Source organism: Oceanibaculum nanhaiense, assembly GCF_002148795.1.
Taxonomy (GTDB): Bacteria; Pseudomonadota; Alphaproteobacteria; order Oceanibaculales; family Oceanibaculaceae; genus Oceanibaculum; species Oceanibaculum nanhaiense.
On record NZ_MPOB01000002.1, the window covers coordinates 115,343 to 169,535 of the forward strand.

The 54,193-nt window shown below is 67.3% G+C and carries 60 protein-coding genes and 1 riboswitch (2 of these 61 cut by a window edge); of the genes, 22 read left to right on the forward strand and 38 right to left on the reverse strand.

All coding sequences use genetic code 11. From position 1 onward, the window contains the following. Together BKM74_RS19205 and BKM74_RS03625 are read left to right on the forward strand one after the other, a co-directional pair. On the forward strand, positions 1–24 hold the 3' end of the coding sequence (locus BKM74_RS19205) for a type II toxin-antitoxin system RelE/ParE family toxin (RefSeq protein WP_322096614.1). 123 nt of this gene lie to the left of the window's left edge; only the last 24 of its 147 coding nucleotides appear in the window; its start codon lies off the left edge, out of view; the stop codon is at positions 22–24. A gap of 4 nt (positions 25–28) precedes the next feature. Next, positions 29–313: an addiction module antidote protein gene (locus tag BKM74_RS03625; protein ID WP_086464328.1), complete on the forward strand. Its 285-nt coding sequence runs from the start codon at positions 29–31 to the stop codon at positions 311–313. A 9-nt stretch (positions 314–322) separates the two neighbouring features. Here BKM74_RS03625 and BKM74_RS03630 read toward each other — a convergent pair whose 3' ends face one another. Next, positions 323–1,183: a bile acid:sodium symporter family protein gene (locus BKM74_RS03630; RefSeq protein WP_086464329.1), complete on the reverse strand. Its 861-nt coding sequence runs from the start codon at positions 1,181–1,183 to the stop codon at positions 323–325. 108 nt (positions 1,184–1,291) lie between these two features. Further along, a riboswitch (TPP riboswitch) is annotated at positions 1,292–1,400 on the forward strand. A 63-nt stretch (positions 1,401–1,463) separates the two neighbouring features. Here BKM74_RS03630 and thiC point away from each other — a divergent pair. Next, positions 1,464–3,284: a phosphomethylpyrimidine synthase ThiC gene (thiC, locus tag BKM74_RS03635; protein WP_086464330.1), complete on the forward strand. Its 1,821-nt coding sequence runs from the start codon at positions 1,464–1,466 to the stop codon at positions 3,282–3,284. Positions 3,285–3,313: 29 nt separating this feature from the next. Here the strand turns inward: thiC and BKM74_RS03640 are convergent, their stop codons facing one another. From BKM74_RS03640 to BKM74_RS03650, 3 genes are all read right to left on the reverse strand, one after another. Then, positions 3,314–3,787, reverse strand: coding sequence for a PAS domain-containing protein (locus BKM74_RS03640; protein WP_086464331.1), 474 nt, complete (start codon positions 3,785–3,787; stop codon positions 3,314–3,316). Between the two features lie 112 nt (positions 3,788–3,899). Beyond that, positions 3,900–4,388: a PAS domain-containing protein gene (locus tag BKM74_RS03645; protein WP_140056010.1), complete on the reverse strand. Its 489-nt coding sequence runs from the start codon at positions 4,386–4,388 to the stop codon at positions 3,900–3,902. A gap of 90 nt (positions 4,389–4,478) precedes the next feature. Beyond that, positions 4,479–5,171 (reverse strand): TetR/AcrR family transcriptional regulator, encoded by a 693-nt coding sequence (locus tag BKM74_RS03650; RefSeq protein WP_086464333.1) that lies wholly within the window; start codon positions 5,169–5,171, stop codon positions 4,479–4,481. 135 nt (positions 5,172–5,306) lie between these two features. Here BKM74_RS03650 and BKM74_RS03655 point away from each other — a divergent pair, with 135 nt between their 5' ends. The 8 genes from BKM74_RS03655 (at position 5,307) to BKM74_RS03685 (ending at position 12,288) form a co-directional block, all read left to right on the forward strand. Beyond that, positions 5,307–6,092, forward strand: a complete 786-nt coding sequence (locus BKM74_RS03655; protein WP_245825778.1) for an HlyD family secretion protein — start codon at positions 5,307–5,309, stop codon at positions 6,090–6,092. 3 nt (positions 6,093–6,095) lie between these two features. After that, entirely contained in the window at positions 6,096–6,338 is a 243-nt protein-coding gene (locus BKM74_RS18920) for an HlyD family secretion protein (RefSeq protein WP_245825780.1), read from the forward strand. Then, positions 6,335–7,927, forward strand: coding sequence for a DHA2 family efflux MFS transporter permease subunit (locus tag BKM74_RS03660; RefSeq protein ID WP_086464334.1), 1,593 nt, complete (start codon positions 6,335–6,337; stop codon positions 7,925–7,927). The genes BKM74_RS18920 and BKM74_RS03660 overlap by 4 nt, the downstream gene beginning before the upstream one ends. A 436-nt stretch (positions 7,928–8,363) precedes the next feature. Continuing rightward, on the forward strand, positions 8,364–9,419 hold the full coding sequence (locus BKM74_RS03665) for a TRAP transporter substrate-binding protein (RefSeq protein ID WP_086464335.1): 1,056 nt from the start codon (positions 8,364–8,366) through the stop codon (positions 9,417–9,419). 146 nt (positions 9,420–9,565) lie between these two features. Next, positions 9,566–10,153 (forward strand): TRAP transporter small permease subunit, encoded by a 588-nt coding sequence (locus BKM74_RS03670; RefSeq protein ID WP_086464336.1) that lies wholly within the window; start codon positions 9,566–9,568, stop codon positions 10,151–10,153. A gap of 85 nt (positions 10,154–10,238) precedes the next feature. Continuing rightward, positions 10,239–11,609: a TRAP transporter large permease gene (locus BKM74_RS03675; RefSeq protein ID WP_086464337.1), complete on the forward strand. Its 1,371-nt coding sequence runs from the start codon at positions 10,239–10,241 to the stop codon at positions 11,607–11,609. A 64-nt stretch (positions 11,610–11,673) separates the two neighbouring features. Further along, entirely contained in the window at positions 11,674–11,925 is a 252-nt protein-coding gene (locus BKM74_RS03680; protein ID WP_086464338.1) for a type II toxin-antitoxin system RelE family toxin, read from the forward strand. Between the two features lie 9 nt (positions 11,926–11,934). Then, positions 11,935–12,288, forward strand: coding sequence for a helix-turn-helix domain-containing protein (locus tag BKM74_RS03685; RefSeq protein WP_086464339.1), 354 nt, complete (start codon positions 11,935–11,937; stop codon positions 12,286–12,288). Positions 12,289–12,291: 3 nt separating this feature from the next. Here BKM74_RS03685 and BKM74_RS03690 read toward each other — a convergent pair whose 3' ends face one another. The 3 genes from BKM74_RS03690 to BKM74_RS03700 are packed head-to-tail and all read right to left on the reverse strand — an operon-like array spanning position 12,292 to position 13,369. Further along, positions 12,292–12,756 (reverse strand): hypothetical protein, encoded by a 465-nt coding sequence (locus BKM74_RS03690; protein WP_086464340.1) that lies wholly within the window; start codon positions 12,754–12,756, stop codon positions 12,292–12,294. Then, the gene (locus BKM74_RS03695; protein WP_086464341.1) at positions 12,744–13,148 is read right to left on the reverse strand and encodes a D-Ala-D-Ala carboxypeptidase family metallohydrolase; all 405 of its coding nucleotides are present in this window, start codon (positions 13,146–13,148) and stop codon (positions 12,744–12,746) included. Before BKM74_RS03695 ends, BKM74_RS03690 begins: the two co-directional genes overlap by 13 nt. Then, complete coding sequence (locus BKM74_RS03700; protein ID WP_086464342.1) at positions 13,145–13,369, reverse strand: hypothetical protein; 225 nt, start codon at positions 13,367–13,369, stop codon at positions 13,145–13,147. Before BKM74_RS03700 ends, BKM74_RS03695 begins: the two co-directional genes overlap by 4 nt. A 64-nt stretch (positions 13,370–13,433) precedes the next feature. Here BKM74_RS03700 and BKM74_RS03705 point away from each other — a divergent pair, with 64 nt between their 5' ends. Next, on the forward strand, positions 13,434–13,727 hold the full coding sequence (locus tag BKM74_RS03705; protein ID WP_140056011.1) for a hypothetical protein: 294 nt from the start codon (positions 13,434–13,436) through the stop codon (positions 13,725–13,727). Positions 13,728–13,730: 3 nt separating this feature from the next. On the opposite strand, the gene BKM74_RS03710 is transcribed toward BKM74_RS03705, so the two are convergent. The 7 genes from BKM74_RS03710 to BKM74_RS03740 are packed head-to-tail and all read right to left on the reverse strand — an operon-like array spanning position 13,731 to position 22,774. After that, on the reverse strand, positions 13,731–16,001 hold the full coding sequence (locus BKM74_RS03710; protein ID WP_086464344.1) for a phage head spike fiber domain-containing protein: 2,271 nt from the start codon (positions 15,999–16,001) through the stop codon (positions 13,731–13,733). 54 nt (positions 16,002–16,055) lie between these two features. Then, positions 16,056–18,032, reverse strand: a complete 1,977-nt coding sequence (locus BKM74_RS03715) for a phage head spike fiber domain-containing protein (RefSeq protein WP_086464345.1) — start codon at positions 18,030–18,032, stop codon at positions 16,056–16,058. A 27-nt stretch (positions 18,033–18,059) separates the two neighbouring features. Further along, positions 18,060–20,573: a hypothetical protein gene (locus tag BKM74_RS03720; protein WP_086464346.1), complete on the reverse strand. Its 2,514-nt coding sequence runs from the start codon at positions 20,571–20,573 to the stop codon at positions 18,060–18,062. A gap of 2 nt (positions 20,574–20,575) precedes the next feature. After that, the gene (locus tag BKM74_RS03725; protein ID WP_086464347.1) at positions 20,576–20,848 is read right to left on the reverse strand and encodes a hypothetical protein; all 273 of its coding nucleotides are present in this window, start codon (positions 20,846–20,848) and stop codon (positions 20,576–20,578) included. Then, entirely contained in the window at positions 20,839–21,174 is a 336-nt protein-coding gene (locus BKM74_RS03730; protein WP_456152409.1) for a phage tail assembly chaperone, read from the reverse strand. Before BKM74_RS03730 ends, BKM74_RS03725 begins: the two co-directional genes overlap by 10 nt. Beyond that, the gene (locus BKM74_RS03735) at positions 21,171–21,581 is read right to left on the reverse strand and encodes a hypothetical protein (RefSeq protein ID WP_086464349.1); all 411 of its coding nucleotides are present in this window, start codon (positions 21,579–21,581) and stop codon (positions 21,171–21,173) included. Before BKM74_RS03735 ends, BKM74_RS03730 begins: the two co-directional genes overlap by 4 nt. Positions 21,582–21,613: 32 nt before the next feature. Next, entirely contained in the window at positions 21,614–22,774 is a 1,161-nt protein-coding gene (locus BKM74_RS03740; protein WP_086464350.1) for a phage tail tube protein, read from the reverse strand. A gap of 144 nt (positions 22,775–22,918) precedes the next feature. On the opposite strand from BKM74_RS03740, the gene BKM74_RS03745 reads away from it, so the two are divergent. Then, positions 22,919–23,638 (forward strand): aspartate/glutamate racemase family protein, encoded by a 720-nt coding sequence (locus BKM74_RS03745; RefSeq protein ID WP_086464351.1) that lies wholly within the window; start codon positions 22,919–22,921, stop codon positions 23,636–23,638. Between the two features lie 143 nt (positions 23,639–23,781). On the opposite strand, the gene BKM74_RS03750 is transcribed toward BKM74_RS03745, so the two are convergent. The 11 genes from BKM74_RS03750 to BKM74_RS03795 form a co-directional block, all read right to left on the reverse strand. Then, the gene (locus tag BKM74_RS03750) at positions 23,782–24,195 is read right to left on the reverse strand and encodes a phage tail terminator-like protein (RefSeq protein WP_176342383.1); all 414 of its coding nucleotides are present in this window, start codon (positions 24,193–24,195) and stop codon (positions 23,782–23,784) included. After that, entirely contained in the window at positions 24,192–24,548 is a 357-nt protein-coding gene (locus tag BKM74_RS03755; RefSeq protein ID WP_086464353.1) for a hypothetical protein, read from the reverse strand. The genes BKM74_RS03750 and BKM74_RS03755 overlap by 4 nt, the downstream gene beginning before the upstream one ends. 12 nt (positions 24,549–24,560) lie before the next feature. Continuing rightward, on the reverse strand, positions 24,561–25,049 hold the full coding sequence (locus BKM74_RS03760) for a DnaT-like ssDNA-binding protein (protein WP_086464354.1): 489 nt from the start codon (positions 25,047–25,049) through the stop codon (positions 24,561–24,563). A gap of 15 nt (positions 25,050–25,064) precedes the next feature. Continuing rightward, the gene (locus tag BKM74_RS03765; RefSeq protein ID WP_086464355.1) at positions 25,065–26,255 is read right to left on the reverse strand and encodes a P22 phage major capsid protein family protein; all 1,191 of its coding nucleotides are present in this window, start codon (positions 26,253–26,255) and stop codon (positions 25,065–25,067) included. Between the two features lie 325 nt (positions 26,256–26,580). After that, a complete protein-coding gene (locus BKM74_RS03770) occupies positions 26,581–27,030 on the reverse strand; it encodes a hypothetical protein (protein WP_086464356.1) in 450 nt (149 codons plus the stop codon). Next, positions 27,027–28,349, reverse strand: coding sequence for a DUF4055 domain-containing protein (locus BKM74_RS03775; RefSeq protein ID WP_086464357.1), 1,323 nt, complete (start codon positions 28,347–28,349; stop codon positions 27,027–27,029). Before BKM74_RS03775 ends, BKM74_RS03770 begins: the two co-directional genes overlap by 4 nt. 51 nt (positions 28,350–28,400) lie before the next feature. After that, complete coding sequence (locus BKM74_RS03780) at positions 28,401–29,696, reverse strand: DNA-packaging protein (RefSeq protein WP_245825815.1); 1,296 nt, start codon at positions 29,694–29,696, stop codon at positions 28,401–28,403. After that, positions 29,617–30,117, reverse strand: coding sequence for a hypothetical protein (locus tag BKM74_RS18925; RefSeq protein ID WP_245825782.1), 501 nt, complete (start codon positions 30,115–30,117; stop codon positions 29,617–29,619). The genes BKM74_RS03780 and BKM74_RS18925 overlap by 80 nt, the downstream gene beginning before the upstream one ends. 328 nt (positions 30,118–30,445) lie before the next feature. Beyond that, the gene (locus BKM74_RS03785; protein WP_086464359.1) at positions 30,446–31,351 is read right to left on the reverse strand and encodes a GNAT family N-acetyltransferase; all 906 of its coding nucleotides are present in this window, start codon (positions 31,349–31,351) and stop codon (positions 30,446–30,448) included. Positions 31,352–31,549: 198 nt separating this feature from the next. Continuing rightward, the gene (locus tag BKM74_RS03790) at positions 31,550–31,948 is read right to left on the reverse strand and encodes a DUF6362 family protein (RefSeq protein WP_086464360.1); all 399 of its coding nucleotides are present in this window, start codon (positions 31,946–31,948) and stop codon (positions 31,550–31,552) included. Between the two features lie 9 nt (positions 31,949–31,957). After that, positions 31,958–32,449 (reverse strand): hypothetical protein, encoded by a 492-nt coding sequence (locus BKM74_RS03795; protein ID WP_086464361.1) that lies wholly within the window; start codon positions 32,447–32,449, stop codon positions 31,958–31,960. A gap of 120 nt (positions 32,450–32,569) precedes the next feature. Between BKM74_RS03795 and BKM74_RS03800 the strand changes: the two genes are divergently transcribed. Further along, complete coding sequence (locus tag BKM74_RS03800) at positions 32,570–33,268, forward strand: S24 family peptidase (protein WP_086464362.1); 699 nt, start codon at positions 32,570–32,572, stop codon at positions 33,266–33,268. Positions 33,269–33,519: 251 nt separating this feature from the next. Here the strand turns inward: BKM74_RS03800 and BKM74_RS03805 are convergent, their stop codons facing one another. Continuing rightward, entirely contained in the window at positions 33,520–33,861 is a 342-nt protein-coding gene (locus BKM74_RS03805) for an endonuclease domain-containing protein (protein WP_086464363.1), read from the reverse strand. 180 nt (positions 33,862–34,041) lie between these two features. On the opposite strand from BKM74_RS03805, the gene BKM74_RS03810 reads away from it, so the two are divergent. Genes BKM74_RS03810 through BKM74_RS03820 form a run of 3 tightly spaced genes read left to right on the forward strand, consistent with a single transcriptional unit; the run spans position 34,042 to position 38,333 of the window. Next, positions 34,042–36,150 (forward strand): hydantoinase/oxoprolinase family protein, encoded by a 2,109-nt coding sequence (locus BKM74_RS03810; RefSeq protein WP_086464364.1) that lies wholly within the window; start codon positions 34,042–34,044, stop codon positions 36,148–36,150. Beyond that, the gene (locus tag BKM74_RS03815; protein ID WP_086464365.1) at positions 36,147–36,518 is read left to right on the forward strand and encodes a hypothetical protein; all 372 of its coding nucleotides are present in this window, start codon (positions 36,147–36,149) and stop codon (positions 36,516–36,518) included. Before BKM74_RS03810 ends, BKM74_RS03815 begins: the two co-directional genes overlap by 4 nt. Before the next feature lie 45 nt (positions 36,519–36,563). Further along, positions 36,564–38,333: a hydantoinase B/oxoprolinase family protein gene (locus BKM74_RS03820; RefSeq protein WP_086464366.1), complete on the forward strand. Its 1,770-nt coding sequence runs from the start codon at positions 36,564–36,566 to the stop codon at positions 38,331–38,333. A gap of 7 nt (positions 38,334–38,340) precedes the next feature. Here BKM74_RS03820 and BKM74_RS03825 read toward each other — a convergent pair whose 3' ends face one another. From BKM74_RS03825 to BKM74_RS03840, 4 genes are all read right to left on the reverse strand, one after another. Further along, a complete protein-coding gene (locus tag BKM74_RS03825) occupies positions 38,341–39,090 on the reverse strand; it encodes an RNA methyltransferase (protein WP_086464638.1) in 750 nt (249 codons plus the stop codon). A gap of 14 nt (positions 39,091–39,104) precedes the next feature. Then, a complete protein-coding gene (gene cimA, locus BKM74_RS03830) occupies positions 39,105–40,703 on the reverse strand; it encodes a citramalate synthase (RefSeq protein WP_086464367.1) in 1,599 nt (532 codons plus the stop codon). Between the two features lie 312 nt (positions 40,704–41,015). Further along, complete coding sequence (locus BKM74_RS03835) at positions 41,016–41,384, reverse strand: VOC family protein (RefSeq protein WP_086464368.1); 369 nt, start codon at positions 41,382–41,384, stop codon at positions 41,016–41,018. 15 nt (positions 41,385–41,399) lie between these two features. After that, positions 41,400–42,227, reverse strand: a complete 828-nt coding sequence (locus BKM74_RS03840; protein WP_245825784.1) for an NAD kinase — start codon at positions 42,225–42,227, stop codon at positions 41,400–41,402. Positions 42,228–42,363: 136 nt separating this feature from the next. Here BKM74_RS03840 and BKM74_RS03845 point away from each other — a divergent pair, with 136 nt between their 5' ends. Then, positions 42,364–43,371 (forward strand): isopenicillin N synthase family dioxygenase, encoded by a 1,008-nt coding sequence (locus tag BKM74_RS03845; protein WP_086464369.1) that lies wholly within the window; start codon positions 42,364–42,366, stop codon positions 43,369–43,371. Here the strand turns inward: BKM74_RS03845 and BKM74_RS03850 are convergent. From BKM74_RS03850 to moaA, 3 genes are all read right to left on the reverse strand, one after another. Next, positions 43,368–43,784, reverse strand: coding sequence for a VOC family protein (locus BKM74_RS03850; RefSeq protein ID WP_086464370.1), 417 nt, complete (start codon positions 43,782–43,784; stop codon positions 43,368–43,370). The genes BKM74_RS03845 and BKM74_RS03850 overlap by 4 nt on opposite strands. Positions 43,785–43,870: 86 nt before the next feature. Then, positions 43,871–44,734: an AraC family transcriptional regulator gene (locus BKM74_RS03855; RefSeq protein WP_086464371.1), complete on the reverse strand. Its 864-nt coding sequence runs from the start codon at positions 44,732–44,734 to the stop codon at positions 43,871–43,873. A 32-nt stretch (positions 44,735–44,766) separates the two neighbouring features. After that, on the reverse strand, positions 44,767–45,759 hold the full coding sequence (gene moaA / locus BKM74_RS03860; protein ID WP_099045571.1) for a GTP 3',8-cyclase MoaA: 993 nt from the start codon (positions 45,757–45,759) through the stop codon (positions 44,767–44,769). Between the two features lie 207 nt (positions 45,760–45,966). On the opposite strand from moaA, the gene BKM74_RS03865 reads away from it, so the two are divergent. From BKM74_RS03865 to BKM74_RS03875, 3 genes are all read left to right on the forward strand, one after another. After that, entirely contained in the window at positions 45,967–46,848 is an 882-nt protein-coding gene (locus BKM74_RS03865) for a formate dehydrogenase accessory sulfurtransferase FdhD (RefSeq protein ID WP_086464373.1), read from the forward strand. Beyond that, positions 46,838–47,482, forward strand: a complete 645-nt coding sequence (mobA, locus tag BKM74_RS03870) for a molybdenum cofactor guanylyltransferase MobA (RefSeq protein ID WP_086464374.1) — start codon at positions 46,838–46,840, stop codon at positions 47,480–47,482. Before BKM74_RS03865 ends, mobA begins: the two co-directional genes overlap by 11 nt. A 140-nt stretch (positions 47,483–47,622) precedes the next feature. Further along, positions 47,623–47,901: a hypothetical protein gene (locus BKM74_RS03875; RefSeq protein WP_140056013.1), complete on the forward strand. Its 279-nt coding sequence runs from the start codon at positions 47,623–47,625 to the stop codon at positions 47,899–47,901. Between the two features lie 35 nt (positions 47,902–47,936). Here the strand turns inward: BKM74_RS03875 and BKM74_RS03880 are convergent, their stop codons facing one another. The 4 genes from BKM74_RS03880 to BKM74_RS03895 form a co-directional block, all read right to left on the reverse strand. Beyond that, positions 47,937–48,314: a hypothetical protein gene (locus BKM74_RS03880; RefSeq protein WP_086464376.1), complete on the reverse strand. Its 378-nt coding sequence runs from the start codon at positions 48,312–48,314 to the stop codon at positions 47,937–47,939. Positions 48,315–48,340: 26 nt separating this feature from the next. Beyond that, positions 48,341–50,836 (reverse strand): EAL domain-containing protein, encoded by a 2,496-nt coding sequence (locus BKM74_RS03885; RefSeq protein WP_086464377.1) that lies wholly within the window; start codon positions 50,834–50,836, stop codon positions 48,341–48,343. Positions 50,837–50,997: 161 nt separating this feature from the next. Then, positions 50,998–51,645: a DNA-3-methyladenine glycosylase family protein gene (locus tag BKM74_RS03890; protein WP_086464378.1), complete on the reverse strand. Its 648-nt coding sequence runs from the start codon at positions 51,643–51,645 to the stop codon at positions 50,998–51,000. Further along, on the reverse strand, positions 51,642–52,649 hold the full coding sequence (locus tag BKM74_RS03895) for an NADP-dependent oxidoreductase (RefSeq protein WP_176342384.1): 1,008 nt from the start codon (positions 52,647–52,649) through the stop codon (positions 51,642–51,644). Before BKM74_RS03895 ends, BKM74_RS03890 begins: the two co-directional genes overlap by 4 nt. 354 nt (positions 52,650–53,003) lie before the next feature. On the opposite strand from BKM74_RS03895, the gene proC reads away from it, so the two are divergent. Then, positions 53,004–53,822, forward strand: coding sequence for a pyrroline-5-carboxylate reductase (proC, locus tag BKM74_RS03900; RefSeq protein WP_086464379.1), 819 nt, complete (start codon positions 53,004–53,006; stop codon positions 53,820–53,822). Between the two features lie 61 nt (positions 53,823–53,883). Here proC and argE read toward each other — a convergent pair whose 3' ends face one another. Further along, on the reverse strand, positions 53,884–54,193 hold the 3' portion of the coding sequence (argE, locus tag BKM74_RS03905; protein ID WP_086464380.1) for an acetylornithine deacetylase. 863 nt of this gene lie beyond the right edge of the window; the window shows 310 of its 1,173 coding nt (coding positions 864–1,173); its start codon lies beyond the right edge, outside the window — the gene reads right to left on this strand; its stop codon occupies positions 53,884–53,886.

Consider the following 54,193-nt stretch of genomic DNA (forward strand, 5'->3'; position numbering starts at 1 on the left):
CTGGCCATGGAACTGGAGGAATAGATCGATGCCGGTGAACACTCGTCTCTGGGACGCTTCCGAGCATCTGGACAGTCCGGAAGCGATAGCCGCCTATCTGGATGCGGCCATGGAAGATGGCGACCCGGCGGTGATCGCCGCCGCGCTGGGCGATGTCGCCCGTGCCCGGGGCATGACCCAGATCGCCCGGGAGACCGGCCTGGCGCGTGAATCGCTCTATCGTGCGCTCAGCGCCGACGGAAAGCCGGAATTCGGCACGGTGCTGAAGGTGCTGAAGAGCTTCGGCGTGCGCCTGTCCGCCACGCCGGTATAGCCCGCCCCCCTAAACCGCCGCCGGCCTGCCGCGCGTGACAAGGAACACGAAGGCGAGTGCGGTGCCGAACATCATCAGGCTGTAGATCGCCGCCGGAATGGCGTAGAGCGTCTCGTGGAACAGGGTGGCGGCCACGGCGATCGCCAGCGTGCCATTCTGCAGCCCGCATTCCAGCGCGATGGCGATGCGCTGCGGGCGGCGCATGCCAAGCCAGACGGCGCCATAGAAGGCAATCGCCATCATCGCGATGTTCAGGGTCAGGGTGATCGCCCCGGCCTGCGCGAAATAGCTGCCGATATTGGCGCGCTCGGCATAGATCGCCCCCACCATCACCAGCACGAACAGCGCCGCCGAAATCCGCCGCGCCAGCGGCTCGAAGCGCTGGGCAAAGCCGGGCATCCGGTGGCGCACCGCCAGCCCGGCCAGCACCGGCACGGTGACGATCGCGAAAATCTTCAGCACCGCCCCGGCCACGGTCAGGTCGCCGGCATCGGCGCCGACGAAATGCTGGTGCGCCGTCACCACGATCAGCGGCACGGTGACGACGCTGAGCAGGCTGGTGATCGCGGTCAGCGAGACCGACAGCGCCACATCGCCGCGCGCGAACAGGGTCAGCAGGTTGGAGGTCACGCCGCCGGGTGCGGCGGCGATGATCATCACGCCGACCGCCAGCACCGGCTCGATCCGCCAGGCGGTGACCAGCAGGAAGGCGACCAGCGGCAGCACGATGATCTGGCTCACGGCACCGATCAGGAAATCCCTTGGCTGCGCCGCCACCCGCCGGAAATCGCCGATGGTCAGCGTCAGCCCGATGGAAAACATGATGAAGGCCAGCGAAACCGGCAGCACGATGTCGGTGATCACGCCCATGGATAGCCTCTCCCCCGCGTTCTTGGTGCCGGCACTCTACGCGCTGCGGCGGGGCGAGGGTAGCGCCCTCACGCCGGTTGACACCGCCAATCCTCTGACGCCATCATGCCGGCCTCCAAGGGGCGCCCCGGCAAGGGGCTGAGATACCGCTAGTGCGCGGGAACCCTTAGAACCTGATCCGGGTCGTACCGGCGTAGGGATGGAAAGGGCCACGCAACCGCACCGGCCGCCCCCATTTCGAAGCTCTCCCGGGTCTCCATGCAACTGTCTGGAGATCGCCATGTCGTCCGAAAAATTTACCGTCACCACCGGCCCGCTGCCGGCCTCGCGCAAAATCCATGTGCCGGGCAGCCTCTTCCCCGATATCCGTGTCGCCCTGCGCGAGATCGATCTGGAGCCGTCTTCCGGCGAACCGCCGGTCCGGGTCTATGACACCTACGGCCCCTATAGCGACCCGGCAGCATCCATCGATATCGCGCGCGGCCTGCCGGCGCTGCGCCGCCCCTGGATCGAGGCGCGCGGCGATGTCGAGACCTATGAGGGGCGCGACATAAAGCCGGAGGATGACGGGCTGAAGCCGGGCGAGGCCGCGAAGGTGGCGATGTTCGACCGCGCCAATATCCGACCCCTGCGGGCGAAGCATGGGCAGGCGGTTACCCAGCTGGCCTATGCCCGCGCCGGCATCATCACGCCGGAGATGGAATACATCGCGGTGCGTGAGAATCTCGGCCGGGAGCGGCTGAAGGAACAGGCCGTCCGCGACGGCGAAAGCTTCGGCGCCGCCATCCCGGATTACGTGACGCCGGAGTTCGTGCGTGACGAGGTGGCGTCCGGGCGGGCCATCATCCCGGCCAACATCAACCATCCGGAGATCGAGCCGATGATCATCGGCCGCAATTTCCTGGTGAAGATCAACGCCAATATCGGCAATTCCGCCGTCTCCTCCTCGGTCGCGGAGGAGGTGGACAAGATGGTCTGGTCGATCCGCTGGGGCGCCGACACGGTGATGGACCTCTCCACCGGGCGCAACATCCACACCACGCGGGAATGGATCCTGCGCAATTCCCCGGTGCCCATCGGTACGGTGCCGATCTATCAGGCGCTGGAGAAGGTCGGCGGCAAGGCGGAAGACCTCACCTGGGAAATCTACCGCGACACGCTGATCGAACAGGCCGAGCAGGGCGTGGATTACTTCACCATCCATGCCGGGGTGCGGCTTGCCTATATCCCGCTGACCGCGAAGCGCGTCACCGGCATCGTCAGCCGTGGCGGGTCGATCCTCGCCAAATGGTGCCTCGCCCATCACAAGGAGAATTTCCTCTACACGCATTTCGAGGAAATCTGCGAAATCATGAAGGCCTATGACGTGTCCTTCTCGCTGGGCGACGGCTTGCGCCCCGGCTCCATCGCGGACGCCAACGACGCCGCCCAGTTCGCCGAGCTGGAGACGCTGGGCGAGCTGACTAAGGTCGCCTGGAAGCACGATGTGCAGGTGATGATCGAGGGGCCGGGCCATGTGCCGATGCACAAGATCAAGGCCAACATGGACAAGCAGCTGGCGGTCTGCGGCGAGGCGCCGTTCTACACGCTGGGGCCGCTGACCACCGATATCGCACCGGGCTATGACCACATCACCTCGGGCATCGGGGCGGCGATGATCGGCTGGTTCGGCACGGCGATGCTGTGCTACGTCACGCCGAAGGAGCATCTCGGCCTGCCTGACCGCGATGATGTGAAGGTCGGCGTCATCACCTACAAGCTGGCCGCCCATGCCGCCGACCTCGCCAAGGGCCATCCGGCGGCGCAGGTCAGGGACGATGCGCTGAGCCGGGCCCGCTTCGAATTCCGCTGGCGCGACCAGTTCAATTTGTCGCTCGACCCCGAAACGGCGGAGAAGTTCCATGACCAGACCCTGCCGGCCGAGGGGGCCAAGCTGGCGCATTTCTGCTCGATGTGCGGGCCGAAATTCTGCTCGATGAAGATCAGCCAGGAGGTGCGTGAATACGCGCTGAGCGGCATGGACGAGATGTCGCGGAATTTCCGCGAACAGGGCGGGGATATCCTGATCGCGCAACCGGCAGTGAAGCCGGCGGCGGAATAACAGGCGCCCGGAGGAGGGCTGGGGGCGGCTCAGTTCCGGCTGGAGAGCAGCCGGGAGCCGCCCTTGGACGGTGGATCGACGAGGGTATAGAGCCCGACCATGACCCGGTCCACCGTCACGCCGTCATCGGCCAGCGGCAGCAGCAGCCGGTCGAGTTCGCGCCAGGGCTGGGTGTCGTCGGTATAGTGCTGATGGACCGCCTGCCGGGTTTCCACGACTTCCCGGTAGCTGTCCAGCACGATGTCGCGATAGCGCGGGCTCAGCCCGTCTTCCAGGTAACGGCCGGTCAGGTTGCTGCCGGTCAGCAGGGTGAAATGGCCGCCATGCACGAGGAAGCGGAAGCGCAGGGGATCGCGCTCCACCTCCAGCAGGCTGATATGGCCGATCCAGGGGGCGAGATGCTCGGCCAGGAAATCATGGCGCGCCGGCAGCCGCCCGTCTTTCGACAGGGCAAGCCAGAAGCGATGCAGCGCAGCCAGTTCTTCGTGCTGAATTGAGAGCATGTTTCTTTCCGGAAAAGGCACGGCACGATCAGCAGAATGATCGGTAAACGATTAATAAAGTTCTAAAATTTTATCGATATCCGGCTATGGAGCCGGCTGTGGAGAAACGGCGTCACTGTCCTTCCGGGGCGCAGGGGCGCGATGGCGTGACCGCCATGTAGAGGCCGGTCATCAGCAGATCGACGCTGTGGCCATCGCTGGCGAAGGGCAGGACCAGCCGGTCGATGCGCTTCCAGGATTTGGCCTCGTCGATCTGGATGCGATAGACCGGCATGCTGGTAGCCGCCGCCTCGCTGTGCTGCGCCAGGATCAGGTCGCGGTATTTTGTGTGCAGCGTCTCATCGAGATAGAGCGAGGGTCGCCCATTGCCGGTCAGCCGCGCCAGATGCTCGCCCTGCAGCCGGATGCGGAAGCGGAAGGGCACGCCCGGCCGACCGCCGCGTTCGACATCCACCATCCCGATATGGCCGATCCAGGGCCAGATATCCTCGGCGTTGAAATGCTGGCGGCCCGGCAGCAGATCGGGCGCCGGGCGCAGCGACTCCCAGAAACGATGCAGGGCGCGCAGCTTGCCGTGCGCGATTTCAACAGGTGCGGTCATGCGATGGTCGAGTCCCGATTCCGGTTCGCGGCAGATTGCGGCCACGCCTCGCAATTATCAGTCGGTTTTTACGTCAATAAACTTAAGATTTTATGAAGTGCCGGTCACGCTATCGGCTGGATGGGCCGGGTGGATGGGCGCGGGATGGAGGATGAGGAAGCAATCGACCGCATGGTCCACGGCGGCATTCAGCTCCGCCGGGGGTGGTGGCGGCTCCAGCCCCAGCACGCGCTTCAGATGGCGCGGCCCGATCAGCATGCCGAGGAATAGTTCGGTGGCCCGCACCGGGTCATCGAGGCGGATCAGCCCGCGTGCCGATGCCCGCTCCAGATAACGCGCGATGCGGCCGCGCGTGTTCTGCGGCCCGGCGGCATAGAAGCGCCGGCCAAGATCGGGGAAGCGCGGCGCCTCGGACACCACCACGCGATAGATCGCCTGGGTGTCGGGACTGAGCAGGAAGCTGAGGAACTGCCGGCCGATCTGGGTCAGCGCCGCGCGCACCGGCAGCCCTTCCAGGGTTTCCTCGGCCAGGCTTTCGGCGATGCGCCGGCAGTTGGTCGCGACCATCGCCGCGAACAGCTCTTCCTTGCTGCCGAAATGGGCATAGACCGTGGCCTTGGAGACGCCGGCCACGCGCGCGATCTTGTCCATGTTGGTGGCGGCGAAGCCATGGCGCAGGAATTCCGCGCGGGCGGCGGCCAGCACCTGCGCCGGCTTGGAGCCGGCCGCCGGTTCCGCCATCGTGGTGTCGGGCATCTCGCTGTCGAGCAGGGGTATGTCCACCCGATACACTTTCCCGTCCGGTTTGCGATGCGTGGCCAATATTGACGGACTATGAAGCCGGGCGTAGCGTGCAGGCAAGGGTAAACTGAACCGTTCAGTTCAGCTGTTGAAGACCGAAGAAGAGGCGGGGACGGAATGCGCAAGCTGGTGCTGATGCTGGCCGTGGCCGGGCTGTTGTCGGCTGCGCTCTATGCCGGCTGGCAATGGCAGCATGAATGGCGCTTCGTCGAGAAGACCGACAATGCCTATGTGCATGCCGATATCTCGGTCATCAGCCCGACCGTGCCCGGCTATGTGGACAGCGTGCGGGTCGCCGACAACCAGCCGGTCAGGGCGGGCGACGTGCTGGTTACGCTGGTCGATAGTGACTATGCCGCGCGCGTCGCCGAGGCGGCGGCCAATGTGGTGTCGGCGCAGGCGGCGATCATCGGCATCGACAGCCGCCTGCTGCTGCAGCTCTCGCTGATCGAGCAGGCGGAGGCGGCGGCCGCCGGGGCGCAGGCCGAGCTGACCCGCAGCCGGCGCGATTACGAGCGGTTGCAGGCACTGCGCCGTGACGATGTGGTCAGCCGGCAGCGGCTGGAGACGGTGGAGGCCGATTTCGCCAAGGCGACGGCATTGATGGCCAGCGCCCGGGCCGCGGTGGCGGCGGAGCGCCAGCGCCTCGACGTGCTGCAGAGCGAACGCGTGCTTGCCGATGCCAAGGTGGCGGAGGCCCGCGCGGTCCAGAGCGTCGCCGAGGTCGATCTCGCCAACACGGTGATCCGCGCGCCGGTCGATGGCGTGGTCGGCAATCGCGGTGTGCAGGCCGGGCATTATGTGCGCGCCGGCACCAATCTTCTGTCCGTCGTGCCGCTGCCCGCCGTGTATCTGGTGGCGAATTTCAAGGAGACCCAGATCGGCCGCATGCGCACCGGCTAGCGGGTGCGCATCGCCATCGACGCCTTTCCGGACACGCCGCTCGAAGGCCGCATCGACAGCGTCGCCCCGGCCAGCGGCGCTCGGTTCAGCCTGCTGCCGCCGGAAAACGCCAGCGGCAATTTCACCAAGGTGGTGCAGCGCATCCCGGTCAGGATCGCCCTACCGCAGGATCATCCGCTGAAGGGACGGCTGCGCCCCGGCCTGTCGGCCGTGGTCTCGGTGGATATCCGCGATTCCGGAGAATGAGCAGCACACCCGCCCCAGCCCCGGCCCCCGCCCCGGTCCCAGCCCCGGCTATCGCCGACCGGCCGCCACCGACCTTTCGCCAGAAGGCCGGATTCTTCGCCATGATCTTTGGCATGTTCATGGCGATCCTGGATGTCCAGATCGTCGCCAGCTCGCTGGCCGATATCCAGGCAGGATTGTCGGCCAGCATCGAGGAAATCAGCTGGGTCCAGACCTCCTACCTGATCGCCGAGGTGGTGATGATCCCGCTGTCCGGCACGCTGGCGCGCATCCTCTCGACGCGCGTGCTGTTCAGCCTGGCGGCGCTGGGCTTCACGGTGATGAGCTTCGCCTGCTCGCTGGCCACCAGCCTGGAGGCGATGATCCTGGCGCGCTCGCTGCAGGGTTTCTTCGCCGGGGCGATGATCCCGTCGATCTTCTCCACCGCCTACACCATGTTCCCGCGCCGGAGCATGGGGAAGGTCTCGGTCGTCATCGGGCTGGTCGCCACCATGGGACCGACCATCGGGCCGACGCTGGGCGGCTTCATCACCCAGGCCCTGGGCTGGCACTGGCTGTTCAACATCAACATCATCCCCGGCCTGATCGTCGCCGCGACGGTGTGGAGCTGCATCGATATCGACCAGCCGGAGCCGGCCTATCTGCGTGGCCTCGACGTGTCCGGCCTGGTGGCGCTGGCGACCGCGCTGGGCACGCTGAACTATGTGCTGGAGGAGGGGCCGCGGAACGACTGGTTTGAGGATCAGACGATCTTCCGGCTGGCCTTGCTGTCCGCTGCCTCTGGCTGCGTGTTCTTCTGGCGCGCCTTCACCTACCGCCAGCCGATTGTCGATCTGCGCGCCTTCAGCGACCGTAATTTTGCGCTGGGCTGCTTCTTCAGCTTCGTGGTCGGCATCGGCCTGTTCGGCTCGGTCTATATGACGCCGCTGTTCCTTGCCCAGGTGCGCGACTACAACGCCCTCGACATCGGCATTATCATGATGGTTACCGGCGCCTTCCAGTTCTCCGTCGCGCCGCTGGTCGGCACGCTGTCGGGCCGGATGGATCTGCGGCTGATGCTGGCGTTCGGCTTCTCGCTGTTCTGCTTCGCGCTCTATCTGAACAGTTTCCTGACGGCGGAATCGAGCTATTGGGAATTCTTTGTGCCGCAGGCGGTGCGCGGCGTGTCGCTGATGTTCTGCTTCGTGCCGGTGAACCGGCTGGCGCTGGGCACACTGGCGCCCGACAAGCTGAAGAACGGCGCCGGCCTCTATAATCTGATGCGCAATCTGGGCGGCGCGCTGGGCCTCGCGGTCATCAACACGCTGCTGGTGGAGCGCGGCGCCCACCATCTGTCCTACCTGAGCGAGAATCTGACGCTCAGCCGGCCGGAGGTGCAGGCCTATATCGACCGGCTGGCCGAGCGGCTGGGCGACAGCCTCGCCGGGGGCGTGGCGGGCGATCCCGAACTGGCGGCGATGAAGCTGCTGTTCCAGCTCGCCCAGCGCGAGGCGCTGGTGATGAGCTTCAATGACTGCCTGCTGCTGATCGGCCTCACCTTCGGGGCCGCGCTGATCGTCATGCCGCTGGTGAAGAAGCGGCGCGACTGACGGCGGGTTTAACGGCAGCGGCACGGACGGTTTATTGCGCCGAGCTGCCAATTACTCTGTCGTCATTCCCGCACTTGTTGCGGGAATCCAGGGTTCAGCTTTCTCGACAAACATCCAGTCAGCCGAGGCCTGGACCCCCGCAATAAATGCGGGGGTGACGGGTGGCAGGGATGGCGGGAGAGGGGGATACGGCAGCCTTGCGGGCAGCCGTAAGGAAAGCTGTTTTCGTGGCTTTTCGACACTTACAGACTGTAATTGTTCCAAACAAGAAACAATCTTGCCGCGCATAGCAATTGCGGTTAGGCTCGCCACACAATAACGAATGAGAGGGTTGCGAATATGTCAACCCTCCTTACAGGGAGCGACCGTGTCCGGCCCCAGCCGGATACGTAAAAAACCAACAAGAACAAATAAACGAACCTAGGGAGACGATGGGATGATTCTAAGCAAAATTCTGAAGACCGCCACCATCGCGGGCCTTGCCTGCGGCATCCTGGCGATGGGCGTCGGCGATGCCGAGGCGCAAAAGCGCATCCGCTGGAAGATGGGCTCCACCTATCCGGGCTCGCTGACCCAGCTCGGCACGCTGGCCAAGCGCGTCGATGCCCAGATCGATCTGGTCTCGGGCGGCAACATCCAGATCAAATTCTTCGAGCCGGGCGCCCTGGTGCCGGCGCTGGAAGTGTTCGACGCGGTGGCGCAGGGCTCGATCGATACCGCCTTCTCGACGCCGGGCTACTGGGCCGGCAAGGTGCCGGCGCTGCAGCTGTTCGCGGCGGTGCCGTTCGGGCCGAATGCCGGCGAATATCTCGCCTGGTTCTATTTCGGCGGCGGCAAGGAAATCTTCGACGACATCTACCACAAGAACGGCATCCATTCGGTGATGTGCGCCATCATCGCGCCGGAGGCGTCGGGCTGGTTCCGCAAGGAGATCAAGACCGCCGAGGATCTGAAGGGCCTGAAGATGCGCTTCTTCGGCCTGGGCGCCAAGGTGATGGAGAAGATGGGCGTCTCGACGCAGCTGCTGGCGGCGGGCGACATCTATCCGGCGCTGGAGCTGGGCACCATCGACGCCACCGAATTCTCTATGCCCGCCATCGACCTGAAGCTGGGCTTCCATCAGGTTTCCAAGCATTACTACTTCCCCGGCTGGCATCAGCAATCGACGTTGTTCGACCTGATGATCAACAAGGAGAAGTGGGACGCGCTGGACAAGACCCAGAAGGCGCAGATCGAGGCGGTGTGCGGCGACAATATCCGCCATGGCTTCGCCGAGGGCGAGGCGATCCAGTTCGGCGCGCTGAAGGAGCTGAAGGCCAAGGGCGTGAACATCCACACCTGGTCGCCGGAGATTCTGAATCAGCTGGAAGCCGCCTGGCAGGAAGTGGCCAAGGAACAGGCTGCCGATCCGGACTTCAAGCGGGCCTGGGAGTCACTGCAGAGCTTCCGCGAGGATTACGCGCTCTGGAAGGAAGTCGGTTATCTGAAGTAAGCCGCGGCTGACCGCGTAACGGCGAACGGCCAGGATTATCCCGATATCCTGGCCGTTTTCCCTTTCCCCCGGCGCCTGATGCCCCAGCGCTTGATATCCCAGCCTGATGTTCCGGGTTGGCCGTATGTGACTCTCAAGGACGGATTATGGATACCCTGATCAAGGTCAGCGACGCGTTGAACCGCTTCGTGATCGCCGTCGGCAAGCTGGCCGCCTGGCTGGCCATCCCGCTGATGCTGGTCATCATCTTCGATGTCGTCAGCCGGCGCTTCTTCGTGCTGGGCTCGACCAAGCTGCAGGAGCTGGAATGGCATCTGCACGCGGTGCTGTTCCTACTTTGCTTCGCCTTCGCCTATGTAAAGGACAGCCATGTCCGCATCGAACTGCTGCGCGAACGGTTCAGCGGCCGCACCAGGGCCTGGATCGAGATTTTCGGGATGGTCTTCTTCCTCGCCCCCTATTGCTACATCATCCTGTATTTCGGCTATGATTTCGTGCTCCGCTCCTACCTGTCGCACGAGGTTTCCTCGGCGCTGACCGGCCTTACCCACCGCTGGATCATCAAGGCCTTCGTGCCGCTGGGCTTTGCCCTGCTGGCGCTGGCCGGGCTCTCCTCGATCCTGCGCAACCTGGTCTATCTGTTCGGCCCCGAGCGGCTGCGCGAACGCGCGTCGCTGCATCTCTTTGCGACCAGCGAGATGGAGATGCCGGACAAGCCGCCCGTCACCAGCTGAGCCATTGCCTGACGCCGTCTTCCCGGCCGCCAACCGCCCAACCGTCTAACGCCGAAAACGCCTAACGCCGAAACGGACATTCTCCATGGATTTCTATATCGAAGATTATTTTCCGGTGCTGATGTTCGTGGCGCTGGCCCTGCTGCTGTTCTCCGGATTGCCGGTCGCCATCGTACTGGGCGGCATCGGCCTCGCCTTCGGCGCGCTGGGCGTGGTCTTCGACGTGTTCTCGCCGATCGAGTTCTTCAACATCATCTCGCGCATCTTCGGCGGTATCGTGGAAAGCCTGGTGCTGGTCGCGGTGCCGATGTTCATCTTCATGGGCACGATGCTGGAGAAATCCGGTGTGGCGAAGGATCTGCTGCACGCGCTGCAGGTGCTGCTGCGCCGGGTGCCGGGCGGGCTTGCCCTCTCAGTCACGCTGATGGGCACGGTGATGGCGGCGACCACCGGCATCATCGGCGCCTCGGTGGTGATGATGACGCTGCTGGCCCTGCCGGTCATGCTGCAGCGCGGTTACAGTCATCCGCTGGCCACCGGCACGATCTGCGCCTCGGGCACGCTGGGCATCCTGATCCCGCCCTCGATCATGCTGGTCATCATGGGCGACCTGCTGGCGATCTCGGTCGGCAGCCTGTTCCTGGCGGCGATCATTCCGGGCTTCATGCTGTCGGCGATCTATCTGGCCTATATCGCCACCACCAGCACGATCAATCCGAAGATGGCGCCGCCGATGCCGGACGAGGAAGGACCGGACGGCACGGCCGCACTGCTCATCATGGTGGCGCGCAGCTTCATCCCGCCGATCCTGCTGATCATGCTGGTGCTGGGGTCGATCTTCGCTGGCTGGGCGACGCCGACCGAGGCATCGGGTGTGGGGGCCTTCGGCGCCACGCTGCTGGCGCTGTTCAACCGGCGGCTGAATTTCGCGGTGCTGAAGGAAGTCTGCGAACGTTCGGCACTGACCGGCGGCATGCTGTTCTTCATCTTCGTTGGCGCGACCGCCTTCTCCTATGTCTTCCGCTCGCTGGGCGGTGATGATCTGGTGATCGACTTCATCGAGCAGCTGGGCTTCGGCCCCTGGGGCATCCTGTTCGTGCTGATGGGGGTGGTGTTCTTTCTGGGCTTCTTCTTCGACTGGATCGAGATCACCCTGATCGTGCTGCCGGTCTTCGCGCCCATCGTCGGGCTCTTGGATTTCGAGGGGCATGTGCCGCAGAAGGACATGGTGCTGTGGTTCGCCATCCTGGTGGCGGTGAACCTCCAGACCAGCTTCCTCACGCCGCCCTTCGGCTTCGCGCTGTTCTACCTGAAGGGCGTGGCCCCGCGCGAGGTGAAGATCCAGGCGATCTATCGCGGCATCATCCCCTTCGTGATCCTGCAGGTGATCGGCCTCGGCCTCGTCATCCTGTTCCCGGAACTGGCGCTCTGGCTACCCAACCTGCTGCTGGATTAGGGGACGAATATTTTCCAATGGCGAATTTTATGCTATATAAGTTCGCCCATAGCGATATATTGGTGTGAGGCAGATCGCCTACAGCCGGACGGCGCTGAAGGCCTTGCGACGGATGCCGGCGACCGAGGCCAGGCGCATCGTCGGCAAGATCGAGCAGTTTGCGGAATCGCCGGAAAGCCTGGCCAACAATGTGGCGGCACTGGCGGGATCACCCTTCATTCGCCTCCGGGTGGGGGACTGGCGGGTCATCATGGACGACCGGGGCGTTGTGCTGGATATCCTTGATATCGGGCCGCGCGGCGGAATTTACGCTTAGGAGGCGGCCATGCAGAAGATCGTTACGCCGGGCGGAGAAACGCTTGTGGTGCTGCCGCTCTCGGATTACGAGCGGTTGCTTGATGCTGCCGATATTGCGGTGGCGTCGAAGGTTCGCGGCGATATCGCGGCGGGCAGGGACGAGATGGTGCCGGCGGCGCTGGTGACGCGGCTGCTGGCCGGGGAGAATCCGGTGCGGGTCTGGCGGCGGCATCGCGGCCTGACCGGGCGGGCGCTGGCCGCGTCTGCCGGGATTGGCGCCGCCTATCTGTCGGAGATCGAGACCGGCCGCAAGGAAGGCAGCCTTGCCGTCATGAAGCGCCTTGCCGAAGTGCTGTCGGTCGACCTCGACGATCTGGTGTAGCGGCTACTTCCCCTTTTCCAGATCGCGGCTGCCGAACCACCAGATGACCGACGCCGTGGTGGCATAGACCAGCATCTCGACGATGCGGCGGCGGTCCTCGTCGCTGTAGAGTTCGAAGAACACGAAACCGGTCAGGCCGATCAGCAGCAGCGTCAGCGCCGGGCGCACGAGGCGCAATATGTTGACCACCCACAGGCTGGCGCGGCCATAGCTGCGGTCATGATCGTAGGAGGCGGTGCGCAAATCGCGCGCCGTTGTCAGCTCCGCGATCAGCCGTTCATTCTCCCACTCCGCATTCTTCGCCTCCATCTGCAGCAGGTGCAGCCGCTCGGCATGGGCGAGTTCCAGCTCCAGCGTGCGGCGGCGCTCGCGCGCCTCCAGGATGCGGATGCCGGCTGACGCCACGAGGCCCAGCAACCCGGTTGCCCCGCCGGTCAGGATCGAGGTGAAGAAGCTCAGTATGTCCATGACTTGTCTCCCCTTTGGCCCCACTGTCTCGCCGGCCCGCAATCGACATGCAGGAAGCTGGAATAGAAGCCGAAGCCGGTGAAACCCGCCGCCCGCGCCACTTCCAGCATTTCCGCCCGGTCGTGGCCGCGCAGCGCGATGTCGAAGGCGTCGCCCGCCTTGTGGCGGCTCAAGGGGGCGCCGCCGACCCGGGCATTGTGGACGGGATCGCGGTAGGCCGAGGTGACGATCACCGGCCGGCGCAGCGCATCGCGCAGCGCCTGAAGCCGGTCGAGTGCGTCGGGCGCGATCAGGATCGAGCCGTCGCCCCGGCTGGCGATCTCGGCAGGCGCGAAATCCGGCCAGCGCCACAGCCTCTCCGGCACCTGCGACCAGTGCGCGAAGAAGCTCACGGCAGGCCGCCCCCGAAACCGCTGCCCAGCAGCTTGCCGAAGGCGGCGCCGATGGCCGCCGCCGCGCCGCCGAGCAGCAGCAGGATTTTCCAGCCGCCGCGCGCCTCGGCCAGCACGCTGCGGATCGCCTTCACATCCAGCTTCAGTTCCGCCATATCCTCGCGGCTGTCGCGCATCTGCTGTTCCAGCGTCACCAGACGCTCGCGTTCGTCGCGTGTCATGGGAGACCTCGCTTTCCTGTCGATTCGTGTTAGGGATTTCTGCCCGCCACCCGGAGCCGCGCCCGTGCCGAGAATTCTGCCGATCCTGATGTGCCTCCTCGCGCTCGCTGGCTGCGCCTCGAAACCGGAGGACCAGCCGGTGCGCTACGAGATGAAACCCTGCCTCGCCGCGCTGCGCGCCGCCTTGCCGGAGGCGCGCGACGTCCGTTTCGATCCCTCGGAACTCACCCATCGCGGCGGCGACTGGACGGTGCTGGCCGAGGCGGTCTCGCCGGATGGCAGCTTCCGGCGCGCCTGGCGCTGCGATTTCAGGGATGGCGTGTTCCTCTCCGCCGCCTGGCTCGACAAGGCGGAGTAGGGGCTAGCTCAGCCTTTCCTCCAACTCCAGCTCGGTGCCGAAGCGCTGGAAGGCGCGGTGGGCGACCGGCCGCAGGCTCCGCAGCCGGGCGATGAACACCCGCTCGGCGCGGAATTCGGTATCGTCGGGATCGGCGACGGCCAGCACCTCGCCGGACGGACCGGCAACGCGCTGCAGCTCCAGATGCACGCGGTAGGCTTCCTGCGCGCTCTGATGCTCGATGGGGTAGCTGGCGATTCGCAGCCGGGCACGGTCCTCGAAGCGCGCCGTGCCGTCCTGCGCGCGGGCGATGCGGGCCTCGGCCTCGATGCCCAGCGCCGCCCCATATTCGTAATTCACCGACAGGCGCACCGCCGGCCCCAGCCACAGCCGGGCGAGGTCGAGGAAGCCGTCGGGGCTGGCCTGATCGTCCAGGTCGAAGCGCCAGTAGCGCGCCGCCACGTCCGGTGGCGTGGCCAGCATCACGGCAGCATAACCCTCGCGCCGCCAATTGCCCTGCCAGACATCCAGCCAGCCGGAATCGTAGGCAATGGGGCCAAGCTGCAGGGCGAGGCTGGCGCTGGCGCCCGTCAGTTCGGTATCGGTCAGCCGCCGGCCATAGAGCTGCACGCGGGCGAGATGCCCGTCGAGAGTCTCTCCGTTTGGGCGGTTCCCGAGATCGAGGCCGGTAAAGGCGGGCAGGGCGCCCGGCGTGCCCGTTACAACCGCAGCGCCATCGGCGGTGGCAGCAACATCCCCCGCAGCAAAGGCAATCCCGGCCATGGATGCGGTATCGGCGGCGGGGCTGCCGGTGGACAGCGCGGCCTGCTCGGCCCCGCCGGCGATGATCGAGCCCAGCCGCGCCCCGCTGGCGCCGTGGCGCAGCTCGATGCCATTGTCCGCCGTGCCGTCATTCAGCCCGGCAATGGCGACCGATCCGGTGCGCCGGCTGCGATAGGCGGCCAGAAGGGTGCCTTCCGGCAAACTCATATCAAGCGCTAGTCTGGCGCTGTCGGCGGCGCGGGTGGCCGGTCCGCCGGATGTGGGGATATAGCTGCTGGCATCCGGCCCTGCCTCGGCCTGCGCGCCCCAGACCAGCATCCCGCTGGTGCCATCGCCCTCGTAGCTGCCGCCGGGATTCAACAGCCGGCAGGCGGCGAGGTAGCTTGTCTCCCCGACGATGGAACCCGTCAGCGCGCAACGCGCCCAGCCCCCGGCCAGCGGGATGATCCGCGCCGACAGCGCCGTGCCGGCCCCGCCCTGCGCGGTGCTGGCGCTGCCGGCGGCAAGGTCGAATGTGCCTTGGGCATAATCGCCGCCGCTGGACAGCAGCAGGGCGAGGCGCGTGCGCCCGGCCGGTTTTACGAACAGGCTGAGCGTCACGATCGTACCCTCGGCCACGGTGACGGATTGCGTTATCTGGTGGAAGCCGGTGCTGCCATCCTCGCGCAGCAGGGCGGCATCCTGGGTGCCGTCCGGCGCCGTCCCGCCGCTGGCGACGATGCTGCCCTGCTTCGTCCACACCGCCTCGCCGAAGCCGGCGGAGCGGGCGAGCAGGTTGGTCCGTTCGCCCTCGATCAGGAAGCCGCGCGGCGTGCCGCTGGCCGGGTCATGGTCCTGCCGCCGCCCGTAACGCGCAGCCAGGCTCTCCAGCCGCCAGGCGATGGTAGGGCTGCCGCTGCCAGCGACGCTGTCGATGGCGAGGCGGATCGCGCCGCTTGCCCGGTCGAAGGTCAGCAGCGTGCCGCCCAGAGAGCGGCCGGCATCCTCCGGGTCGGCCAGCCTGACTGCCTCGCCGACCCAGAAGTCGCGGTCCTTCTGCTGAAGCACCAATTCCAGCGTGCCGGGCGGATCGAACCCGTCGAGGTTGATTGTCAGCGGCTCGGTCAGGCCATAGCCCTGCAGCAGGCCGGTGCGGTCGAACCGGGTGGCGAGGCTGGACCGCGCAAAGGCGATGCGCGGATCCTCCGGCCCATAGCTGGTGAAATCGAGGTCGAGCAGCGGGCCTGTCAGGCGGGCATCGTCGCTGGCGCGCACGCGGTAGCGCGCCGAGCCCAGCGGGCAACCGGCAGCGGGTGCCGCCACCGCGCCGAACAGCGCGGCCAGGCCGATGGTCCTGGCCTCGCTCAGATCGGCCACAATGGCCGTATCGGCAGGCCGGTTGCCCAGCGTGCGTGCCGCCTTCGACAGACGGTCATCCGCCAGCGCCGCCTGCGGCAGCGCCGTTGCCCAGCGCCCGCCGCTTAGGTCCGCGCGGTCAGCCTCGTTCACCCAGCCCAGGATCATGTTCGCCATGGTCGGTCCGTTCCGGTTGCAAGAAAAGGGGGGAGTGGGGGGAGGGGATGAACCTCACCCCCAGGCCTGCAGGGTGATGCGGTCGGCCTCATAATCCTCCTCCACCCCCAGCAGGATCAGTGGCCGGCCTTCCGCATAATCGAGGAAGCACTCGTCGCGGTAGGCGATCTCGTCGCCCAGCCAGGGCGCGCCGGCCGCGAAATAGGCGGCGACCGGCAGCTCGAACTCGATCAGGTCGCGGCGCACGCCATGCAGCGCCAGCAGCCGGTCGGCCTCCGCCGCCGCATCCGCCGGCTCTTCCAGCAGCGTCATCCGGCGCAGCTCCTCCGACAGCGGGTGCGCGGTTAGCACCGAAGGATCGGCAGCGGCCACGGTGCGGTATTCCTCGGACAGGAAGGCGCGGCGTTCGGCCGGCACCGACCCGGCAAGCTGGTCGCCCTGCTGCACCAGCCAGTTGCGCCGCCAGCCCAGCACCACGCGGTGGTTCGGCAGGCCACGCCCGGCATCGTTGGTGGTAAGGCGGCGCGGATTGGCCGCGACCGACCGGTCGAACGAGGCCACCGGATTGCCCGTGGGCGCTTCCAGCCGCCTGACTGCCAGCCGCCCGTTGCGGGTGAAGTACCAGAAACCGCCAATGCTCTCACAGATCAGATCGAAGGCTTCGGCGATACTCATCTCGCGGTCGATGAACAGGCCGAGGCCGATGCCCGAAGTAGCCTCGTTGAGAGTCTGGAAACTGGCATGGTCGAGATCGAGGAAATCCACCAGCTCGGAGCGGGTGACGGCGATGGTGCGCAGCATGTCGGCGGGCTGTGCGGTATAGCTGGATGGGTGCGGCGTGCCGCCGGTGACGATGCCATTCTTCGCTACGCTGCCCAGCTCGATCTGCGCGCCCCAGGCATAAATCGCCGCCGCATTGCCCAGGCTGAAGATACCGGGCGAGACGGTTGAGCCGGAGACGGTCTCGGTGATGGTGAATCGCCGCCAGCTTTCGTCCAGCGTGATTTCCTGCTTGGTAGCATCCTCGATGCCCATGCCCAGCGTCACGGTGCCGACCACGCTGCGCAGATAGATAGAGAAGGTATAGGGCTGGCCGGCGGTCACGCTGACGCTCTGGCGGAAGCCGGCGCCTTCCTCGGCGGGAATGTCGATGCGCTCGGCGGTCGCGCCGCCATTCGGGCCGGTGATGACGTCGTTTGCGACCGCCACGCCGCTATCCTTCACCCAGGCCGGGTTCATGAACTGCTCCGACCACAGGAACAGATTTTCCAGCCGCTCGCCGGAGATTTTGGCGGTGATGGTACCGGCCGGGCTGCCGCCCAGCGTGACATACCCCTCGGTTACATCCTCGCGGTACTGGCCAGCGGCGGGCGTGCCGGTCACTTTCGACAGTGGCGCGCCCCGGTCGTAGAGTTCGTCCACTGAGAAGATCGAGCCGTCATGCGCGCCATAGCGCAGCGCTGCCGTGTTCAAGGGCGCCAGCGGCACATTGTGGCACAGGCCATAGCACAGCAGCTTCGGCCGGCCCTTGATGTCGTCCGCCGTGCCCTCATTGCCGGTCGCACCGCTGTTCGTGCCCGCATAGGTTTCGCGCTGGATCGGCACCTCGAACTCCGCCTGCCGGTCGCGCAGGAACAGGTGCACATGCAAATCGCGCCATTCCGCCTGTTCCGCCGTGCCGGCGAAGATCAGTTCGAATTCATGGAAGCGTCCGCCAGCCCGAGCGTCAGAAGATCCGCGATAGAGCCGGAAGGGCCGCCCGTCCCAGCCCGCCCCGGCATAGCGGTCGAAGAAGCGGTCGGCATTGTTCAGCACGATCTCGCCCGCGCCGGTGGTGGAGCGCCCGCCGGTGCGGCCCGATCCGAAGGCATGGGCGGAAAAGCCGGGCGGGCTGACGATCAGCGGCAGGAACGCGACATCGGGCAGTGCCGGGTCGTCGGGCGCGGTGCGGTACGGGCCGGTCGCCAGGCGCAGTGTCTCCACCGCGCCGTTCTGGTACAGCGCGATCTCGGCCAGATACAGGATCGGCATGGGATGTTCCTGTGGTGGGGGGAGGGATCACCCCGCCGCGATGACGCGGCCGAGGGACTGGCGGATGGCGCTCATCTCGGCGCGCAGGCTGGCGAGGTCGGCGCGGGCCTGTTCGGCCTCGCGGGCCTGCTGGCGGCGCAGGGCTGCGACCTCGCTTGTGGTCTCTCGGGCAGCCTCATCTTCCCCGGAGGACGGCGCCAGCAACCGGCGCGTCTCCCCGGCGGTGAACAGCCGGGCCGGGCCGGTCGCCTCCAGCTCCGGTCCCTGCTCGCCGACGAGGCGCAAGCCCCCGGCATGCCAGCCGCCATGGGCAAAATTCGGCGTACCGCCGGCCGCGATGATGGCGGCGCGGTAGGACTCAGCGAAGGCGCTGTCCTGATCGATGCGGTCGCGCACCGTGCCGCCGCCGGATGTCGTCTGGCCGAGGCCGGCGAGGATGGCGTCGCGGGTCGAGCGCGTCAGGCCGATTTCCGCCATATATTCGCCCGAGGAGGCACTCTCGCCATAGCTGCCGGGAAGGTAGGCGACGCCGCCCGAACTGGCTGAACTCCCGCCACCGCCCCCACCGCCGGCACTGGCGCCGAGCCCGGCGATCAGCCCCTGCAGGATGGCGGGCAGCTGCGCCAGGCTGGTGGCGAGGACCTGCTGGCCGGTCAGCATCTGGCGCAGCGTGTCGGTCTGGGTCCGCAGGCTGGAAAGCTGGCCCTCGGCAATGGCGAGCTGGCGGCTGGCCAGGCTCTCGGTCGCCTGCAGCACGCCGCTCACCCGTTCGAAATCGGCGAAGTAATCGGCGGAGCTGGCATGGTAGGCGCGGCTGGCTTCCAGCAGCCGGCGGCTGAGCTCCGGCAGCTCCCCGATGGCGGCGCTGTCGCCCAGCTGCGCGCGGGCGGCGACATCGTCGAACTGGCGGCGTGCCTCGGTCAGCCGGTCGGCGGGTGACAGCGGCGACAGCTCGGCATCGGTCAGCAGCGACAGGCGCGTGCGGGCGAGATTGTCGGCCATGCGCCGCCAGTCCGACGCCTGATCCTCCATCGCGCGCAGATACTCTTCGGCCGCAGCCAGCTGGGCATCGGCATAGGCGCGCTGCGCCGCGGTCAGCCGCAGGGCCGTGCCCTCCGCCGTCTGGCCAAGGGCCGCCAGTGCCGATTCAGCGGCGCGCAGCACCGGGATGTTCGTCTCGACCGTGGCGTAATAGTCGATGACCGCGCGCAAGCTGCCGGCATCGAGGCCGGACAGCGCCTGCGCCAGCCCGTCATCGCGGACATGGCGCAGATCGGCCAGCACGGTATCGAGGTCGATCAGCCCCTTCGCCGCCAGATCCTCGGCGCTGCCGCGCAGCTCGCGGAAACGGGCGATCACCTGGTCCAGCGCGTCGGGGATGCCGTCCGCCGCGCGCCGCGCCGCGTCGGCGAAATTGCGCGCGGTGAGCTGTTCCAGCGTCACGGCGCTGCCGGTCATCGCCTCGCTAAGCTCCTCCACAAGCGCGGCGACCAGCCCCTCGGCATCGGCGAAGCTGCCGCTGGCCAGCGGGTCGGGCCGGGCGGAGGCCGGCTTGCCATAGAGGTCTTCCTCGGTGCGGTAGAGCCAGAAGCGGTTGCCGTCGCGCCCGCCGGTGGCGAGGTCGAGATAGAGATCGTCGGGCAGCGGCAGCTTGAGGCCGCGCGTCACCTCGGACAGCGCGCCCATCACCAGCCCCTGCAGCGCGTCGCGGGCCTGCCGGGTTTCGGCATTGGCGCCATCCTCGGTCGGGCGCAGCGTGCCGGAGACCATGCCTTGCAGCGAGGCGGTATGGTCGCTGGGCTTGCCGCCGAACAGCCCGCCCAGCAGGAAGGGCAGGGCGATGCCCGCCACCGGCAGCGCCAGCGACAGGGCGGAGCCCAGCCCTGCCAGAGAACCGCCGGCCAGCGAGCCCGCCGTGGCGATGCCGGCATTGCTCATGCCGCCGGCAACGGCGGAGACGCCCAGGCTGGTGGCAGTCGCCCCGCCGCCGAGGCCCACGGCCGTCGCGCCGAACAGGGAGGGCAGGGCGGATGACAACAGGTCGCCGCCGACCAGCGAGCGGCCCAGCCCCAGCAGGTCAGTGAGGCCGGGACCAGACCCGCCCAGCCTGTCCGTCACCCCGGCGGCGGCGCTGCCGGACAGGCCCATGAGCGAGCCGAGCCCCGCCACCACCGGCACCACCACGGGCCGGGCGATGGCCAGTGCGGCCAGTTCTCCCAGCAGCCGCGCGAAGGCGGACTTCAGGTGGTCGGCCAGGTCGCCGAAGCGCAGCCGTCCTTCGCGGAAGATCACCGTGAAGGCGTCGGAAAAGCCGCGCTGGATGCCCTCGGCGGCGGTACGCAGCGCCTCGGTCATCGGCCGGCTGCGGCGCTCCAGCTCGGCCAACTGGCCGGAAATGCCGCCGATCTGGCCGCTCAGCCGTTGCAGGGCGGGCTGCTGCCGGTCGGCACTCTCGCCGATTTCCGCCAGCGAGCGGGACAGCGTGCGCAACCCGCGCTCGGCGGGCAGAATGTCGAGCGCGATCTCGATGGTTTTCTGCATCGCTATTCCCTTTCCAATGCCCGGTCGATGGCGGCCTCGACGAATCCCGCCGGCGCCTGCCGGGAGGAGCCCGCATTCAGCCGCCCGACATAGGGCACATCGTTGCGGATGCCCGCCTCCGTCAGGTGCCAGCCGTCGCGTGCCCGCCCGGTCTCGACCGGGGTGGCGGCGCGCAGCTCTTGCAGCAGATGCGTGGCGAGGTGGTCGCTTGTTTCGGTTATCGCCGCTGCCAGATCGGCCTCGGTCTCATCGAGTCCGGTGACGGTCAGGCGCATCTCTGCCGCTCCTCGATATGGGCGAGCCAGGCGGCATCCAACGCCGCGATCAGGACGGCGAACGCCTCGAAGTCCTCGCCCGCGATGCCGTGCCGCTGCGCCCAGGCATCCAGCGCCGTCCAGGGGATCGGGCCCAGCCCGCCCATGCCGGCAGGCCGGCAGCTGCCCAACTCGGCGAAGGCGTCGAGATACCAGCCGAGGCCGGGGGCGAGCGCCGGTTCGTCCAGCACCGCCGCCGGCAAATCCGCGCCACGCTCGGCGGCGGCCTCGGCCAGCCAGTCCGCCCGGCTGCCCCAGTCCAGCCGCCAGCGCAGCGCGGTGCTCAGTTTTTTGCCGTCTCCGCCAGCTCCGCGGCGCGGAAATTGGCCGCCTTCTGCGCCTGTTCCTGAATGTCGCGGAACAGCTCCGGCAGGTCGGTCAGCAGTTGCGCCGCCGCGCTGGCGGTGAAGGCGATGTCCTGCCCGTCGCGGTCCCGGATACCCTGCCAGCCCAGCAGCACGGTCTCGGCATAGACTTCCGCCAGCAGCTTCTCCGCCACCGCCTCGTCCAGCGTGCCGGCCTGCATCTGCCGGCGATAGGGGCGGAGTTTCGCTTCCAGCGCGCGGGCGAAACCCTTGTTGGCGCCGCCGGCGCGGCGGATGGTGATGCGGCCGAACGCGCCATAGTCCAGCACCAGCCCCTCCTCGGCCTCGGCCTTCGGGTCGGTCGCGAACAGATCGTAGATCGAGTGCATGGGGGTTCCTTTGGGGGAGTGGGAAGGAAGGGCTACGCCGCGAAGCGGTGGAAGGCGGCGGCGAAGCCTTCGCCGGGGTGGCGGATCGCCTCGAAGGACAGCCGCGCCATCACATCCTCGTTCGGGCCGGACGCCATGACATCGGCGTCGGTGAAGCGCAGCCGCGGCAAATCGAGGATCAGCGCATTGCCCGCACTGTCGGCCAACCGCACGGACAGCGCCGAATCGCTGCCATCGAGGAATTTCTGATAGAGCGCGCGGTTGCCGAAATAGGTCTCGATCTGCCCGGTCGCCTGGAACTGGCCGAGGCCGATGCCGGCCGCGCCGAAGCTGCCCACCGCCATCTGCTCGCGCAGATTGTTGGCGAGGTTCAGCGAGAGCGAGCGCGCGAAATTCGGTCCCGCCAGCTCCGCCCCGCCCTCGCGGATCGAGGCGACATTGCGGGTCGCGTTCAGCACGGATGACGCTGGCGACTCCGTCACGCTGGCGGCGATGCTGGCCCCGGCGACGGCGGCGTCGCGGCCGATCACGCCGAAGCTGGCGGTGGCGATCTGCCCGGCCTGGATGGTCAGCCGGGCGCCGGTCAGCAGGCAGCCGCGATAGGCGAAATATTCGCCGACATCGGTGAGGCCGCGCTCCAGCGTGAAGCTGTGCGGGGTCACGCCGTTGCGGATGGTCGCGGCATCGATGCCGATGGTCGCGCCCGCCGCTTCGTTTGCCGCCGGGGCGGGGCTGACCGCGATCTCATCGGTCTCCACCGCAATCACGCGGAAGAAGCCGTTATTGCCGGCAGTGGCGAATCCCGTCACGCGCACCCACTGGCCTTGCGTCATACCCTCCGCGACGAAGTCGGTGAGGCTGGAGGTAAAACGCCCGCCGCTGGCATCGGCGGCGATGTCGTCGCCGGAGATGTCGACCGCCTGCCAGTCATCGGCGAACAGGGCCGCCATCAGGAAATCGTCGGCGGACCCATAGCTCAGCTCCATGCCGATATCGCCGGAGACCGAGGCGCCGACCTGCGGGATGTCGGCGACCATGCGGTCGGGCCGGATCTCGTTGGAGCGCGCAGTGCGCAGCTGGTATTTCAGGCTCTCGCCGGTGATGCGCAGCGCGGTCATCGCCGGGCTTGCCGGGGTCTCGCCCCACACGCTCTCGCGTACGCTGCGCAGGGAAACGCGGTTGGAATCCGCCATCGCTGGCCCTCCTTCAGGGATAAGAAAAGGGCCGCCGAAAGGGCGACCCGGTCGGGTGTCAATTGAGAGGTTGCTGTACCTTTCCCGATGGGCGTCAGGCGGTTAGGCTGGCCCCTCAAGACCGAAGAACGAGGAACCGCCCGCATGACCCTGCATATCGGAATTGTCGGCTGCTCGGCGGAAGGCGCGGCCCTGTGCTACCGCACCATCTGCGCCGAGGGCGCCGCCCTGCTCGGCCCGCACGCCCATCCGGAAGTCAGCATGCACACGCCGCCCTTGTCCGACTATGTCGTGCATCTGGAGCGCGGCAACATGCAGGGCGTGGCTGACCTGATGCTGGCCTCGGCGGAGAAGCTGGCGCGCATCGGTGCCGATTTCCTGCTGACCCCGGACAACACGATCCATCAGGCGTTCGATCTGGTGGCAAAGCGCTCGCCGCTGCCCTGGCTGCATATTGCCGAGACGGTGGCCGACGAGGCCGTGGCACGTGGGTTTAAGAAGCTCGCCCTGACCGGCACGCGCTGGCTGACCGACAGCGATGTCTATCCCGTAGCGCTGGGCAAACGCGGCCTCGACTGCGTGAAGCCCACCGTGGCGGAGCGCGATGAGATCATGCGCGTGATCATGGACGATCTGGTCTATGGCCGCTTCACCGAGGCCGGCGTCAAGGTGTTCCAGCGCATCATCGGGCGGCTGAAGCAGGAGGAAGGCTGCGACGCCGTCATCCTCGGCTGCACCGAAATCCCGCTCATCATCGATGACGGCAATTCGCCGCTGCCGACGCTCGATTCCACCCGGCTGCTCGCCCGCGCCGCGCTGCGACGGGCGGTTGGGTCTGCAAAAGAGAAGAACTCCTCACTCTGACCGTCACCCCCGCACTTGTTGCGGGGGTCCAAGGTTCAGCCTGCTCGATCAGCATCCAGTGAGCGGAAGCATGGACCCCCGGCACCCAGTGGGACTAGGGGCCGGGGGTGACGGACTGAGGAGAGGGCGAGGGGAGTATAACCTCACACGCTCTCATCCGCCTGGAACGGCACGGTGATGAGGGTAAGCCGCCAGCCATGGCCGTCGGCGCCGGTCTCGGTGATGTCGGCGGCGGCGAAACTCACGGGGCCGATAGTGCTCTCCAAACTGCGTCCCTCGAAAAGCGCCGCCGCGCGGTCGGCGAGGCCGGCGGCCTCGGAGGGGCCGCTATTCGCCGGCACGAAGAGTTGCAGCCGCACCTGCCCGCGCCGCCGGAAAATCCGTCCCTCCGGCGCGCCCAGCGTTACCTGCCGGCCGGTCGAGCCGCTGACCGAGATTCGCAGCCAGGGGCCGCGCGCGGCGGCATCGTAGGTCAGATTGTCCCAGGCCAGCGGAGTCTCGCTCCAGCTCGCGGCGGCATGCGCCTCGATGCTGCTTCGGATCGCTTCCAGGCTCATCGCCGCACCTGCAGCCGCCAGGCGATGGCGGTGTCGCCGGGTTTGATCGCGCCGACATGCACGATGGACCATTCCACCTCCTCCAGCAGCAGGACGGAGCCCGCCTCCGGCACCACCGGCAGCGCTTCGGCGGCGACCAGCACGATCCGATCACCGCGCCGGACCAGACTGTTATCCAGCGGGCCGGGGCTGGCCTCCTGCACCACGCCGGTGACGGCGTAATCGGTGGCGGCGGTTACGGTCGCCCCGGTCAGCGGATCGAAGGACGGCACCAGCCGGCGATAGGTGAGGCTGGCGCCCTTCTCCGCGATCAGCCGCAGCGCGCTCTGCGCCATCCGGTCGTAGAAGCCCATGGGATGATCCTCCTAGGCGCGGTCGAGCGGCTCCGGCGGGCGGATGAGGCCGGCCAGCATGCGCTCGATGGCGGGGTGGCGGGGAAGCGCAGAGGCGCCGGGGGCATAGGCGATCTCCACCTCCCCCGCCTTCTCGCGCAGCGGCTGGCCGCCGGGCGCGATATCGGGGGCGAGCGGCCCGTCCAGCGCGCGCAGGGCCAGTTCGGCACAGGCGCGGCGCAGCAGAGCCGGCACCAGGCTCTGCACCACGCCTTCCTCGTCGCGGGCATCGCGGCGCGGCCAGGCCAGCGGCTGCGACGGGTGGTTGCGCTGGCCCTTCCAGCGGAAGCCGCTGTCGAGATGCTCGGTTGCAGCGAGGATGGCGGCGATGCGGGCCGCCTCATCCGCTTCCGCCCAGACCGGCCGGTCGCGCAGCGCGTGATGCGCGTTGGCGAAATCCAGATCGATATAGGCGTTGGCGGCGGGGTTGTCCCCGCCGCCCAGCTCGACGACCAAACTCATGGGCAAACTCATGGCTTACGCCAGCGGCCGGCGCAGGCGCACCGCGAGGTTGCCGTCCAGCACGGTCAGCCCGTACAGCACATCGAGCGCGACATAGTTGGTCGCGGTGTCGCCGTCATACCACATGCGGGCGCGTAAGGAGAGGCCGGTCACCGGGTCGGTGACGCTCTCGATCTGCGCGCCGCGCCCGTCGCCGGTGGCCGGCAGCGGGGCCAGCACGAGCGCCGCGAAATTGCGGTGGAACATCAGATTGGCGCTGAAGCTGCCGGCCGCGCTGCCGGTCCCGTCCTCGAAGCTGACGACCGCGCCATTGGCATAGTCCGCGGCGGCGGCGGGATGGATCGAAAGCGTGCCGGAGCCATCGGCAAGCGTGGCGTCCTCGGTGACGACATAGCGCTGGGCATGGCCCTCGATGACGAAGCTGTCGCCGGTCTTCACCGTGGCGCCGCTGGCGAAGCCGTCCACCGCGAGGCTGGCGGCGCCCTGCGATACCGCGCCATCCAGCACGCCATCGGTATCGCTGCCGGCGGAGATCAGCGTGCCGGCGGCATGGGCGCGGACATTCTGGTTCACGAAGATCTCCGCGCCGAACCGGGTGCCCAGGCTGCCGCGCAGCAGCGCATCCTGGTTCGCCGTGCCGCCGGTGACCAGCGCTGCGTGGAAGATGTCGAGGCCGAGGAAATCCTGCTCGATGGCGGGATCGACCATCAGATGCAGATTACCGTCATCGACCGGCACCAGCAGCTCGCGCAGGCGGCGGCGCGGCGATGTCACCCAGCCGGCCCCGGCGCTGCCGGTCACGTCCACCGCCCAGGGCACGAAGCGGTACAGGCCGCACAGATCCTGGTCGATCGAATCGGCCAGCGCATAGGCGGCCGGGCGCAGATGATCGTCGATGATGCGCTCCGACGCATAGGCGAGGTCGCGGTCGCTGACGGCGAATTTCACCTCCTTGTGGCGGTCGAGGCGGATCGGCACCGTGCCGGCGTCGATATCCTGCGCCGTGGTGCCGCTGCCCGGCGCATGGTCCTGCGCGGCGAAGCTGGACGGCACCGGCACGTTCACCGTGTCGCCGAGGCCGTAGCTGGCGCGCTCCGCCTCGTAGCCGCGATAGACGCGGCTGGCGAGGCCCAGCGCCTTTTCCAGCTGGATCAGCGCTTCCTGCGCGAAGAAGGTGGCGTTATAGGCGCCAAGCGAATTGGCCATGGGCTGTATCTCCTGTTGAGGGGCGGTGTGGTTTGGGGGGCTCCGGTCATGCGGTTCCCCCTCACCCAGCTCCGGCTAGCTCGCTTTCGCTCACAAGCCTGCGCAACCCTCTCCCCCCCTTTGGCAAACGGTAGCTGATGGCGATGGGTCGCCATCAGCGGGGGGCGAGGGAACGATAAGGAGCGGGTGCAAAAAAATCCCTCGCCCCGGAAGGGGAGAGGCCAGCAGACGTTCAAAGAAATCCCTCGCCTCGGAAGGGGAGAGGGATGCGGAGGGTTGGCGCGTCAGCGCCTTACCCGAAGCTGGGTGAGGGGAGAAACACCCCCTACCCCAGGATCGCCAGCGGCAGGCCGGTGCGCGACGCGGCCTCGCGGGCGGCGCGGTAGCGCGCCGGGTCGCGCGCCTGGGCGCGGGTCAGGGTGATGCCGCCGGACAGCGCTGTGGCGACCACGCCGGCCGCCCCGCCGCCGGAGGAATCCGGCCACCAGCCGGGATGGTCCGTGCGCTGGGAATCCAGCCAGGCGGCAAGGTCGGCGGCCTCGCCGGTGGCAAGCTCGACCGGCTGTCCCTCGCCATCGACGGCGTGGCTCTCGGCGGCCAGCGCCAGCGCGTCGGCCACGGCGTCGGGCCGAAGGCCCGCCACGTGCGCGGCGGCGCGGAAGGCGGCCTCCAGCGCCAGATAGGCGGCGCGGCCCTGCGCTTCCGCCAGCGCGGCGCGGGTCTCGGCCAGCGCGCTCTGCAGCGCCTCGGTATTCTCGAAGTCGGTCTCGGTCATGCGGGGATCTCCGGCTGTTCGGTTTCGATCAGGCGCTGTTCCTCGGCGAAGTCGCGGCCGGGCGGCAGGACCTCGCCATCGCGCAGATTGTCGTAGAGCGTGCGCCGGCTGATCGCACCCTTCTGCCAGCTTTCCACCAGCGCCAGGATGTCGGGGGCGGTGAGCCGAGCCTCGACGAAATCGCGGTTCAGCCGGACAGTCACAGAGTCCGGCTCCAGCCCCTGCCACCAGGCGAGATGGCGCAGCGCCTGGGTCAGGCCGCGCCCGACCGTCTCGGCCAGGATCGACAGCGACGATGCCTCCGCCGCGCCGCGCAGCCGCACCGCCTCCGCCGTTTCGGCGGCGCGCTTCGGCGCTTCCAGCAGCCGGGCGCCGAGCTGCACCATGCGCGCCTCCTTGTCCAGCATCGCCTGGCGCAGTGCTTCCAGCCCGGCGCCGGTGAACTCCAGCATGCCGACGCTGCAGCCCTCCGGCAGGTGCCAGATCGTGCCGCTGCCGATGGCAGTCGGGCGTTCGCGCGCCTCCAGCCGCCCGGCGATCCAGGGGGTGGGCTGGCCGGTCAGGAACAGCGACTGTTCGTAATCGGCGGAATTGCGGTAATGCGCCAGGTTCATGCTGGCGAGGTCGGCCAGCGACGGTTTCTCGACGGCGGGCGACAGGCTGCGCGATCCCACGAAGCTGAAGGGAATGAAATCGAGCGGCGTCCCGGCGCGGGTCGGGCGGTGCTCTTGCGTGATCTCGTAAGTGCCCGCCTGCCGCGACTTGCGCCGCCACAGCCGCACGCGATACTGCCCGGAGGCATCGAGCAGCAGCTCGCGGCAGCGTTCCATATCCTCGCGCAGCACCAGCCTTGTGAGGCGCTGGCGGCCCTGCAGCGGGGCCGTCTCCCAGTTCAGGATCGATTCGGCGGGGTAGGCGGCGAGATAGGGCGCGCCCTCGGCATCGGCAGGGCGGTCCGCCAGCAGCCCGGCGCGGCCGGTCAGCAGCGCCTCGCGCGTGACCGACTGGGCCAGACCCTCGAACGGGCCGCCATCGGCCGCGATGCTGTCGAGCTGCCGCGCCAGCGCGTCGGGCGCTTCCACCACCGGCGGATGCCGGAAGATGGCGCCGGCCAGCCCGTTCAGCGTGCGTTCGGTCGCCCCATACCAGACGGCGCGGGCGAGATAGGCGCGGTAGGCGCGCTCGCTCTGCCCGCCGGGGCGCGGCAGGTATTCTTGCCGCCTCGCCTTGACCGCATCCTCGCCGGCGGCGCAGTCGCGCATCCGCGCCCACAGCGCAGAGGCGGCCAGATGCTCGGGATGCGGATCGGTGATCGGCATGGGCGTCCTTTCGAGTGGGGTGATGATTGCCGCGCGGCCTCTGACAGTGCCTCAATAAAACCCTTCCAGTTCCGCCGAGCCGGCGAGACCGGGGCGGAGCATCAGGTCGGAGAGCGCCCAGACCAGCGCGTCGAGCCGGTCGGGCGAGCCGCTGCCCTGATAGCCTTCCCGCGCGAAGGCGGCCATCTGCGCCTCCAGCAGCGCCAGGCCGGGCAGATGCTTCACCCGGCCCTGCTCGTAGAGTGCTGCCACCGGCTCGGCGCGGATGCGCTTGCCGTGGCTGGCCGTCACCAGCGTGACCGGCACGCCGGGATCGACGGTGGATATGACATGGCCGACCATGGCGCCGCCGAAATTACGCTCGGCGATCAGCCGGTCGGCCCGGAACTCGCGGTAGGCGGCGATGGCCGCGCGGCCCCATTCGGCGGGGCTCATCTGGCCCGACCGGTCGGCCAGCACATGGGCGATGCCCTCGGTGTCGCGCCCGGCGACGAGGATGCCGGTCTCGTCCGAGGTGTCGCCCGAGCCGCTGCCAGCACTCCCTGACGGATCGACCGCGACGACGATGCGCACGAGATCGGGCGCGGCTGCTTCCTGCGCGGCTTCCAGCAGGGAGGCCGGCCACAGCGCGCCCGGCACATCCTCCAGCAGCACGCCGTCGATCTCCTGCCGGCCGAGCCGCGTGCCGTCATATCGGCGCAGCACCTCGGCCAGGAAGCCGGGGGCGAGGTTGGCTTCATTGTCGCGGGTCGAACCGCGCGTCACCACCGTTGCCGGATCGGTCAGGATCGGCTTCAGCCAGGGGCGTGGGCGCGGCGTGGTGGTGGCGACACAGCGCGGGTCGGCCCCCAGTCGCAGCGCGAACATCAGATTGTCCCAGGCCGAGGGATGGCGCCATTTCGCCAGCTCGTCGGCCCAGGCGGCATCGAATTGCGGGCCGCGCAGCTGTTCCGGGTCGTCGGCGCTGAAGGCGGTGGCGATGGCGCCGTTCGGCCAGGTGAGGCGGCGCAGCGAGGGCTGCCAGAGCGGCCGGTTCCAGGGTGGCGATATCGCCAGCAACCCGCTTTCCCCCTCCACCATCACCTGCCTAGCATCGGCCAGCGTCTCGCCGACCAGCGCGATGCGTTTCACCCGGCCGGTATCGACACGGGCACGCACCCATTCCGCCCCGGCGCGGGTCTTGCCGAAGCCGCGCCCGGCGAGGATCAGCCAGATCCGCCAGCGCCCGGCGGGCGGCAATTGCGCGGCGCGCGCCCAGAACCGCCAATCATGCAGCAGGCGGATCGCCTCCTCCCCGCTCAGCCCGGTCAGGATCGTCTTCCGCGTTTCCGCCGGCAGCGAGGCGATCGAATCGGCGTTCCAGCGCGGCGCGGGCGGCCTGCTCGGCATCGTCACTGTCTCCCTCGGTGGCGGGCGGGGTTTCACTATTGCGTTCGCGGAAGCGTTCGGGCCGGTGCGCGCGCAGCAGGAACATCAGCAGCGCGTCGGAATAGCGTTTCACCGTGCCGGCGACCTGGCCCTGGTGGAAATGCGGGTGTTCCACACCCTCAACGGCGCGGCGGCGGGCCTCGGCTTCCAGCGCATCCACGGCGGCGTCCAGCGCTTCCTGCCATTGGCGGCGGAAATCGGCATCGGCGCCGCGCCACTGATAGGCGGTGCGACGGTCCAGCTTCGCCAGCCGGCAGGCCGCCGACACATTGCCGGTATCGGCCAGATGATCGAGAAAGCGCCGCATCCGGCGCCGCGCGGTCGGGCTCGGTTCAGGCATCGGGGCTCTCGGGTGGTGGTAAGGAAACCCTCTCCCCTTGCGGGAGAGGGTGGACGCGCAGCGTCCGGGTGAGGGGGTTTCGTCAGTGCGATTACCCCTCACCCAGCCTCGCCTAATTCGCTCTCGCTCATAAGGCTCGACAACCCTCTCCCGCAAGGGGAGAGGGAGTACAAGAGGAAGGCGGAAAACGCAAAAACGCCCGCCTTTTGGGCGGGCGCTTCAACTCTCAGCGTGTCACAATTTATGCCGGATTTTCGAAAGTCCGGAAACCCGTCCGTACTTACTTCGTGAAAAAAATCGCTGGCTGACGGGACCGCGGCGGGGAGGACTAATCGGCGAACAGGACCAGCGAGTAATCGCCGACTTCCCTGAAGCCCAGCGAGACATAGGCGCGCAGCGCCGGCCAGTTGGACCGCCCGGTGAACAGCACGGCGCGGCGCTTGCCGTTCTCATGCGCGGCCTGCAGCGCGCCGGCCACGCAATAGCGCGCGAAGCCGTTGGAGCGCAGCAGCGGCGGGGTCCACACGCCGCCGATCTGCACCATGTCCGCGGTCACCGCGTTGAACGCGGCATAGGCGACCGGCTTGTCCTCGCACAGCAGCACCCAATTATGGTTGTCGCTGGTGAAGCGCAGGATTTCCTCCTTCGCCTGGCGGCGCAGCGCCGGCGTGTCCTCGGCGCCGAGTTGGTCGATGGCATAGGCGACGCGCCATTCGATCAGCAGGTTCAGCTCGCTTTCCAGCGGCTGCCGGCAGGTCACCACGCCGCGCTTCAGCGGGTCCGGCACCTGCAGCTTGGCGAGATCGACGGCGTACATCCGCTCGTCGCTGTCGAGCCGCGTCTGGCGTCCGTCCATGCCGAGCGCCGTCCGCGCCGAGACGACCTGCGCGCGCGGCCCGGCGAAGCCGCGTACCGGCCTGCCGCCGGCCTCCACTGCTGCCCGGGCCAGCTTCGCGGAATCCAGCTCGGGATCGTGCGAGGGCACCTGCAGCACCACCAGCCCGTTCCAGTACTGCGCCGCCACGCCGCGGATCTCGCCATTGTCGTTGCGGGCCACGGCATAGGCGCCCTGGAAGGGCTGGTCGCCATTCACCAGGCCGGAGCGCGCCAGATTGGAACGCAGGAACATGGAGCTGTCGGCATGCTTCGCGAGGAAGCCATCGATGGCCGCCGCCATGCTGGCCGAAGCATCCGTCTTTTCCGAAGCTGCGTAGGTGTCGATCTCTATGACCATAGGGACTCGTCCGTTGGCTGCTTGCGTTTTGTCCTGGGGACAATTCGAGGCTGCAATAATTGGCAATCTAAGCGCCCGCACACCAGCATGGACACGTGCTTCCTTACAGGAGGCAGGTATTCCGCCAGCGCAACGCCTTCGATTTATCCTTAGGGAATATCGGGTTATTACGTTAATGCGCCGGTGATGGCAAGGCGTTCATTTGCCGTTCAGCCGCCGGGCGATCTCGTCCAGCAGCCGGTCATGGGCCCGTTTCAGCGTCACATGGCTGCGTCCGTCCAGATCCTCCAGCCGCCGCCAGGGCACGCCCATCGCCCGTGCCCAGAGCAGCCGGCGTCCGTCATTTTCGACCCAGAACAACCAGCCCAGCGTCTCGTCCATCCGGCTGATCGCCTCGGGCGATGGCGCGGCGGGGCGGGTGCGCGCCGCCTCGTAGCCATAGGCTGTCGCCGCCGACTGCACAACATCCGGCCAGGCGGTAAGGCGCGCCCGGATCCGTGCCGAGGGCAGACGGCGCAGCGTGTCGGCGGCCTCCGCGAGACGGGCCTTCACCAGCTCGGGCGTCCACAGGTCGGGCGTGTAGAGGGGGGCGGTCATGGCGATCTCCTACCGGCAGGCGCGTTCGATCAGCGGGGCAACGCCGGGATAGCGGATCGGCGCCTGGCCGGCGCTGGCCCGCACAAGGTTGGCGGCGGCGACGATGCGGCGCAGGTCTGCCGGTCGCCCGTCGAGCAGGAAGGCGCCGTGGCGCAGCACGGCGGTGCGGCCATCCAGCGTGCGGAAGGCCAGCTTCAGCGGCTCCGGCACTTCGGTGGCTTCAGCCTCCGCCTCGGCGCGGGCGGCGAGGTCGCGGCGCAGCGCCTGCAGCTTCACCCGGTTATTGTGGCGCAGCCGGCGGGCCTGCTGTTCGGTAAGCCCGTAATCGGCGGCCAGCTCCGCATCGCTGGCACCCTCGGCGGCCTCGGCCAGCAGCCGGTCCCGCGTGACGGGATCGAGCAGCGGCTTTCCCTTGCCACCCCCAACCGCGCCGCGCCGCACGACCACGGTGATGCGCTGCGCTTGACCGGGAGGGTGGATCGTATAGGCTTTCATATTCATGTTTTGTTCTCTTTACGGATGTAAAGTGCCTGTGGGTTCGACTGTTGGAGTCAGGCTAAGCCGAGTCGTCGATCCGATTCAAGAGGTGGTTTCTTACTTGATAGGAAAAATCCGTCTGGTATGCTGGCGGCCATGAAGCTCGACCCGGTGCGCCGTACCCTTATCCAGCTGATCGCGCTGCGCGATCCGCCGACCGACCTGAAAAAGGCGTCGCTGGCGATTGGCCGCAATCACGCCTATCTGCAGCAATTCATCCAGCGCGGCACGCCGCGCCGCCTGCCGGAGGAGGTGCGCCACGCGCTGGCCGCCTATCTGGGCGTGGCCGAATCGGCGCTGCGCGATCCGGAGGAAGGCGAGGCGGAGGCCGTGCCGATGCCCGCCTTCGATCTGTCCCGCTTCGAACTTCCGGGTGTGGCGGCGATCCCGGAGGTGAATGTCCGCGCCGCCGCCGGCGCCGGCGCGCTGGTCGAGGCGGAGGAGGATGGCGCGCGCTGGCATTTCCCGCTGGCCTGGCTGCGGCATGAGCTGAAGGCCCGGCCCGCCGACCTGCGCATCGTCACCATCGATGGCGATTCGATGGAGCCGGTGCTGATGAGCGGCGACAAGGTGCTGATCGATCTGTCGCGCACGGTGCCGTCGCCGCCCGGCATCTTCGTGCTGCATGACGGCATGGGGCTGCTGGCCAAGCAGCTGGAGCGCTTGCCGAATACCGAGCGCCTGTCGATCCGCTCCGCCAACCCGCGCTACGATTCCTACGAACGCCCGGCCGAGGAAGTCACCATCATCGGCCGCGTGGTCTGGTTCGCCAGACGGCTGTAGGGGGTGAAGAGACATTTCAAAGAAACCCCTCGCCCCGGAAGGGGAGAGGCCCGAGCGGTTCTCTAAAATATCCCTCGCCCCGGAAGGGGAGAGGGATGCGGAAGCTTACGAACGAAATGAGTTAGCTGTAGCTGGGTGAGGGGAGATTAGCTCCGCCCGCGCGATACCCCCTCACCCAGCTTCGCCTAGTCTCGGCTTCGCCTCGCCAAGGCTGCGCAACCCTCTCCCCCCCAAGGGGGCGAGGGAGTTTTCTATCCGCTTTTGCCGGCCTCAAGAAACGCTCGGATACGCAGCATTATCCCGTCCGGATTATCCAGCACCTCGTTGTTCCAGAACCGGATGACCCTGTAGCCCTGCTGGCTTAGATAATCGGTGCGCCGCTCATCGCGTGCCTGTTGCACAGCATGCTGGCCGCCATCCAGTTCGATGATCAGCCGTTCGGCGATAGCGACGAAATCCACCGTATAGGGGCCGACCGGATGCTGGCACCGGAATTTCACGCCATCCAGCTGGCCATTGCGCAACCGCTTCCACAAGGCGGTTTCCGCCTCGGTCTGCTCGACACGAAACCGGCGTGCGTTACGGATAGGCATGACAGGAAGTCTATTGAGAATTCCCTCGCCCCGGAAGGGGAGGCAGCAATCCCCCTTGACGAGTTCATATGTACACGAACAAACTTTGACCTCGCCGTTCGCCGGCGAAAGGATGTAGCGTTTCGCCGCCGGCCCCGTTACCGGGCGTCGTCTCCGGCACGATCTGAACAGGAAGACCGCATGCCCGATTCCACGTCCCCGTCCGCACCTCAATCTGTATCAGCCGCCGGCCCGAAAGGCGCCCCGAAAGGCGCACTGGTCGGCATCGATGTCGGCGGCACCTTCACCGACCTGATCCTGATCGATCCGGAGAAGGGCCTGCGCATCGCCAAGGTGCCGACCACGGTGCAGAACCAGGCTTTCGGCGTGATGGCGGCGCTGGAGAAGGCCGGGGCCGATCTCGCCAGCCTCGCCTCGATCGTGCATGGCACGACGACGACGACCAACGCGCTGCTGGAACGCAAGATCGCCAAATGCGGGCTGATCACCACCAAGGGCTTCCGCGACGTGCTGGAGCTGGGCCGCCGCACACGGCCGAAGCCCTATGGCCTCATCGGCAGTTTCGAGCCGCTGATCGCGCGCGAGAACCGCCTCGAAGTGGCGGAACGCATGGATGCGCAAGGCCATGTGCTGACGAAGCTGGACGAGGATGGCGTGCGCGCCGCCGCAAAGGCGCTGCTCGACCAGGGTGTCGAGGCGGTGGTGGTGCATTTCCTGCACGCCTACGCCAACCCGGCGCATGAGCGCCGCGCGGCGGAGATTTTGCGCGAGATCTGGCCGAATCCCTACATTACCGTCGGCAGCGATATCCTGTCCGAGTTCCGCGAGTATGAGCGCGGCACCACCGCCTCGGTGAACGCCGCCATCCAGCCGGTGCTGGACCGCTATATCCGCCGGCTGACCGACGAGCTGGCGGCGCAGGGCTATGGCCGCGACCTGCTGGTCATGCAGGGCAATGGCGGCACCGTCTCGGCCCGTATCGTGGCGGAGGCGGCGGTAAACACGGTGATGTCCGGCCCTGCCTCCGGCGTCATGGCGGCGGCCTATACGGCGCGGGGGGCGGGCCATCCCAACCTCATCACCTACGATATGGGCGGCACCAGCTCCGATGTCGGGCTGATCCTGAACGGCGTGCCGGCGGTCAGCGCCGAGCTGGAGCTGGAATACGCCATCCCGATCCATGTGCCGATGGTCGATGTCCATACCATCGGCGCCGGCGGCGGCTCGCTGGCCCGCATCGACGAGGCCGGCCTGCTGCAGGTCGGGCCAGAGAGTGCCGGCGCCAATCCGGGGCCGATCTGCTATGGCCGGGGCGGCACGCGGCCAACCATCACCGACGCCAATCTGGCGCTGGGGCGGCTGAATCCGAAAGGGCTGCTGGCGGTCGATTCGCCGGTCTCCATCGAGGATGTGAAAGGCGCCATCGCCAGCCATGTCGGCGCGCCGCTGGGGCTGGATAATGACGCGGCGGCGGCGGCCATCCTGGCCATCGGAAATATGAAGATGGCCAATGCCATCCGCATGGTCTCGCTGGCGCGCGGGCACGATCCGCGCGATTTCGCGCTGTTCGCCTTCGGCGGGGCCGGGCCGCTGCACGCGGTGGCGCTGGCGCGCGAGCTGGCGATCCCGACCGTGCTGATCCCGGCGCGGCCCGGCATCACCAACGCGCTGGGCTGCGTGGTGGCCGATCTGCGCCATGATTACGTGAACACGGTGAACGCGCCGCTGGAAGCGGTCGATATGGCGCAGGTGCAGGCGCTCCTGGAGGAGCAGGTGGCGGCGGGGCGCGAGATCATCGCCCGCGAGGGCACCGAGGTCGAAGAAATCACCGTGCTGCACGATGCCGATATGCAGTTCCAGGGCCAGACCCATATCCTGACGATCCAGGTGCCGGGCCCCGATGTCAGCCGGGAATATCTGGCCGAGGCATTCGCCAAGGCGTACTGGGAGCGCTTCGAGGTCGAGCTGCCGGAAATCCGCCCGGTGCTGGTCAATCTGCACACCGCCGTCATCGGCCGCCGCCCGGCGGTGCCGCTGACCGCGCTGGTCGAGCTGGAGCGGCAGGAGAAGACGGTCGAGGCCGCCATCGAGGACCGGCGCGCCGTCTGGTTCGCCGAGGGCGGCTGGCAGGACACGCCGATCTATCGCCGCGCCGGCCTGCCGCTGGGCGGTGACTTCGCCGGCCCGGCCATCGTCGAGCAGCTGGACACCACCATCGTCATCGAGCCGGGCTGCACCGTGCGGGTGGATGATTTCGGCAATCTGCTGGTCACGGTGCCGCCCGCATGATGAAAACCCTCAGCCCGGTCAGCTGGGCGGCGCTGGCCTTCATCGTGCTCGCCAGCGGGGCGCTGGTCGCAACCCTGATCTCGCCGCCGCCGGACCCGTCCGAGCATCCGATGGCGCCGCGCTTCAAGGGGCTGCATCAGGCCTTCGAGGCGGCGAAGCGCTGCGGCGGGCTGGAAATGACGCCGGCGGTGGCGAACCGCATCGGCGCGGCCATCGATGAAGCGGTGCAGGGCGCGCCCGGCACCGGCAGCCGGTTGGTATTGATCTCCGACGCGCGCGCCGAAATCGCCGCCGCCGGCTGCGATTCGGACCTCGCCCGTGCGGCGCTGGCGCAGTTCGAGGCCGAGTTGAAACCGGCGCTGGAGTAGGGTGATGATGGAAGCGGGAACGGCAGGGGCACAGGAGCAACAGGCATGAGCACGCAAATCGCGACACCGACACCGGCGGCGGAGGCCGTTGCCCTCGATCCGGTCACGCTGACCGTCCTGCAGGCCGGGTTGCAGCAGGTCTGCAACGAGATGGATCTGGCGTTCCAGCGCGCCGCCTTCTCGCCGGTTATCTCGGAGACGCTGGACCGCTCCGACGGCATCTACCGGCGCGAGACCGGCGAGCTGATCGCCCAGGGCGATACCGGCCTGCCGGTCTTCGTCGGCACCATGCAGTTCTCGACCCAGGCGGTCATCGCGCGCGCCCGCAACCCGCAGCCGGGCGACGTCTATATCGTCAACGACCCCTATATGGGCGGCACGCATCTGATGGATGTGAAGTTCGTGCGCCCCTTCTTCTACAAGGGGCAGCTCTGGGCCTGGCTGGCCAATACCGGGCACTGGCCGGATTTCGGCGGCATGGTGCCGGGCGGCTTCTCCGCCAAGGCGACCGAGGTCGAGCAGGAAGGCCTGCGCCTGCCGCCGGTGAAGCTGTTCAAGCAGGGCGTGATCGACGAGGAAATTCTCTCCATCATCTTCTCCAACATCCGCATCGCCGACCAGCGTATCGGCGATGTGAAGGCGCAGGCCGCCGCCCTGATGGTCGGTGACCGCCGGCTGACCGCGCTGCTCGACCGCTATGGCGCCGATGTGGTGGATGCCGCCATCGTCGAGCTGAAATCCCGCGCCGAACAGCAGATGCGCGCGAAGATCGCCACCATCCCGGACGGCACCTATGAAGGCACCGCCTATGTCGATTCGGATGGCGTGGTGGACGAGCCGCTGAAGATCGCCATGTCGGTGCGGAAAGCAGGCACCGACCTGTATTTCGACATGGCGGGCTCCTCGCCGCCCTGCCAGGGACCGATGAACAGCGTGCTGGCGACGACCAAATCCTCGATCTACCTGGCGATGAAGCACATCTTCCCGGATGTGCCGATCAATGCCGGCACTTTCGCGCCGCTGAACATCACCGATCCCGACGGCACCTTCCTCTACGCCAAATATCCGCGGCCGGTCTCCGGCTGTGCTGCCGAGGTCTCGCAGCGCATCGCCGAGGCCGTGTTCGACGCCATCGCCCAGGCAATCCCCGACCAGCTGTTCGGCGCGCCAGCCGGCACCAGCGGCAATTTCGCACTCGGCGGCCATGACCCGGCGACGGGCCTGAATTACGTGCTCTATCTGATTTCCGGCGGCGGCTATGGCGGCAGCCTGGAAATCGACGGGCTGTCCAACGGCTGCTCGACCATCGGCATCTCCAAGACCACGCCGCTGGAGGTGGTGGAACAGCGCTACCCGATCCTGTTCGAGGAATATTCGCTGGCCGAGGGCTCCGGCGGGGCCGGCACGCATCGCGGCGGCTTCGGCATCAACTACAAGGTCCGCATCGCGCGCGGCCAGGCGCGCGCCAGCTTCGTCATGGATCATGGCCGCACCGGCCCGAACGGCGCGCAGGGCGGCGAGGAGGGCGGGCGCAACAGCGTGCGCATCCGCTACCGCGACGGGCGGGTCTATGACCCGCCGCATCTCAGCAAGGACCAGGATATCCGGATATCCGAGGGCGACAGTGTCGAGGTCACGACGCCGGGCGGCGGCGGCTATGGCAGCCCGATGCAGCGCGATCCGGAGGATGTCGCGCATGATGTCCAGCGCGGCTATTACACCAGCGCCGAGGCCGAACGCCGCTTCGCCGTGGCGCTCACATCCGCCGGCGCGGTGGACGAGACCGGCACGGCGGCACTGCGCGCGGCGAAGTAGGGGGCACCTACTCCGGCGTTCCCGCCTTGGTCAGCGCCTTCACCGCGCCGTGCAGCGTGCGCAGCTCCTGCTCGGTGGGGGCGGCGCGCTGGAACACATTGCGCAAATTGCGCGTCACCGTATGGCGCAGATGCGGTTCGGTCATGAAGCCGCCGCGTTCCAGATGGGCGACCAGCCGGTCCATGAAATTCTCGAACTCCGCCTTCGGGGCGGGCATATCGGCGCCGCCGGCCAGATAGCGGCCCGGCGTGTCGTCGCCGGCCTGATACCATTCATAGGCCAGCAGCAGCACCGCCTGCGCCAGATTCAGCGAGGTGAAGTCGGGGTTCAGCGGCACGGTCAGCACGGTGTCGGCGGCGGCGACCTCGTCATTCTCCAGCCCGGCGCGCTCCGGCCCGAACAGCACGCCGCAACGCCTGTTATCCGCGATCAGGTCGCGCAGTTCGGTTCCGGCCTGCCGGGCGGTGACGATGGGCTTGGCCTGCGCCCGGCTGCGCGCGGTGGTGGCATAGACATGGTTCAGATCGGCAATCGCCGCGCCGACGCTGTCATAGAGTTTGGCATCGTCGAGCACCCGGTCGGCGCCGGAGGCTGCGGCCCAGGCGGCCTCGTTCGGCCAGCCGTCGCGCGGGCGCACCAGCCGCATTTCGGTCAGCCCGCCATTCAGCATGGCGCGCGCCGCCATGCCGATATTCTCGCCCAGCTGCGGGCGCACCAGAATGATGACGGGGCCAGGGGCGGGAGAGGCGGTAGTCATGGCGGTCCGGCCGGTCACGCCGCCGGGCGGATGCCGTCGCGCATCAGCTTGTAGGTGATGCTGTCGGACAGTGCATCGACCGAGGCGTCGAGGATGTTCGGCGAGACGCCGACCGTGGTCCAGCGCGTGCCGTCCTCATCCTCGGATTCGATCATCACCCGGGTGATCGCGCGGGTGCCGTCATTCGGCGTCAGGATGCGCACCTTGTAGTCCACCAGCTGCAGCTTCTCGAGGCCGGGATAGGCGGTAACCAGCGCCTTGCGCAGCGCATTATCGAAGGCGTTCACCGGGCCGTTGCCCAGCGCCACCTCGTGCCTTGGGTCGTTGCCGATCAGCACGGTGACGGTCGCCTCCGCCTCGGTCACCAGCTGGCCGCGCGCGTTGAAGCGGCGTTCGTCCATCACGCGGAACCGCTGCAGATCGAAGAATTCCGGCACATGCTCCAGCGTGCGCCGGGCCAGCAGCTCGAAGCTGGCTTCCGCGCCGTCATAGGCATAGCCCTCGAATTCGCGCTCCTTCACGATCTCGACCAGCCGGTTCACCTTCGGATCCTTCGGATCGACCTCGAAGCCGATCTCGCGGAAGCGCGCCAGGATGTTGGACCGGCCGGCCTGATCCGACACCACGACATGGCGGGCATTGCCGACCAGCACCGGGTCGATATGCTCGTAGGAGCGCGGGTCCTTCTCGATGGCCGAGACATGCAGCCCGCCCTTGTGGGCGAAGGCGGATTCGCCGACATAGGGCTGCTGCCGGTTGGGCTGGCGGTTCAGCCGCTCGTCCAGCATGCGCGAGGTCTCGCGCAGATGGCGCAACCCGTCCTCGCCGATGCCGACATCGAAGCCCATCTTCACGGTCAGGCTGGGGATCAGCGAGACCAGGTTGGCGTTGCCGCAGCGCTCGCCCAGCCCGTTCAGCGTGCCCTGCACCTGGCGCACGCCGGCGCGCACCGCGGCCAGGCTGTTGGCCACCGCATTCTCGGTATCGTTATGGCAGTGGATACCGAGCCGGTCGCCCGGCACATGCTTCGCCACCTCGGTTACGATGGCTTCGATTTCGTGCGGCAGGGTGCCGCCATTGGTGTCGCACAGCACGATCCAGCGCGCTCCGGCATCATAAGCCGTCTTCGCGCAGGCCAGCGCGAATTCCGGGTTCGCCTTGTAGCCGTCGAAGAAATGCTCGCAGTCGAACATGACTTCCCCGACCCGCTCGCCGGCCAGCTTCAGGCTGTCGGCGATCATCTCCAGATTTTCCTCCAGCGTACAGTTCAGCGCCGTTGAGACGTGGAAATCCCAGGTCTTGCCGACCAGGCAGACCGATTTCGCGCCGCTGTTCAGCACCGCCATCAGGCCGGGATCATTATCGGCGCTGCGGCCCGGCCGGCGGGTCATGCCAAAGGCGGACAGCGTGGCGCGGGACAGCTTCGGCGGGGCGGCGAAGAAGGCGTCGTCGGTCGGGTTGGCGCCGGGCCAGCCGCCCTCCACATAGTCGATGCCGAGACGGTCAAGCGCGCGGGCAATCGCAATCTTGTCCGGCACGGAGAAATCCACGCCTTGCGTCTGCCCGCCATCGCGGAGCGTGGAGTCGTAAAGATAGACCCGCTCCTTGGTCATGATCCGTCCATTCGTTTCCGGTAATCGAAGAGGGGCGCGAGCATGCCGGATGCGGCACCCCAGTGCAAGCAGATGGAGTGCAAGCAGATGGAGCGCAAGCGGCGGGATGGCGCAGGGGGCGGGTGGGGGGATGGCTGGCGCATTGGCGGTTGCCATCGCTCTTTGCGTCACCCCCGGTCTTGTGCCGGGGGTCCAGGGTGCAGCCCGCACGGGCGGCAGGGAGCACGCCGAGGCCTGGATTCCCGCAACAAGTGCGGGAATGACGGCCTGAGTGGATTGGCAGCTTGCGCTGTAATTCCTTTGAAAGCCCCCCTACTGGAACACCGCTTCCAGCTTCCAGCCCTCCGGGTCGGCGATGAAGGCGGCATAGTAGGTCGGGCTGTAGTTCAGCCGCAGGCCGGGCGCGCCGAGGTCATGGCCACCTTGCGCCAGTGCCGCCTTGTGGAAGGCGTTCACCGCTTCGCGGCTGTCCGCCTGGAAGGCCAGATGGAAGCCGTCGCCGGGCGGGTGCGCGCCGGGCCGCAGGAACAGCGCCAGCCGGTCATTCCCGCCGGGCGGGCCGTAGCCGGCGCCGCGTTCGTTCTGCCACAGCCGCACATGGCCCAGCGCTGCCATGACCGGATCGTAGAAAGCGATGGCGCGGTCGAGATCGGTGACGCCGAAGGAGAGGTGACCCAGCATGACGGCAGGCTCCGGTCAGGGTTCGAACTGTTCCTTCAGGATGCGCTCTTCCAGATTATGCTCGGCGTCGAACAGCAGCCGCACGCCGACCGAGCGGTCCTCAAGGATGGTGACATGCAGCACGTCGCGCACCTCGGTATGGTCGGCAACGGCGCTGACCGGGCGCTTGTCGGCCTCTAGCACGGTGAAGGTGACGGTCGCACCCTGCGGCAGCAGCGCGCCGCGCCAGCGCCGGGGGCGGAAGGCGCTGATCGGCGTCAGCGCCAGCAGATTGGCGCCAATCGGGATGATCGGGCCATGCGCCGACAGATTGTAGGCGGTGCTGCCCGCCGGGGTGGCCAGCAGCACGCCGTCGCACATCAGCTCGGCGACGCGGGTGACGCCATCGACATCGACCCTGATCTTCGCCGCCTGCCGGGTCTGGCGCAGCAGCGAGACCTCGTTGATTGCCAGCGCCTCATGCACCTTGCCGTCGGCGGTGGCGGCGCTCATCCGCAGCGGGTGAAGCGTCACTTCCTGCGCGCGGGCGATGCGGTCCGCCAGCTCCTCCTCGGCATATTCATTCATCAGGAAGCCGACGCTGCCCCGGTTCATGCCGTAGATCGGGATGCCGCGGTCGCGGAAGCGGTGTAGCGTCTCCAGCATGAAGCCGTCGCCGCCCAGCGCCACGACGAGATCGGCCCGCTCCGGCGCGATCTGGCCATAGCGGTCGGTCAGCGCGCGCAGGGCGGTCTGCGCCTCCGCCCCCTCGGCGGCGACGAAGCACAGCTTGCCCCTCACATTTCCGGCGGCGATGCCGGCGGGCGGCAGGTCGGGATTGGGCTTTGGCAGATCGTTCGGCATGGCATGGCCTGTGACGGAAACGGTATCGGTGCGGAGTATAGCCTTGAAAATGGCGATGAGTCGCCGCTTTCGCTTGCGATTTTCAGCAAGGTTTCCTAGGTGGCGAAGGTGGCTTTATTGCGCTGGAGAGGTTCTCATGATCCCGGTCATCGACATCGCGCCGATCTTCGGCCCCGCCGGCCCGGCGCGTGACAAGGCCGATGCCGCCATCATCGAGGCGGCGACGGTGCATGGCTTCATGACCGTGACCGGCCTGCCCGGTGGCGTGCCGCTGGGGGAGGAGGCGCGGGCTAGCATGATGCGCTTCTTCACGCTGGACCAGAACGCGCGCATGCGGCTCGCCCGGCAGAAATACGCGCCAGGCAATGCCAATATCTATCGCGGCTATTTCCCGCTGAAAGAAGGCGACCCGACCTACAAGGAAGGCATCGATCTGGGGCCGGACATCGCCGACCCCACAGCCATCGCGGCTGACGATCCGCTGCGCGAGGCAACGCCGCTGCCGGACGAATCCGATCTGCCCGGCTGGCGCGCCGATGCCGCCGCCTATCACCGGGCGATGGCCGGCGTGGGTGCTGCGCTGATGCGTGCCATCGCGCGCGGCCTCGGCCTCGATGAGGATTTCTTCGCCGCGCCGTTCCGCGACGGCGTGTCCACCCTGCGCATCATCCGCTACCCGGCGCGGTCGCCCGGCTCGCTGGCGGCACTGGCACCAGAGCTGATTCTGGACGGTGATGAGCGGCGCTACATCGTCGGCACGGCGCATCATGATTCCGGTTTCGTCACCCTGCTGAACCAGGATGCGCTGGGCGGGCTGCATGCCCGTGCGCGCAACGGAGACTGGCTGGATGTGCCGGCGCGCGAGGACGGGCTGGCGGTGAATTTCGGCCAGCTGCTGGAGCGCTGGACCGGCGGGCGGGTGAAGGCGACGGAACACCGCGTCGCCAGCCCGAACCGGGAGCGAGTCTCGGTCCCCTTCTTCTACGAACCCGCCGTCGATGCGGTGATCCGCCCGCTGCCGCTGGCGGGCGCACAGCCTTTCGAGCCCTTCGCCTATGGCGACCATGTCTGGAGCTGGATGAGCAAATTCATCGAGTTCCAGGGGCTGGAGGACAAGCGCCCACCGAAAGGTATTGCGGCCTAGCCCGCGTAACCGGCAGGCACCCCGACAACCGGGTGGTAGCTGCCGAAGCTCCAGAGATTGCCTTCCAGATCGCGCACCCAGTATTCGCGGGAGCCGTAGGGCGTGTCGTGCGGCGGTTTCACCACCTCGGCGCCGGCTGCCTTGGCCTTGGCGAAATGGCCGTCCACATCCTCGACATAGGCGTAGAGGCTGATCGGCGTGGAGGGGAACGGGTTGGCCGGGTCGGCGGTCTTCGCGCGTGAGGCCATCAGCACGAAGCCGTCATCCAGCTTCAGCTCGGCATGGCCGATACCGCCATCCTCGTTCGGATAGACGACATGCTGGGCAAAACCGAAGGCCCTGGCCAGCCAGTCCAGCGCCGCCGGCGCGTCGCGATAGGTGAAGACGGGAAAGAGGGTGGGGGAAAGCGCCATGGTCTGATCCTCCGTGCTGGCGTTGCTGTGACGCGGCGGAGGATGCCCGGTTTCAGCCCGGCGAGATTGGACGGATGTTACCTCGTCTAAACACCGGCAACGCCGCCGCCATCGGGCAGCAGCCGGGCCAGGTACTCGCCTGGCGTGCAGCCGGCGAACTGGCGGAAATCCCGGTTGAAATGCGGCTGGTCGTAATAGCCGCCGGCGAGCGCGATGTCGGCGCGGCCGTCATTCGCGGCCTCGCCCAGCAGTGCTGCCGTGCGGTGGAAGCGCAGGATGCGCGCCACAGTCTTGGGCGGCAGGCCGAAGCGCTGGCGGAACTGTACGGAGAGATGCTTGCGGCTCCAGCCGATCTCCCCGGCGAGGCCGGCGACCTCGCATTGCCCGCCGCTCTGTTCCAGCGCCTGCCAGGCCCAGGCAAGTTCCGGCGGCAGGGCCGGGGCGGCGGCGAGGCGCTCCAGCAGGAAGCCGTCCATGATCTGGAAGCGCGCGGCCCAGCCCGGCGCCTCCTGCAATCGCGCGACCAGCCGGCCGGACTCGGCTTCGCCGAACAGATCCTCCAGCGCCACCACCTCGTTGAACAGCTCGGCCAGTGGCCGGCCCAGGATCAGGCAGGCGCCAATCGGCGTGAAGTTCACCTGCACGCCTTCCTGCGCGCCGGTATATTCGGTCAGTGCCGACCGGTCATGCAGCCCGGCGATGAAGCTGCGGTGTTGGGTCCAGCCCGCCGCCTCGTCCAGCAGCTTCACGCCGATTCGCGGCCCCAGGCTGACGATCATCGGCAGGCCGGCGAAAGGCAGCTCCATCCGGCGCATCGGCGTCGCCGCCAGCTCGGCATAACCCTGATAGCCCGATATGTAAGCGGCAAGGCGCGGGTCGGGATCGCGCGACGCCATCTCCCAGCGATGGTCGCCATCCTGATGGGAGAGGGTGCGGATCGCCAGCGGCATGAAAACTCGCCTGGGTGGATTACCTGGGTGGATTACCCGCCGGTCACGCTCATGTGGCGCGGCACGGCGATATTGCTGCTGCTGCGGTCGATGATGAAATCATGGCCCTTGGGCTTGCGGCCGATGGCTTCCAGGATCGCCTCGCGCAGCGGCTCGTCGCTCTCGCTGGCGCGCAGCGGCGCGCGCAGGTCGGCAGCATCCTCCTGTCCCAGGCACATATACAGCGTGCCGGTGCAGGTCAGCCGCACGCGGTTGCAGCTTTCGCAGAAATTATGCGTGAGCGGGGTGATGAAACCCAGCTTGCGGCCGGTTTCCTCAATCTGGACATAGCGCGCCGGCCCGCCGGTCTTGTAGGCGATGTCGGTCAGGGTGAAGCGCTCCGACAGCTGCTGGCGCACCAGCGACAGCGGCAGGTACTGGTCCACCCGGTCCTCATTGCCGAGATCGCCCATCGGCATGACCTCGATGATCGTCATGTCGTAGCCGAGGCTGCCGCACCAGGCCAGCATGTCGCCCAGCTCGTGCTCGTTCACGCCCTTCAGCGCGACGGCGTTGATCTTGATCTCCAGCCCGGCCGCCTTGGCGGCGGCGATGCCGTCCAGCACCTTCTCGAGATTGCCCCAGCGGGTGATGGCGGTGAATTTCGCCGGGTCCAGCGTGTCCAGCGAGACGTTCAGCCGGCGCACGCCGGCGTCATACAGGTCGGTCGCGTATTTGCCGAGCTGGGTGCCGTTGGTGGTCAGCGTCAGCTCGTCCAGCCGGCCGCTCTCCAGATGCCGGCCCAGGCTGCGGATCAGGCTCATGATATTGCGGCGGACCAGCGGCTCGCCGCCGGTCAGGCGCAGCTTGCGCACCCCCATATCGACGAAGGAACTGCACAGCCGGTCCAGCTCCTCCAGCGACAGCACGTCCTTCTTCGGCAGGAAGGTCATGTCCTCCGCCATGCAATAGACGCAGCGCAGATCGCAGCGGTCAGTGACGGAAACCCGGAGATATGAGACGTCGCGGCCGAACGGATCGAGCATCTGGCGGTTACTCCCGGCGGCCCTTTGCGGACCGTCCTTGGTTTTCGGTGTCGTTTTCACTTTCGCGGCGCCTTCAGGCACCCTGGCATTACCAATTCCACCTAAGACTATAGGGTGCCTCGGGACGAATTTCATCCACAGCTTTTGAGCGGGCATTTACAAACCCCCTCCCTTGCCGCTGGGGCGGCGCTGGCCCATAGTCAGGGCATGCAGGAATTCGCCATCAAACCGAATCCGGACGACCCGCGGCTGAGCGAGCCGGTCAGCGGGCTGGACCATGAGGGCAAGCCGGTCGATATCCGCGTGCCGGTGGAACGGCCCCTGACGATCTACCTGAACAGGCAGGAGATCGTCACCGCCATGACCATTGGCGACCATCCGGATTATCTGGCGGTCGGCTATCTGTTGAACCAGCATATGCTGCGCCATGACGATCATGTCACCGCCATCGATTACGACGCGGATATCGAGACGGTGGTGGTGCGCACCGAGCGCGCGACCGATTACGAACAGAAGATGACACGGCGCACCCAGACCTCCGGCTGCGCGCAGGGCACGGTGTTCGGCGATCTGATGGAGCGGTTCGAGGAGATCGAGCTGGACCCGGATGCCGCCATCCGCACCAGCTGGATCTACGCCCTGTCGCGCAAGATCAACATGACGCCCAGCCTGTATCTCACCGCCGGCGCCATCCATGGCTGCGTGCTGTGCGAGGGTGACACGCCGCTGGTCTATATGGAGGATGTCGGCCGCCACAATGCGGTGGACAAGATCGCCGGCTACATGTTCCTGAACGGCGTCTCGCCGAAGGGCAAGCTGTTCTACACCACCGGCCGGCTGACCAGCGAGATGGTCATCAAGACAGTGCATATGGAAATCCCGGTGCTGATCTCGCGCTCCGGCTTCACCGCCTGGGGCGTGCAGCTCGCCCGGCAGGCAGGACTGACGCTGATCGGCCGGGCCAAGGGCAAGCGCTTCGTCGCGGTCTCCGGCGAGAACCGGCTGATCTACGATGCCGACCTGTCCGCCGTCGAGGAGGAGCCGAAGCACATGCGCCGCAAGGGGAGCGTGGAAGACGATGCCGCCTGAAAACGCACCTTACATTTCAGTTGTCGGGCTCGTGCTGGCCGGCGGCCTGTCGCGGCGCATGGGCGGCGGCGACAAGTGCCTGCTGCCGCTGGGCGAGAAGACCGTACTGGCGCATGTGCTGGACCGGGTGCGTCCGCAAGTCTCCCGCGCCATCCTGAACGCCAATGGCGATCCGGCGCGCTTCGCCGCCTATGGGCTGCCGGTGGTGCCGGATATCGTCGAAGGTTTCGCCGGGCCGCTGGCCGGCGTGCTGACCGGGCTCGACTGGGCGGCGCGCAACGCGCCGCAGGCAAAATGGGTGGCCAGCTTCGCCGCCGACACGCCGTTCCTGCCGGCCGATCTGGTGCCGCGCCTGCTGGAAGCGGCCGCCGAGGGAAAGGCGGACATGGCCTGCGCCGCCTCGGGCGGGCGGGCGCATCCGGTGTTCGGCCTGTGGCCGGTGCGGCTGTTGGGCGATCTGCGCGATGCGGTGGTGGTGCGCGGCATCCGCAAGGTCGATGCCTGGACGGCGAATTACCGGCTGGCCCGGGTCGAATGCGCCATCGAGGGCGGCATTGATCCCTTCTTCAACGCCAATACGCCCGAAGACATGGCGAAGGCCGATGAGATGCTTAACCATCTTTCCTTGGCCTGAACAAGGAATTGCGCAATTATTCCCCGAGCAGGAGTTATTTTTTCATTAGACGTGATGGGGAGAGCGTCGTCATGCAACGCGGCTTTCGATATGTTTCTTTGCGCCTGACCGCGATTGCGGTGGCGGCCTTTTTCTTTTCCTTGCCCGTGCCTGACGCTGCCGCCAACAGCAAGCGGCTGGTCACGGTGAACAATAATTCCTCGACCGAGATTCAGGTCCGCATGAAGCTGTGGCAGCGCGACTTCACGCGCCTCTCGGTGGGGCGCAGCCAGCAGTTCGAGGTGCCGGCCCAGTACAACACGGTCCAGGTCGAGGCGAAGAGCCGCAAGCAGGGCGATAATTGCTGGAGCAACGTGCAGGTCGGCGGCACGCTGGCGGTCGTGGACGGCAACCAGCAGATCGTCTGCCGGCCCCAGTAACGCGTTAAAAGTCACGCGGTCGTTGCAGGCGGGGTCTAGTTGCATGTGCCGGGCGCCATGCCCAGCCGGTCGCGATAGACCTTCGCCGCGCTCTCGCAGGCCGCATAATTCTCGTTGCAGTAATACAGCACCGCGTTACCGCCGGCCGGCATCACGTTGATCAGTTCGGTCGGCATGGTGCCGATGGTGCCAAAAACGCCATAACGCTGGAAGGCATCGATCAGGATGCCGGAATAGCAGCGCACCTGCTCGCGCTCGCCCGGCAGGGCCACCCGCTTCGTGCGCTTGTCGATGTCCTGCTGCACTTCCGACTGGCCCGCCGGTATCTGCTGCGCCTGGCCAGACTGCGGCACCGCCAGCAGCAAGGCCAGCGCGGTCGCGGTCGCCAGGGTAAGGGCGAAGGGCCGTTTCATATCGGTTCCTCTAAGGCCGGTGCAGGCTACCAGGCCGGATTCTGCCGCAGCATCGCGGTGATGTCAGCGGCGTCAATCGGCCGCGAGAACAGATAGCCTTGCGCATATTCGATACCGAGTGCGCGCAACTGTGCCAGCTGGTCGGCGGCCTCGACGCCTTCGGCGATCACATCGAGGTTCAGATTCTGTGCCAGCGCCGCGATTGTCCGTACGATCTCCAGATTGTCCCGGTTGGTCACCATGTCAATGATGAAGGACTTATCGATCTTGATCGTATCGATGGGAAAGGTCCGGAGATAGGCGAGCGAGGAATAGCCGATACCGAAATCGTCGATCGACAGCTGGATGTCCCGCCGCTTGAACTGTTCGAGAATATGCGCGGAACGCTGCGCATTCTCCATCAGCGCGCTCTCGGTGATTTCCAGCTTCAGATAGGACGGGTCGATCTGGGTTTCCGCCAGCACCTGGGCCACGCTGTCCACCAGGTCGGTCTTGGCGAACTGCCGGCTGGACAGGTTGACGTTGATCTGCAGCGGCGTCCGGTCCGGGAAATCCCGGTGCCAGATCGCGGTCTGCTCGCAGGCCCGGCGCAGCACCCATTCGCCGATCGGCACGATCAGGCCGGTCTCCTCGGCCAGCGGGATGAAGTCCAGCGGCGACAGCACGCCGCGGTCGGTATGGTGCCAGCGCACCAGCGCCTCGACGCCGACGATCTTGCCGGTATCCAGCGACACGATGGGCTGGTAGTGCAGCAGCATCTCGTCGCGGTCCAGCGCCCGGCGCAGGTCATTCTCCAGGTCCAGCATCGCCACTGCGCGCTTGTGCATGCTGGCGTGGAACAGGGCGACCTGTGCCTTGCCGTCGCTCTTCGCGCTGTACATGGCAAGGTCGGCATCGCGCAGGATATCCTCGGCCTTGCCATAGGCCGGATCCCACATCGCCACGCCGATGGAGGCGGTGCTGACGATCTCCTTGCCGTCGAGCTGGAATGGCTGGCTGACCGTGTCCAGCACGTCACCGGCGAAGGCCAGCGCCTCGTCCGGGCTCGTGACATCCTCCAGCAGAATGGCGAATTCGTCGCCGCCCAGCCGGGCGAGCGTGTCGCCGGCGCGGACCTTCTCGCCCAGCCGCAGGGCAAGCGAAACCAGCAGCTCGTCGCCGCGCAGATGGCCCATGCTCTCGTTCACGACCTTGAAGCGGTCGAGGTCGATCAGCAGGATGGCGAAGCGCATATCCTGGCCGGAGCGGCGGCTGCGCGCCATCGCCTGACGCAGTCGGTCGGTCAGCAGGGTGCGGTTCGGCAGGGCGGTCAGCGTGTCGTGCAGCGCGTCATGCTGCACCCTTTCCTCGGCGATCTTGCGCGAGGTGATGTCGGTCTGCGAGCCGGCGATGCGGGTGGTCTTCTGCGCCATGTCGCGCACCGCCTGGCCCCGGATCAGCATCCAGTGATAGCGGCCATCGGCGTGCAGCATGCGGTGCTCGCTCTCGAAATGGCTGCTGGCCCCGGCCAGATGCGCGTCGAGCTGCGCGGTGACCTGCTGCACGTCGCTCGGGTGGATGCGGCTGAACCATTCCTCCGGCGCATCGCCGATTTCCTGGTCGTTATAGCCCAGCATTTCCTTCCAGCGCCGCGAGAAGAAGATGCGGTTCTCCTTCAGGTCCCAGTCCCACAGCCCGTCATTGGCGCCCGCCGCGGCCAGCGCATAGCGTTCCTCGCTGCGCCGCAGGGCTTCCTCGCTCGCCTTGCGCTCGGTGATGTCGGAGAAGGTCGCGACGATGCCGCCGCCGGGCACCGGCGTCGTTCTGATTTCCAATGTCTGTCCGCGCTGCGTCTCGCGCTCATACACATTGCCGCTGCGCTTGGTGGAATGGCGAAAGGTCATCATCGCCAGTTCTTCCGGGTCGCCCGGTCCGTAATCCCCGCGCTGGGCGACATAGCGCAGCTGGTCGATCAGCGGCGTGCCGACCATGCGGAACTGCGGCGGCAGGTCAACCAGCTCGGCATAGCGCTCGTTCCAGAAGGTCATGCGCATCTCGTCGTCATAGGCGACGATGCCCTGGCTGATATTCTCCAGCGTGTTGTGCAGCATGCCGGCATAGCGCTCCAGCTCGTCCTCGCGGTGGCGCTGGTCGGTCACATCCGCCTGGACGGTGATCAGCCCGCCATCCTCGGTGCGGCGCTCGCTGATCCGCAGCCAGCGGCCATCGGTCTGCCGCTGCAGGAACAGATGACGGCCTTCCCGCGCGGCCAGCAGCCGCTGCGCAACCCAGGAATCGGTGTCGTCGATCAGGCCGTGCTTCAGCCGATCAGCGGCATCCGCCGCCAGGATGTCGCGATAGGGCGTGCCGGGATGGCACAGCGGCTCCAGATGCGGGTAAAGGGCGCGATACTGCCTGTTGGCCAGCAACAGATTGTCGTCGGCGTCAAAATAGGCGACGCCTTCATCGAGGCCATCCAGCACAATGTGCAGCAGATCGCTCGTGTCGGGCAGCGTCACAACCGCAGGCGAACGGTTGACCATGGGATAGCCGTGTTCCTCGTCATTCGGGCGGGCAACAGCGTACCCGTGTCCCAGCGATTCAATTTTTATAATCCATACTGGCTTAGAAATACTAACGAATCGATAAAATTTGCACCAGCCCAGAGTCAGATTTCGTCAGATTTTCTCTTGCCGTTCCAATCCTAAACGGCATCCGTGGCGGGGCGGTTGCGGAGGTGCCGGTAAAATCGCCACAACAGCAGCGCCGCCGCGCTGCGCTGCGGGCGCCAGTTCTGCGCCAGCAGATCCATGCCGCGCGCGTCCGGCCGCGCCGTCATTCCCTTCAGATGCTGTGCGGCAACCTGCAATGCAAGGTCGGGCGCCGGCCAGATGTCGCGCCGGCCGAGCACGAACATCAGATAGATTTCCGCCGTCCAGCGGCCGATGCCGGTGATCGCCGTCAGCCGGGCCATCGCGGCCTCATCGGGCATTCTCTCCAGGGCGTCGAGGTCGAGCCGCCCTTCCGTCACCTCTGCCGCCAGAATCCGGGCATAGCGCAGCTTCGGCCGGCTGAAGCCGCAGCCGACCAGCACCGTATCCTCGGCCGCCCCCACCGCCTCGGCGGTCACATGGCCCAGCGCGTCGGCCAGCTTGCGGCGGATCGCCTTGCCCGAGGCGACGGAGACCTGTTGCTCCAGAATGATGCCGAGCAGCGTCTCGAATCCCGGCTCGGCGATGCGGGGATCGGGCGCGCCGATCTCCCGCAGCGCCGCCGCGATATCGGGGTCGCGGGCGGCCAGCGCGGCCAGGTCTTCGGCCAGTTGCGCCGTCCGCTCCTCCAGAAGGCTCATTCGGCGATCTTCACCAGCGTCTTGCCGAAATTCTTGCCCTCCAGCATGCCGATGAAGGTGGCCGGCGCATTCTCCAGCCCTTCGGTCACGTCTTCCTTGTATGTCAGCTTGCCGGCCTTCACGAGCTTGCCGAGCTGGGCGACACCCGCCGGCCAGCGGTCATGCCAGTCGAACACGATCATGCCCTGGATGGTCACCCGGTTGGTCAGCACCGAGCGCAGGATCGACGGGCCGACATAGCCGTCGGGCATGTTGTAGTGCGAGATCAGGCCGCAGACGATCATCCGGGCGCGCAGGTTGAACAGATTGGCGATGGCGTCGGTCACCGGGCCGCCGACATTGTCGAAATAGACGTCGATGCCGTCCGGGCAGACCGCGGCCAGCGCCTTCGACAAATCCTTCTCCGCCTTGTAGTCGATGACCGCATCGACCCCCAGCGCCTCCTTCACATAGGCGCATTTGTCCGGGCCGCCGGCGATGCCGACGACGCGCGCGCCGGCCATCTTGCCGAGCTGGCAGACCACGGCGCCGACCGCACCCGACGCGGCGGAAACCACCAGCGTCTCGCCGGGGCGCGGCTTGCCGATCTCGAACAGGCCGAAATAGGCGGTCAGGCCCGGCATGCCCAGCACGCCCAGCGCGGTGGAGATCGGTGCGACATCCGGATCGACCTTGCGCAGCATGCCGCCCTCGACGAGGCCATATTCCTGCCAGCCGATGCGGCCCTCGACGATATCGCCCGCTTTGAAGCCGGGATGGCGCGAATCGACGACACGGCCGACCGCGCCGCCGGTCATGACCTCGCCGATCTGCACGCTGGGGGCATAGGATTTCGCATCGCTCATGCGGCCGCGCATATAGGGGTCGAGCGAGAGATAGAGGGCTTTCACCAGCACCTGCCCGCGTTCGGGCGTCGGCACCTGGGTTTCGACCAGCTTGAAATTGTCGGGCGTCGGCGCGCCGACCGGGCGCGAGGCCAGGGTGATCTGTCGGTTCATGGTCATGATGCGGCTCTCTTGTTTGGGTTCACTCCCGAAGGGAGCGTGTCATGGCAGGCAGGCTATCGCCGGAAGCGACCGGCGGCAATCGCGCGCAGGTCAATTCTGTCTTTCCCCGGCTTTGCGATGGCTGGCCTCGTATCGTCGCGGGCTGACATGCTTACTTTTGGTTTCCTCGAACCGTCATTCCCGCACTTGTTGCGGGAATCCACGCCTCGGCCCGCTTCGGCGTCGCCAGTGTGGGCTGGACCATGGACCCCCGCAATAAATGCGGGGGTGACGGATGGAGTGGGATGTCTTTCCGGTGCGCATGCCATCGCGTATAACGCCGGTTAAACATTCAGGATGGGGAGACGCGATATGGAACGGCCATTGCTGCTAGTGGGCTGCGGGAAGATGGGCGGCGCCATGCTGGAAGGCTGGCTGGCGCAAGGCACCGCCGATGCCGGGGTGTATGTGGTGGAGCCGTCGGGCAGCCTGCCCTACGGGCTGGATAGCAAGCCCGGCATCACGGTCGCCGCCGCCGCCGACGATCTCCCATCCGACCTGCATCCGGAAATGATCGTGCTGGCGGTGAAGCCGCAGGTGATGAGCGACGTGATCGGCGCCTATCGCCGCTTCGTGAAGCCCGGCACCTGCTTCCTGTCGATCGCGGCGGGCAAGACCATCGCCTATTTCGAGCAGCATCTGGGGGACAAGGCCGCCATCGTCCGCACCATCCCGAACACGCCGGCCGCCATCGGGCGCGGCATCACCGGCTGCACCGCCAACGGCCATGTCGGTACGGCCGAGCGCGATCTCGCCGACCGCCTGCTGCGTGCGGTGGGCGAGGTGGTCTGGGTCGCGGACGAGGCGCTGATCGATTCCATCACTGGCCTGTCGGGCAGCGGCCCGGCCTATGTGTTCCACATGGTGGAGGCGATGGCGGCTGCCGGCGAGAAGGTCGGGCTGCCGGCGGATATCGCCATGCAGCTGGCCCGCGCCACCGTCGCCGGGGCTGGCGAGCTGATGCGCCAGACCGGCGAGCAGGCGGCCATCCTGCGCCAGAACGTCACCAGCCCGAACGGTACCACCTATGCCGGCCTGCAGGTGCTGATGGACGAGAAGTCCGGCCTGACGCAGCTGATGGAAAACACCGTGGCGGCTGCCACGCAGCGCTCGCGCGAACTGTCGAACTGAGCGTCCATTTCTCCTGGACCCCCGGGTCAAGCCCGGGGGTGACACGGTTATTAAAGACCGCTTACGCCCTTACCCGGTCCAGCAGGCGGCGCATGAAGGCCTCGCCCTTGGCAACCTGGCTGAGGGCGATGAACTCGTTCGGCTTGTGCGCCTGGGCAATGTCGCCGGGGCCGCAGACGATGGTCGGGATGCCAACCTGCTGGAACAGGCCGGCCTCGGTGCCGAAGGCGACCTTGCCGGTGGAATTGGCGCCGCTGAGCGCCATCACCAGCTGGGTCAGCGGGTCGTCATCCTTCATGTCGAGGCCGGGAATCTGCGAGATTTGCTCGAAGCGCACGCCGGTCGCCGGATCGATGGCGTGCATCTCCGGC

Excerpts from the sequence above, each read along its gene's own strand:
- BKM74_RS03625 (WP_086464328.1), top strand. The coding sequence starts at position 29 with ATGCCGGTGAACACTCGTCTCTGGGACGCTTCCGAGCATCTGGACAGT.
- BKM74_RS03630 (WP_086464329.1), bottom strand. The coding sequence starts at position 1,183 with ATGGGCGTGATCACCGACATCGTGCTGCCGGTTTCGCTGGCCTTCATC.
- thiC (WP_086464330.1), top strand. The coding sequence starts at position 1,464 with ATGTCGTCCGAAAAATTTACCGTCACCACCGGCCCGCTGCCGGCCTCG.
- BKM74_RS03640 (WP_086464331.1), bottom strand. The coding sequence starts at position 3,787 with ATGCTCTCAATTCAGCACGAAGAACTGGCTGCGCTGCATCGCTTCTGG.
- BKM74_RS03645 (WP_140056010.1), bottom strand. The coding sequence starts at position 4,388 with ATGACCGCACCTGTTGAAATCGCGCACGGCAAGCTGCGCGCCCTGCAT.
- BKM74_RS03655 (WP_245825778.1), top strand. The coding sequence starts at position 5,307 with ATGCGCAAGCTGGTGCTGATGCTGGCCGTGGCCGGGCTGTTGTCGGCT.
- BKM74_RS03660 (WP_086464334.1), top strand. The coding sequence starts at position 6,335 with ATGAGCAGCACACCCGCCCCAGCCCCGGCCCCCGCCCCGGTCCCAGCC.
- BKM74_RS03665 (WP_086464335.1), top strand. The coding sequence starts at position 8,364 with ATGATTCTAAGCAAAATTCTGAAGACCGCCACCATCGCGGGCCTTGCC.
- BKM74_RS03670 (WP_086464336.1), top strand. The coding sequence starts at position 9,566 with ATGGATACCCTGATCAAGGTCAGCGACGCGTTGAACCGCTTCGTGATC.
- BKM74_RS03675 (WP_086464337.1), top strand. The coding sequence starts at position 10,239 with ATGGATTTCTATATCGAAGATTATTTTCCGGTGCTGATGTTCGTGGCG.
- BKM74_RS03685 (WP_086464339.1), top strand. The coding sequence starts at position 11,935 with ATGCAGAAGATCGTTACGCCGGGCGGAGAAACGCTTGTGGTGCTGCCG.
- BKM74_RS03690 (WP_086464340.1), bottom strand. The coding sequence starts at position 12,756 with ATGGACATACTGAGCTTCTTCACCTCGATCCTGACCGGCGGGGCAACC.
- BKM74_RS03700 (WP_086464342.1), bottom strand. The coding sequence starts at position 13,369 with ATGACACGCGACGAACGCGAGCGTCTGGTGACGCTGGAACAGCAGATG.
- BKM74_RS03710 (WP_086464344.1), bottom strand. The coding sequence starts at position 16,001 with ATGGCGAACATGATCCTGGGCTGGGTGAACGAGGCTGACCGCGCGGAC.
- BKM74_RS03715 (WP_086464345.1), bottom strand. The coding sequence starts at position 18,032 with ATGCCGATCCTGTATCTGGCCGAGATCGCGCTGTACCAGAACGGCGCG.
- BKM74_RS03720 (WP_086464346.1), bottom strand. The coding sequence starts at position 20,573 with ATGCAGAAAACCATCGAGATCGCGCTCGACATTCTGCCCGCCGAGCGC.
- BKM74_RS03725 (WP_086464347.1), bottom strand. The coding sequence starts at position 20,848 with ATGCGCCTGACCGTCACCGGACTCGATGAGACCGAGGCCGATCTGGCA.
- BKM74_RS03735 (WP_086464349.1), bottom strand. The coding sequence starts at position 21,581 with ATGCACTCGATCTACGATCTGTTCGCGACCGACCCGAAGGCCGAGGCC.
- BKM74_RS03740 (WP_086464350.1), bottom strand. The coding sequence starts at position 22,774 with ATGGCGGATTCCAACCGCGTTTCCCTGCGCAGCGTACGCGAGAGCGTG.
- BKM74_RS03745 (WP_086464351.1), top strand. The coding sequence starts at position 22,919 with ATGACCCTGCATATCGGAATTGTCGGCTGCTCGGCGGAAGGCGCGGCC.
- BKM74_RS03750 (WP_176342383.1), bottom strand. The coding sequence starts at position 24,195 with ATGAGCCTGGAAGCGATCCGAAGCAGCATCGAGGCGCATGCCGCCGCG.
- BKM74_RS03755 (WP_086464353.1), bottom strand. The coding sequence starts at position 24,548 with ATGGGCTTCTACGACCGGATGGCGCAGAGCGCGCTGCGGCTGATCGCG.
- BKM74_RS03760 (WP_086464354.1), bottom strand. The coding sequence starts at position 25,049 with ATGAGTTTGGTCGTCGAGCTGGGCGGCGGGGACAACCCCGCCGCCAAC.
- BKM74_RS03765 (WP_086464355.1), bottom strand. The coding sequence starts at position 26,255 with ATGGCCAATTCGCTTGGCGCCTATAACGCCACCTTCTTCGCGCAGGAA.
- BKM74_RS03770 (WP_086464356.1), bottom strand. The coding sequence starts at position 27,030 with ATGACCGAGACCGACTTCGAGAATACCGAGGCGCTGCAGAGCGCGCTG.
- BKM74_RS03775 (WP_086464357.1), bottom strand. The coding sequence starts at position 28,349 with ATGCCGATCACCGATCCGCATCCCGAGCATCTGGCCGCCTCTGCGCTG.
- BKM74_RS18925 (WP_245825782.1), bottom strand. The coding sequence starts at position 30,117 with ATGCCTGAACCGAGCCCGACCGCGCGGCGCCGGATGCGGCGCTTTCTC.
- BKM74_RS03785 (WP_086464359.1), bottom strand. The coding sequence starts at position 31,351 with ATGGTCATAGAGATCGACACCTACGCAGCTTCGGAAAAGACGGATGCT.
- BKM74_RS03790 (WP_086464360.1), bottom strand. The coding sequence starts at position 31,948 with ATGACCGCCCCCCTCTACACGCCCGACCTGTGGACGCCCGAGCTGGTG.
- BKM74_RS03795 (WP_086464361.1), bottom strand. The coding sequence starts at position 32,449 with ATGAATATGAAAGCCTATACGATCCACCCTCCCGGTCAAGCGCAGCGC.
- BKM74_RS03800 (WP_086464362.1), top strand. The coding sequence starts at position 32,570 with ATGCTGGCGGCCATGAAGCTCGACCCGGTGCGCCGTACCCTTATCCAG.
- BKM74_RS03805 (WP_086464363.1), bottom strand. The coding sequence starts at position 33,861 with ATGCCTATCCGTAACGCACGCCGGTTTCGTGTCGAGCAGACCGAGGCG.
- BKM74_RS03810 (WP_086464364.1), top strand. The coding sequence starts at position 34,042 with ATGCCCGATTCCACGTCCCCGTCCGCACCTCAATCTGTATCAGCCGCC.
- BKM74_RS03815 (WP_086464365.1), top strand. The coding sequence starts at position 36,147 with ATGATGAAAACCCTCAGCCCGGTCAGCTGGGCGGCGCTGGCCTTCATC.
- BKM74_RS03820 (WP_086464366.1), top strand. The coding sequence starts at position 36,564 with ATGAGCACGCAAATCGCGACACCGACACCGGCGGCGGAGGCCGTTGCC.
- BKM74_RS03825 (WP_086464638.1), bottom strand. The coding sequence starts at position 39,090 with ATGACTACCGCCTCTCCCGCCCCTGGCCCCGTCATCATTCTGGTGCGC.
- cimA (WP_086464367.1), bottom strand. The coding sequence starts at position 40,703 with ATGACCAAGGAGCGGGTCTATCTTTACGACTCCACGCTCCGCGATGGC.
- BKM74_RS03835 (WP_086464368.1), bottom strand. The coding sequence starts at position 41,384 with ATGCTGGGTCACCTCTCCTTCGGCGTCACCGATCTCGACCGCGCCATC.
- BKM74_RS03840 (WP_245825784.1), bottom strand. The coding sequence starts at position 42,227 with ATGCCGAACGATCTGCCAAAGCCCAATCCCGACCTGCCGCCCGCCGGC.
- BKM74_RS03845 (WP_086464369.1), top strand. The coding sequence starts at position 42,364 with ATGATCCCGGTCATCGACATCGCGCCGATCTTCGGCCCCGCCGGCCCG.
- BKM74_RS03850 (WP_086464370.1), bottom strand. The coding sequence starts at position 43,784 with ATGGCGCTTTCCCCCACCCTCTTTCCCGTCTTCACCTATCGCGACGCG.
- BKM74_RS03855 (WP_086464371.1), bottom strand. The coding sequence starts at position 44,734 with ATGCCGCTGGCGATCCGCACCCTCTCCCATCAGGATGGCGACCATCGC.
- moaA (WP_099045571.1), bottom strand. The coding sequence starts at position 45,759 with ATGCTCGATCCGTTCGGCCGCGACGTCTCATATCTCCGGGTTTCCGTC.
- BKM74_RS03865 (WP_086464373.1), top strand. The coding sequence starts at position 45,967 with ATGCAGGAATTCGCCATCAAACCGAATCCGGACGACCCGCGGCTGAGC.
- mobA (WP_086464374.1), top strand. The coding sequence starts at position 46,838 with ATGCCGCCTGAAAACGCACCTTACATTTCAGTTGTCGGGCTCGTGCTG.
- BKM74_RS03880 (WP_086464376.1), bottom strand. The coding sequence starts at position 48,314 with ATGAAACGGCCCTTCGCCCTTACCCTGGCGACCGCGACCGCGCTGGCC.
- BKM74_RS03885 (WP_086464377.1), bottom strand. The coding sequence starts at position 50,836 with ATGGTCAACCGTTCGCCTGCGGTTGTGACGCTGCCCGACACGAGCGAT.
- BKM74_RS03890 (WP_086464378.1), bottom strand. The coding sequence starts at position 51,645 with ATGAGCCTTCTGGAGGAGCGGACGGCGCAACTGGCCGAAGACCTGGCC.
- BKM74_RS03895 (WP_176342384.1), bottom strand. The coding sequence starts at position 52,649 with ATGACCATGAACCGACAGATCACCCTGGCCTCGCGCCCGGTCGGCGCG.
- proC (WP_086464379.1), top strand. The coding sequence starts at position 53,004 with ATGGAACGGCCATTGCTGCTAGTGGGCTGCGGGAAGATGGGCGGCGCC.